The sequence below is a fragment of the Nocardioides malaquae genome (assembly GCF_015070385.1).
Taxonomy (GTDB): Bacteria; Actinomycetota; Actinomycetes; order Propionibacteriales; family Nocardioidaceae; genus Nocardioides; species Nocardioides malaquae.
In genome coordinates, this window is sequence record NZ_JADCSA010000001.1 from 56551 (window position 1) to 112276 (window position 55726).

Sequence of the window (55726 nt, forward strand, 5' to 3'; positions counted from 1 at the left end):
GGCCACGCCACGCCCGTCGAGGATCACCTCGGTGTGCAGGAGCCCCGACGTGACGCCCAGGGCGGCGAGCGCGCGCAGCGTGGCGTCGAGCACCTGGTCGCGGGCCGCGGCATCCAACGGAGCGGGGTGCACGTGACCGGTCTCGATCGCGTCCTCGGTCTGCTTGGCCGTGACCCCGTGCCACGCACCGACGGAGGTGACGATCGACTCGACGCTGTGCTCCACACCGATGACGCGCTCCTCGACGACGAACCCGTCGTAGGCGACGGGGTCAGTCGCGACGAGTGCGTCGGCCTCCACGGCGTCGGTGAGCATGAGTACGCCGATGCTGGCGCGACCACGGCCGGGCTTCAGGACGACGGGTCCGGCGGGTGCACCACCGGCCCATATGACCTGTCCGTCGACGACGTGGCCGTGACGGACGGTGCCAAGACCGGCAGCGTCCAGCCGGTCGCGCATGACGGACTTGTCGACCGTGGCAGCCGTGGTCTCGGGAGAGGCGAACCGCAGGCCGAGCCGTTCGGCGACGAGGGCGCCGAGCTCGACGGACTCGTCGTGCAGGCACAGCATCGCGTCGGGACGCAGGTCGCCGATGCCGTGCAGCACAGCGTCAGCCTGCCCGACCCCGACGGGGACGTCGCTGACGTCGACGACCCGGGCGTACCGGTCCGCGGCGAGTGCGGTGTGCCCCGCGTGGGTGCGCACGTGCACGACGGCCGCGCCTCGCTCGAGCGCGATGGCGTGGGCAGAGGCGATACCGCCGATCGCGAGAACAGTGGTCGCGGGGCTGGTCACGTGGCTGATCGCTGGGGTGGTCATTGTTCCTCCCACCAGTTGAGGGCGTCGAGGGGGTCCACCACGGGGGTGGCGTGGAGATCAGTGCGGTCGAGCAACTCCGTGACGGTGCCGGACCACGGAGCGTCGGGCGCGGCGAGGTGGTCGAGCACCGTCGTGAGCGCGGGGAACGCCGGGCCGCGACCGATGATCCAGGGGTGGACGGTGACGACAGCCACGCCGCCGAGCGCGACCGTCGAGGTGACCTCGCGGACCCAGCGTTCGCCAAGTTGGGTGGCGTCGGCGGGGCGCGCGTAGGAGCGCGACGTGCACAGCAGGTGCGGTGCGTCGTCGAGAGCCCAGCTCACCGGCACCTCCACGAGTGGTTCGGGCCCACCCCGACACGCAAGACGGTACGGCGACTCGAAGCCGCCCAGTGAGCTGTCGTACCGCATCCCCGAGGTGACCAGGACGTCGAGCAGGTCCTCGCTCATGTGCCACTCGGGCGCGCGGTAGCCGACGACGTCGGACGCTCCGGCGGCCGCCAGCGCGGCACGGGAACGATCGAGGTCGGCGCGCAGGGTGTCGACCTCGAGCATCCGCGGCGACGTGTGCCGCCAGCCGTGGAGGCCCACCTCGTGGCCTGCGTCCACGATGCGCGCCACCGTCTGCGGCGAGCGCTCCGCGACGATGCCCGGCACGAAGAACGTTGCCAGTAGCCCTCGGTCGGCGAGCGCCGCCAGCACACGCGGCACGCCGACCCGCAGCCCGAACAGCCGCTGCTCGAGCTCGTCGACGTGCCGCCCCGCGTGCTCGCGCGGCACGTCGTCGATCATCGGCGTCACGGTGTCGACGTCGACCGTGACGAGCACGCCGGCCATGGTCATGCCGCCGCCTGCATGAGAAGAGCACGGCGCCATGACAGCGGCACGACGACGTGCCCGTCGCTCGCTCGCTGACGAGCGCTCATGCGCTCACCACCATGAGCCCGAAGGGCGCAGAGCGGATCACGCCGTGTCCCTGACGACCGGCGGACAGCTCGGAACGGACCTGGTCGAAATCGTTCAGGTCGACGAGCGAGACGTCCTCCATGAGTGTCCTCGAAGGGGCGTCGCCGATCGTGCGGGTGAGGAGCAGACGCGAGCGGTCGTCGGAGTAGGTGACGGCGCCGACGCACCGGAACGAGGCCGCGAACAGGCTGGCGAGCGATCGCGAGTTGAACGGCGACACCTGCACGAGAGCGCGCTGTGCCCCGAGCGCGGCGGCCGCCTCAAGCCGGACGTCGATGGCCGAGCGGTGCAACGAGCGCCCGCGGTGCCGGGGCGCGACCATGGCCGCGGCGAGGACGACGTCGTGCGGACCGGGGTCGCAGGCCGCGAACTCGGCGGCCTCGCCACTCGTGAGGAGGTCGGTGGTGAGGGCGCAGTAGGCCGCCAGCTCGCCGTCGACCTCCATCCCGAAGGACCGGCCGACCTCACCGAGGTGGCCCTCGACGAAGCGTGACTCCTGCTGCTCGCGCACGTACTCGTCGGGATGCCCGAGCGTCGCGAGGACGTCGGCGCGCAACGCCTCCACCGCTGGCGTGTCGTCGAGGGTCAGCTCACGCCACGTCACAGCGCCACCGCCTGGCCGACCGTCGGCTCCGCCGGCGCGTCGCCGGTCGAGGCCGGCTCGTCGCCCGTGCGCCACTCGGTGGCGGCCTCGAGCTCGGCGAGGATCTCGCCGATCGTGGTCCGGGCGTCGGACACGCTCGCCGCGCCGAACACGGCGCGCGCGTACTCGGCATTGGTGTGCGACATGGCCGAGTAGTGCAGGCCCGGCGCCGCGACCTCGCTCAACGTGACGGCGGGGTGGCTCACCGTCTCCGGGGCGCGGACGAGCAGACCGGGGCGGGGAGAGACGTGGACCTGCCCGGCCAGGCCCAGCTGCCGCGGCCGCTCCCCCACCAACGGTGCGCCCGACTGCGCGCGGATGGTCTCCTCGATGATGTCGGCGCCGTAGGCGAGCTCGATCTCCTCAGGGATAGACCCGCCACCGAGCCGCGCGCCGACTTCGCTGAAGACGGGACCATCGGGCGTCATGAACGCCTCGAGGTGGAAGCCACCGTCGAACGTGGGCAACGCGTCCTCCATCACGCGACGCGCGAGCGCCAGCATCGCGGCGGCGTCCTCGTCGTGCTCGGGCAAGATCACCGACGCGAGGTAGCCGCCGGCGAGGTATTCGAGGTGACTGCCGACGTAGCGAGCGACGGAGAGCAGCCGGGGCACCCCGTCCTGGTAGACGCCGTCGACACGGTACTGGTCTCCGTGCTGGAAGGCCTCGACGAGCAGCTCGACGGTGTGCCCGCGGTCGCTGAAGGGACCACGTCGCAGGAAGGCCCGCAGCTCGTCATGGTCCGCGATCGTCTCCACGCCGGACGACCCGCGGCCGTTGGGCGGCTTGACGACGCACGGGAAGCCGAGTGCCTCGGCGGCGTCGACGAGCTCGAACGCCGACGAGACGACGCGGTGGTCGGCCACCGCGATGCCGGCCTCGCGCACCGCCGCCTTCATGCTCGGCTTGTCGCGGAACAGCAGCGCTTCCGACGGCGTCTGGCCCGGCAGACCGTGCCGCTCGCGCACTTGCGCGGCGCGCAGGACGTCGGCCTCGGCGAGGACGGCGACGCGCTGCAGATTGTGGCGCTCGACGAGCTCGCTCGCGACGAGCGCGATCTCGTCGTCGTGGGTGAAGTCGTCGAACGTCACGAACGCCGTCAGGTGGCCGGGCTCGACCTCGACGTCGGCATTGGTGATGACGGCCGACCCTGCGGGCAGGAGCGACGACAGGCGTGATCCCTCGATGCGACGCAGCACCTTGGCCGGGCCCATGAGCAGGATGGGTGCGTCGTTCGACGGCGCCTGCAGGGACGCGACGGCCGAGAGAGCGACGTCGGAGGAGCCCGGTCCGGCGGCGAGGACGTAGCCGCCCCGACCCGAGGAGTCGAGCAGCTCGTGCGCGTCGGCCGAGCGCTCCTCGGGGATCTTCGCGCGCACGACGCCGCATGTCGGTGGCAGTTCCGCGGCCGACGACCACGTCATGAAGGCGATGGCGGCCTCGTCCTCACGAGGCCCCGGCGCGGGCAGCGGCAGGTCGAGCAGCGCGCACAGCGTCTCGGTGGCCATGTGGCGACCCGTCGTGAGCTGGGTGAGCTCCCAGATCTGGTCGCCACCGAAACGGGTGTGGGTCTCGATGGGCCACACGTCGGTGCCGTCGATCATGACCTCGGTGTGGCTCGGGCCGACCCGGGTGCCGATCGCGTCGAGCACGGCTCGGACGCAGCGCTCGACGGCCTCACGAGCATCAGCATCCACGGCTGCGGGCTGACGGTGACCGACCTCGACGAAGCGTGGCGGGCCGGTCGTGATCTTGTCCGTGACGGCGACGATCTCGTGGATGCCGTCGACGGTGATGGCCTCGACGCTCACCTCGCGTCCGGGGAGGACGGCCTCGGCGAGGACGAGGAGGTCAGGGTTGTCGCGCAGCGCCCAGTCGTGGAGCGTGTCGATCTGGGCGAGGTGGTCGCGGATCTCGTCGTCGGTGGACACAAGACGGACCCCGGCGCTGCCCGCGCCGGTGATCGGCTTCACGACGATGGCCGGCTCACCGAGCTCGTCGCGGAAGGCAATGACCTCCTCGGCGGTCCGGCAGGTGCGCCACGGACGCTGCGGGACGCCCGCGCGCTCGAGAGCCTCGCGCATGCGGACCTTGTCCTTCGCCGTCGCGACAGCGTCGACCGGGTTGGCGCGCAGGCCGAGGCTGTCGGCGGCACGGGCAGCCTCGAGGATGACGCCCTCGAGGAAGCACGCGAGGGCCGTGATCGGCTCGTCGCGATGAAGGTTGCCCAGGAGGTCGACGAGCACGTCGCTCGTGATCTCGGGGACCTCGAGGTAGCGGTCGACCGACGTCCGCTGGAGGTCTGTCGCCCGGTCGGGGGTCTGGACGAGCGTCACCGTCGTGTCCGGCAGGGGGACGATGGGCAGACTCGAGTCGTTGCCGCTGATGATCACCAGGTGTCGGGTCATGGCATGGTCACTTTCTCGTGGACGGGAGAAGCGGACGGGGTGGCCAGGTGGGTCGCCGCGAGCGTGTCCGTGGCCGTACGGGCCTGGCGGTGCACGACGTCGAGCGCGGAGACCATGAGGGTGCTGCCCGCCGTGAGGTGGCCGGTGACGAGGAGGCGAGGATCGACGGAGCCGTCTGCGCCGATCGCGCGGCCCGTGGCGGGGTCGACGAGACCGCGGCCACCGACGTCGGTCCCGACGGTGCCCTCGGCGACGAGCGATCGGACGAGCGCAGGCCCGGCCGTCGTGTCGCACGACTGGCCGGTGGCGTTGACGACGCAGGTGGCGCCGACCTGCGCCACGGCGTCGGCGAGATGCGGCGAGCGGGCGTCGACGTCGGCGTGGACGACGAGCCGTCCCTCGGAGATCATGCGGGTCAGCTGGGCCCAGCGCGCCACGGGTATACGGACGCGGTAGCGCTGCCACTCGTGATCGAGCGCCGAGCGGACCCGGGCGCGGTCGGGCGCAGGCAGCGCGCCGAAGCCGGCGTTGAGCGCGTGGTTCGTCGCACTCAGGACGCGGTGGCACGCGCGGTCGACGACGTCGGCTTCCGGCGCCTGCCAGTGCCGTCGGAGCAGCTCGTCGTCGGCGAGCATGCCGCGGTCCATGTCGAACCGAGCGAGCTCGGTGTCGAGGAGCGCCAGCAACGACTCGGCCGTCAGTCCGCCCTTGCGACGCAGGTCGTCGACCCCTTGCTCGGTGAGCGCGACGGGCACGGGACCCGAGGCCGTGTCGTCGACCTGGACGCGTGGCAGCCGACCGCTGCGGGACAGCAGGTGGACCTGGGTCTCGGTGCCGTCGAGCGAGCATGCGATGTCGACGGCAGTGAGCCCGGCGCCCAGGATCGCGACCTTGCGGTGCTCGGCCATCGTGCGCAGCGACCGCGCGAGCGGGTACGGCTGCGCGACGTAGGTGAGGCCGTGCGACGCAAGCGTGACGTCCGGGGTGCTCGACCAGCCGCCCGTGGCGAGGACCACGGCGTCGGCGCCGACGACCCCGCCCGTGTCGGCCTCGACGTCGACGCCCCTCGCGCTCGGCACGACGCGTGTGGTGGCACCGGGCAGGAGATGCACGCGGACGCCGTTCGCACGGAGGATCCGAAGAGCCCGCGAGAGCGTCGCAGCCAGGTAGTCGCCGTATCGGCTGCGCGGCATGGGCGGATCGTCGGGCGAGCCGAACGTGACTCCCACGGCGTGCGACCAGCCCACGAAGTCGTGGAAGTCGGGCGACAACATGCCGAGCCGACGGTGCGAGGTGTTGATCGAGGCGGAGTCGACGTCGGCGTCGAAGGCCCGACCACGACCGAGCGCCGTCGGGGTGTCGACGAGCACGACCTCGACCCCGGACCACGCACCGTCGGGCCGTCGCTCCGCGCTGAGCTCAGCGAGGCGAGCGACGGTGAACGTGCCGGCAGCGCCGACCCCGCAAACAACAAACTTCATCGATGTCTGACCCCCGAGAGACATCTGAAAACGTGGTGGCGGTTCATCCGCCGCGCCGAGCATGCCAGACGTCGTGAAGGGGTGGACAAGCCCGCGGCGGGTGATCCTCGTCTCAATGATGGACGGTAGATGAATCGTGCGTGGCCCCCGGGCGACGCACCTACAGGCCGAGGAGAGCGCTGCCACCACGACCGACGCCGACCACGACCAGCCCCGTCCTCCACGTGTCCGACCCCACGTCGCCACGACGCGCGGTCGGCTGCGGGACGCCCGGCACCGTGCCAAGGTGGGGCTCGTGCGCACCGTGTCGATCGAAGAACTCACCGCCCTCGTCGCCGCCCGCGGGCTGGCGAACCCGCGGATCGTGACGAGCGGCAACTTCGCCACTCCCCGGACCACCCTGGCGCCCCTGCTGGCGAGCCTGGAGCAGGCACGGCTCAACTGCCTCAACGCCCAACCCGGGCTCGACCTGCACGACGGCATCGTGCCGGAGACTTCCTTCGTGGGCGCAGGGGTGAGGCGCAGCCCGCGACTGGCCTACGTGCCGGCGCGGCTGTCGACCGTGCCCGGACTCTTCGCCACCGCGCTCCCGCCGGACGTGGTGGTCGTGCACACCACGCTGCCGCGCGACGGTCGGGTGTCCCTCGGGGTGGAGGTCAACATCATGCCCGCCGCCGTGGAGGCAGCCCGGGCGCGTGGCGCCCTGGTGGTGGCCCAGATGAACCCCCGTATGCCGTGGACCTTCGGTGACGCTGAGCTGGACCTGGAACTCATCGACGTCGGTGTCGAGGTGGACGAGCCGCTGGCCTCCCACGTCGCCGTGCCCCCGGGTGACGACGCCGTGGCCATCGGGTCGCGCGTGGCGGAGGAGGTCCGTGACGGCTCCACCCTCCAGGCCGGCATCGGCGAGGTGCCCGACGCGACCGTGGCCCGATTGACCGACCGTCGGGGGCTGCGCATCTGGACCGAGATGTTCTCCGACGGGGTGCTGGCGCTCGAGCGGGCGGGAGTCCTCGACCCGGGCGTCGAGATCGTCACCTCGTTCGTCTTCGGCAGTGAGGAGCTGTACGCCTGGCTCGACCGCAACCCCCGGGTGCGGTTACGCCGCACCGAGGTCACCAACGCCCCGTCCGTGATCGCCCAGCAGCCCGGCATGACGTCGATCAACACCGCCCTGCAGGTGGACCTCTTCGACCAGGCCAACGCCTCGCGCATCAACGCCCGCATCTACAGCGGCTTCGGCGGTCAGACCGACTTCACCGTCGGCGCCACCCACTCCCCCGGTGGCCAGGCCTTCATGGCCCTGCGCTCGTGGCACCCACGGGCCGACGTCTCCACGATCGTGCCTCTCATCGACGAGCCCGTCACCTCGTTCCAGCACAGCGCGGTGGTCACCGAGCAGGGGCTGGCGCGGATGACGGGGCGTAGCGAGAAGGAACAGGCCGCCAACCTGATCTCCCACGCCGCCCACCCCGACGTGCGCGACGAGCTCTGGGAGGAGGCCGGCGCTCTGGGACTGGCCTGAGGTTCGGCTCCGAGAGCGACACGAAGTTGTCGGTGCTCGCTGGTTGGGTCGAGTCATGGACGCCACCACCACCGTTGCCCCCGAGCTGGGTGACCTGACCGCCGCCGAGCTGCTCGGTGCGGCTCGTGAGCGACGCTCGGTGGTGCAGCGAGGCGAGGCCGACCTCCTGGCGATCGCGTACGAGTGGGCCGTGGCGCATCTTGCTGACGAGGACGGTTGGAACGCGGCCACGTTCCACCACCCACTGGGTGATGAGCCGATCTCGGGTGACGGCACCCCGTTGGTGGCGGAGTTCTGCATCCCCGAGCTCGGGGCTGCGTTGGGGATCTCCACCGACGCGGCGAAGAAGCTGATCGGTCAGGCGATCGAGATGGTCCACCGTCTGCCGCGGGTGTGGCGCCGGGTGCAGTCCGGCTTGGTGCCGGTATGGCGGGCCAAGCAGGTGGCTGAGGCCACGATCCACTGTGACCCGGCCCTGACGCCGGAGGCGATGGCGTGGATCGACGCGCAGATGGCGCCGTTCCTGGAGAAGATCGGTCGCGCGCAGATGGAGCGGATCGTGGCGCAGGCGATCGAGCTGTACGGTCTGGCGGCGGCGCAGGAGCCACCCCGGGATGAGGACAACGACGGCCGGTTCGTCCACATCCACACCCCGATCGGACCGTTCGCGGGGTCGATGCGCATCGAGGCCGAGGTCTCGAACGCTGACGGCCACGACCTGGCCCAGGCGCTGTCGGTGGGGGCAGCGGCACTCAAGGCCGGTGGCTCCACTGCCTCGCTGGACGTGCGGCGGTCGATGGCGCTGGGCGAGCTGGCGCGGCAACAGACCTCCCTCGACCTGGCCGGTGCGGACGCCGATCCCACGGGGGATGACGTTGGCGCTGGCGTCGATGGCGGCGCAGGCGGAGCTGACACTGCGGCTGGCACCACTGACTCCGCCGACGGAACGGTGCAGCGCAAGGCCCGGCGGGTCGACCTGCACCTGCACTTCACCGCCGAGGTCCAGCCCGACGGCACCACCGGCATCAACCCGATCGGATTCCTGGAGAACGGCCAGAAACTGGCCCTGCTGTCCCAGGTCCGGTCATGGGTGCGGGGCACGCACACCGAGGTGCGGATCCTGCCGGTGATCGACCTCAACACCCAGCTCTCCACGAGCAGGTACGAACCCACCGACCGGCTCCGACGCCAGGTCATTCTCCGGGACCGCACCTGCGTCTTCCCGTGGTGCACCAGACCAGCCAGGTCCTGCGACCTCGACCACGTCGAACCCTTCGACCACGACGCAGGCGGAGAAGGCCGCCCACAACCAGGGCCTACCGCAACCCATAACCTGGCCGCCCTCTGTCGCAGTCACCACCGACTCAAGACTCACACCGGCTGGCGCCTCACCTCACCCGCCAGCGGGGTCTTCGAGTGGACCAGCCCCCACGGCCAACGCTTCCGCCGCGACCGCCACGGCACCACTGACCTCGCCCGGGCAGGTCTCACGCGGCCCGTTCCCATGCCTCCCTGATCCACGCGCTCACCTCGTCGTCGACGTCCTCCCGACGCCAGAGCTCCAGGTGGTGCATCCAGTGTCCGGGCGAAGGCTCGACCACCTCCTTGAACCGTGGCGAGTCCACCCGTCGCGACAGCGCGAGCGACAGGACCGCGGGCACCGGGTTGGCAACGTACTGGCCCGGACGCCACACGTAGGCGAAGCCGCGCCGCCGACGCACGGCGACCTGGCTCCTCGACACCGCCACCGTCACCCCGGGCAGGGCGCTCGCCATGTCGAGCACCGCGAGGCAGCAAGCCAGCCCGTCCGGGTGCCCGTCGAAGAACTTCTCGACGTCGACGTCCCCGGACATCCGACCCCGCTCAGGCCAGGGCGCCGTCGCGGACGGTGACCTTGCCGGCGTACACGGTGTGCACGACCCGGGAAGAGAGCTCACGGCCGTGCCACGGGTTGTTGCGCGACAGCGACACCGACTCCGAACGGTCGACCGTGGTGGTGGCGGTCGGGTCCACCAACGTCACGTGGGCGGCGTCGCCCGGAGCGAGCTGACCGCCCTGGTCGTCGAGCCCGGCGATCCGCGCGGGGTTGCGCGACATCACGCGGGCCACGTCGTTCCAGTCGAAGTCGTCGTCCATCACGGTGCGCACGACGCCGAGAGCGGTCTCCAGCCCCAGCATCCCGAAGGCCGCGTCCGCGAATGCGTGCTCCTTGTCGTGGCGGGCGTGCGGTGCGTGGTCCGTGGCGACGGCGTCGATGGTGCCGTCAGCCAGTGCCGCACGCAGCGCCTCCACGTCCTCGGTGGGACGCAGCGGCGGGTTGACCTTGTAGACGGGGTCGTAGCCCACGAGCAGGTCGGTGGTCAGCGCCAGGTGGTGAGGCGTGACCTCGCACGTGACGTCGATGCCCTGGGCCTTGGCCCACCGGATGACCTCGATCGACCCCGCGGAGGACACGTGGGCGACGTGGACGCGCGAACCCGTGTGCTTGGCCAGCATCACGTCGCGGGCGACGACGACCTCCTCCGCGATCCCGGGCCACCCCGGGAGTCCCAGCCGACCGGAGACCTCGCCCTCGTGGCAGCAGGCCGACGGGCCCGCCAGCGCCGGGTCCTGGGAGTGCTGCGAGACCACACCACCGAATGCCTTGACGTACTCCACCGCCCGGCGCATCACGCGGGCGTCGTGCACGCACTTGCCGTCATCGGAGAACACCCGGACCTTGGCGGCGGAGCGCGCCATCAGCCCCAGCTCCGCGAGCTCCTCACCGGCGAGGCCCTTGGTGACGGCGCCCACGGGCTGCACGTCGACCAGGCCGGCCTGACGGCCCAGCTCCCACACCCGCAGCGCCGCCTCGGCGGTGTCAGTGACGGGGTTGGTGTTCGCCATCGCGAGCACCGCGGTGTAGCCACCGATCGCCGCGGCCTGCGACCCCGTGAGCACGGTTTCGGCGTCCTCGCGTCCGGGTTGGCGCAGGTGGGTGTGCAGGTCGACGAGGCCGGGCAAGGCGACGAGGCCGTCGGCGTCGAGGGTCTCGGTGCCCGACGGCGCCTCGGACGCAGCGGCAGCGCCGACAGCGGCGACACGACCGTCGACGACCAGCAGGTCGGCGGTCTCGGTGCCGAACAGCGCGGCCCCCTTGATCAGCAGGCTCACGCGCTGGACTCCTCTCCGGCGAGCAGGTGGTAGAGCACGGACATCCGCACGGCGAGGCCGGCAGAGACCTGGTCGAGCACCGCGGACTGCGCGGCGTCGGCCGCGTCGGCAGCGATCTCCAGACCCCGGTTCATGGGACCCGGGTGGCAGATCGGGACGTCGGGGTGCAGGGTCGCCAGTCGCTCACGGGTGAGCCCGTAGCCGACCGTGTACTCGCGGGCGGTCGGGAAGAAGCCCCCCGACATCCGCTCACGCTGCACCCGCAGCATCATCACCGCGTCAGCCTCGGGCAGAACCTCGTCGACGTCGTAGGACGTCGCGAACCCGGCGCTCTCCGACCAGGGACCCACGCCGCTGGGCATCAAGGTCGGAGGGGCGACCACCGTGACTGCGGCGCCCAGCTTCGTCAGGCACTGGACGTTCGACCGGAAGACCCGGCTGTGGGTCAGGTCGCCGACGATGGCCACGTGCTTGCCGGCCAGCGACCCGAGGCGGCGCTGCAGGGTGTACGCGTCGAGCAGGGCCTGGGTGGGGTGCTCGTGCATGCCGTCCCCGGCGTTGACGACGCTGGCGTCGACCCAGCCCGCCACCTGCTGGGCTGCCCCGCTGGCCTGGTGACGAATCACCAGGCCGTCGACGCCCATGGCGCAGACGGTCAGCACGGTGTCCCGCAGGCTCTCACCCTTCGAGGTCGACGACCCCTTGGCGGAGATGTTGATGACGTCGGCGGAGAGCCACTTGCCGGCGATCTCGAAGCTGGACCGGGTGCGGGTGGAGTCCTCGAAGAACATGTTGACGACGGTGCGTCCCCGCAGCGCCGGCAGCTTCTTGACCGAGCGGCGCTGCACGTCGTGCATGTCCGCCGCCGTCGCGAAGATCTCCTGGACCTGGTCGGCGCTGAGGTCGTCGATCGAGAGCAGGTGCTTCACGAGATGGTCACCTCGTCGGTGCCGTCGACCTCGGCGACGCGGACGCTCACGCGCTCGCTGCGCGCGCTCGGCAGGTTCTTGCCGACGTGGTCGGCCCGGATGGGCAGCTCACGGTGACCACGGTCGACCAGCACCGCGAGACGCACCGCCGCCGGACGCCCGAGGTCGGCAAGGGCGTCCAGGGCGGCCCGGATCGTGCGGCCGGAGAAGAGCACGTCGTCGACGAGCACGACCACCTTGCCGTCGATCCCGGAGCCCGGGACATCGGTGCGGTGCGTGGGGCGGGTCGGCTGGGAGCGCAGGTCGTCGCGATACATGGTGACGTCGAGCTCGCCGGCCGCGACCTCGATGCCCTCGACGTCGCTGATGCGCTCCGCGATGCGCCGCGCCAGCGGCACGCCGCGCGTGTGCAGCCCGAGCAGGACCAGGTCGTGTGCCCCACGGTTGCGCTCGAGGAGCTCGTGGGAGATGCGGGTGAGCGCCCGGGCTATGTCACGGGCGTCGAGCACGGTGCGCGCCCCGTCGGGGGCGGCTGGTGGTGGGGTGGGGGCGTCAGTCATGCCTGACCGGACCTCCTTCTCCGCCTCACGGGACGGCTCGTTAAAGGATGTCGTGCGAGCCGCACCCTACCAGCGGCTCACCTGCGGCGGTGACCGAGCAGGCGAGGGTGGTCACCGGTCCAGGTGCCGGGCGCGGGCGAAGTTGAAGAGGCCGTAGCAGGCCAGCCCCGCAGCGATGACGGCCAGTAGGAACGGGCCGAAGGGCTGCTCGAGCACCGTACGCAAGGCGTCGTCGAGCCCCTTGTCCTTCTTCCCGCTGTGCGTCCAGCCCGCGTGCACCACCAGGATGCCGACGATGCCGATCGAGACACCCTTGGCGACGTAGCCCACGCGCCCGAACCAGCGGTAGACCTCGCCGACCTCCCCCGACCTGCCCTCGGCGTCGAGGTGCTGCATGAAGGCGTCGCTCCACCCGCGGTAGGCCGTCCACCCCGCATACGCCAGGACCAGCAGACCCGCCACGACCACCAGCACCTGTCCGCCGGGCCAGTTGAGGACGGTGGCGGTCATCGAGCGCCCACCTCCCCCACCGCCGCCCGTCACGGTCCGCAGGGCGGTGAACGCCAGGGTGGCGTACAGGACGGCCTTCAACCCGGAGGCGGCACGCTTGCGCCAACGGTCGGAGCCCTCATCCTCCTCCGTGTGCCCGGCCACAGCCTCGACCAGGCGCCACAGCACCAGGAACACGAGTCCCACTGCGACCGCCCAGAGGGCCACCTCGCCGAAGGGCTGGGAGGCGAGCTCGGCGAAGGCCCCCTTGCTGGAGGCCTCCCGCCTCGATCCGCCGAAGGCGAGCTGGAGCGCGACCCACGCAATGAGCAGATGGACCACCCCGTACGCGACGAGACCCGCGCGCGCGAGGTGGTCCATCCATGCACTGCGGTGGGCCTGTCCACCGCGAGACCTGAGGCTGCTGACGACGTCGTTCACCCCACGTGAGTTCCCACTCAGCGGGCCGCCCAACCCCCCGTCGGGGACCCCGGGCGCCGTCGATCCCGAGGAGTCAGCAGCAGCACGTCACTGGGTCGGCGCCTTCTCCAGGATCGCCACGACTCCCTGTCCGCCCGCGGCGCAGATCGAGATCAGGCCGCGGCCCGACCCCTTCTGGTCGAGCAGCTTGGCCAGCACGGGCACGATGCGGCCACCCGTGGCGGCGAAGGGGTGCGCGGCGGCCAACGACGAACCGTTGACGTTGAGCTTGTCGCGGTCGATCGCACCCAGGGGCTCGTCCAGCCCCAGCCGCTCGGAGCAGAAGACGGGCGACTCCCAGGCCTTCAGCGTGGAGAGCACCTGGGAGGCGAAGGCCTCGTGGATCTCGTAGTAGTCGAAGTCCTGGAGGGTGAGGCCCTCGCGCTGGAGCATGCGCGCCACCGCGTAGGCGGGGGCCATGAGCAGTCCCTCGTTGCCGTTGACGTAGTCGACGGCCGCGGTCTCGGATGCGGTGATGTAGGCCAGCACGGGCAGGCCACGCTCCTTGGCCCACTCCTCCGAGGCGAGCAGCACGGCCGAGGCGCCGTCGGAGAGCGGCGTGGAGTTGCCGGCCGTCATCGTGGCGGCGGCCCCCTTGCCGAAGACCGGCTTCAGCTTCGCGAGCTTCTCCACCGAGGAGTCGGGGCGCATGTTGGTGTCACGCTCCACGCCACGGAAGGGGGTCACGAGGTCGTCGTGGAAACCCTCCTCCCACGACCGGGCGAGGTTCTGGTGCGAGCGGGCAGCGAGCTCGTCCTGCTCCTCACGCCCGATGTTCCACTCCAGGGCCGTGAGGGCCTGGTGCTCGCCCATGGAGAGGCGCGTGCGCGGCTCCCCGTTCTGCGGGATGTCGAGCCCGATGTCACCGGGTCGGATCTGGCCCAGCGCGGTGAGCTTGCCCTTGGTGTCGCGCGCCTGGTTGACCTTCATCAGCTTCTTGCGCAGCTTGTCGCTGACCGCCACGGGGGCATCGGAGGTGGTGTCGGAGCCGCCCGCGATGCCCACCTCGATCTGGCCGAGCGCGATCTTGTTGGCCACCTGGATGACGGCCTGCAGGCCGGTGCCACACGCCTGCTGGAGGTCCGTCGCGGGGCTCGTGGGGTCGAGCTTGGAGCCCAGCACGCACTCGCGCGTGAGGTTGAAGTCACGGGAGTGCTTGAGCACGGCTCCGGCGACGACCTCACCGACACGCACTCCCTCGAGGCCGAACCGGGTGACGAGGCCGTCGATCGCGGCGGTGAGCATCTCCTGGTTGGAGGCGTCGGAGTAGACGGTGTTGGACCGGGCGAACGGGATCCGGTTGCCTCCGATGACGGCAACGCGGCGGGTCTGGGCCTGCATCACGGGTCTCCTTGGTCGTGGCTGGACGATCGAGAACGGACGGGGACGTCCCCCGGGCGCACATGGTGGACGTCGTTGGTGGAACGTTGAGTTACACCTAGAGTTACACGACGAAGGGTTGCACACCACGCACAGCGGGGTTGCACTGTCCACGACTCAGCCGAGTCACGAGCCACACCGGAGGTCCCAGACCCATGAGCGACCGCTACCAGGGATTCGTCTCCTCGCCCATCGGCAAGTTCCTCGTCAAGAACCTGGGACTGCCGAACCCGACCCGCCTCGAGCGGTGGAGCGACGGGGCCCCCTTCGTCTCCGGCACCGTGCTGGTCGGAGGCACCGGCCGCCTCGCCCCGCAGCTGGTCGCCCAGCTGAAGGACCTCGAGGTCACCGCCACCGACAGCGACGCCGACGGCGCCACCTACAAGGGCCTCGTCTTCGACGCCACCGGCCTTGAGACGCCCGATGCACTGGTGGCCCTGCGCGAGTTCTTCACCCCCGTGATGCGCCGACTCGAGAGCAACCCCCGGGTCGTCGTGCTCGGCACGCCTCCCGAGCTGCTCGACGGTGACGCCCGCATCGCCCAGCGCGCCCTCGAGGGATTCACCCGGTCGTTGGGCAAGGAGATCGGCCGCGGCGGCACCGTCCAGCTCGTGTACGTCGCCCCCGGCGCCGAGCGCGCCGCCGACTCCACCCTCTCCTTCTTCCTCTCCCCCAAGTCGGCCTACGTCTCCGGGCAGGTCGTGCGCATCGGCACCGGAGGACGTACCGACGCCCACCAGGTGCCCGACCTGCGGCGCCCGCTGGCCGGCAAGGTGGCCCTGGTCACCGGCGCGAGCCGCGGGATCGGTGCAGAGATCGCCCGCGTGCTGCACCGCGACGGCGCCACCGTGGTCGGGGTCGACGTGCCCCAGGCGGCCAGCGACCTGGTGGAGCTCATGCAGGAGCTCGAGGGCGACCACATCGCCCTCGACATCACCCACCCCGACGCCGCGCAGCGCATCGCCCACCACCTCGCCACCGAGCACGGCGGGGTCGACGTGGTCGTGCACAACGCCGGCATCACCCGGGACAAGAAGCTGGCCAACATGGCCGACGACCGGTGGAACAGCGTCATGGCGGTCAACCTCACCGCACCCGCGACCATCACGCGCGAGCTGCTGGTCCAGGGCGTGGTCAACCCGAACGGCCGCATCATCGGGGTCTCCTCGATCGCCGGCATCGCGGGCAACGTCGGACAGACGAACTACGCCGCCTCCAAGGCCGGCGTCATCGGCTGGGTGCAGGACCTCGCCGACGAGCTCACCGACGGCATCACCGTCAACGCCGTGGCCCCCGGCTTCATCATCACCCAGATGACCGCGGCCGTGCCGTTCGCGACCCGCGAGGTGGGCCAGCGCCTCAACGCGATGTCACAGGGCGGCCTGCCGGTCGACGTGGCCGAAGCCATCGCCTGGTATGCCTCCCCCGGCTCCACCGCGGTCAACGGCAACGTCGTCCGCGTGTGCGGCCAGATGATGCTGGGCGCCTGAGGTGGGCTCGCTCGCTCACCTCGGCCGGGCCGCGCTGCCGTCGGTCCCGGGAGTCAACCTGCTGCCGGGCGTACGCAAGGTGCGACCCTCGGAGTTCACGGGCGTCACGGTGCGCAACGAGCCGGTCCGCATCGACCCCGCCCACGTCGCGCGCTACGCCGCTGTCTGCGGCTTCCCGCGCAAGGACACGGTGCCCGTCACCTACCCCCACCTGCTGACCTTCGGGGCCCAGATGGAGGTCATGGCGAGCCCGGAGTTCCCCTGGGCCGCCATGGGCAGCGTGCACCTGGAGAACACGCTGACCTCCCACCGTCCGGTGGCCGTCGGAGAGAGCCTCGGCGTCGAGGTGGTGGTGGAGCAGACCCGCCCCCACCCCAAGGGGACGGTCGTCGACTTCGTCTCGACCCTCACCTCGGGCGAGGAGGTCGTGTGGGAGTCGGTCTCCTCCTACCTGGTGCGGGGCCGGGGCCAGGAGGACGCTCCCCCAGGGCTCTCCTTCGACGCACCCGAGGGACGCGTGACGTGGCGCCTCGACGACGGCCTCGGCCGCCGCTACGGGCGGGTGTCGGGCGACATGAACCCGATCCACCTCTACCCGGTGACAGCCAAGGCACTGGGCTTCAAGCGCCACATCGCGCACGGCATGTGGACCAAGGCGCGCAGCCTGGCCGCGATCGAGAACCGCCTTTCCGACGCAGTGCGCGTCGAGGTGGCGTTCAAGAAGCCGGTCTTCCTGCCGGGAAGCGTCTCGTTCGGCGTCACGGGTGACCGCTCGGAGTGGGCCTTCGCCCTGCGTCGACCCAAGGACGGCGCCCCCCACCTGATCGGTCGGGCCACCGCCCTCTGATCTGAGTCGGCTGGCTCGTCTCGCTCACCAGGCCTGCTGTCCGCCCGAGGAGAGTCAGCGCGCGCGGCCGTGCCGGACCGTCTCGGTCCGCACGCCCGCGGCGCCGGCCAGCCGCTTGGCGAAGGTCGCCGTCGCCGGGTCCCAGGTGCCGAGGTCTGTGACGCCGTCGCCGTCCCAGTCAGCCACCACGGGGTGGTGCCCGGGACTGCCGTGCCGCACCGTCACGGTGGTGGGCGTCGCCCCGCGCGTACGCAGCGTGAAGGTCGCGGTCGCGACATCGAAGACTCCGACGTCGGTGATCCCGTCACCGTCCCAGTCGCCGGCCAGCGGCACGTCCGAGGCCACGCCCAGCTTGAGGGTGGTGACCGTGCCGGTGGCGCTGCGCAGGCGGAAGGCGGAGCTGCCGGGTCGGCGCACGCCGATCTCCCAGCGTCCGTCGCCGTCCCAGTCCCCCGCGACGGGACGGTCGCCCCGCTTGCCGAACCGAAGGCTCGAGAAGCCGGCCTCGCCGGCGAGGGTGAACGTGCGGGTGAGCGGCGAGAACGTCCCGACCGACTGCAGGCCCTCCCCGGTCCAGTCACCGACGAGGGGTTCGTCGGTGGGGGCACCTGCCGCGAGCACGCGACTCGAGCCCTGGGGGGTGCGTACGTGGACCTGGGCGTTGCCGGTGCGCCGGAAGACGGCGACCTGGGCGCCCTCACCCTCGAAGAAGTGCCCCGCCAACGGCACGTCGGCGCAGTTGCTGGAACGGCTCGTGCCGTAGGCGTAGCGGACCCGGTTGATCCAGGGCGCCACGACTCCCCGCCCCACCTTCTGCTCGTAGTGCAGGTGTGGGCCGGAGCTGTTCCCCGTGGTGCCGAGCTGGCCGAGCAGGGAGCCCTGGTCGACCCAGGTCCCGACCACGACGTGCACGTGCTGGAGGTGGGCGTAGACACTGCTCTCACCGTTGCCGTGGTCGACGACCACGTAGCGGCCGTATCCCGACGTGCCGTTGTTGACGGCGGTGACCACCCGTCCGGGCGCCGAGGCGAGCACCGGCTTGCCGAGGTCGTCGGGGGCATTGAAGTCGATCGAGTGCGCACTCGGAGAGTGGTGCGACCGGGTGCTGCCGACCCACTCCTGGTCGCAGACGAAGGGGAGCTGGTGGGTCGTCACCGGCACCGGGGTGCGGCGGGCGGCCCGACGGGCCCGCTTGCGCGCGGCCTTCTTCTTCGCGGCAGCCCGGGCCTTCTGGGCCTTCTGGGGCTTCTGGGGCTTCGCCGCCTTGACGGAACCACTCTTCGTCACGAGCTCGGACGAGTGGCGTGCCGATTCGACGGCCCCCACGACGGCGTTGCCGGCCTCGGGGGCGGAGATCACCAGTGCTGGGGTCAGGAGGGCCACGAGCAGGGCGCCCGTGAGTCGGGGTCGCGGTGACCTCTGCACAACAGCACCATCCTGGGACGTGGGAACGACGCCGGCACCGAAGCGGAGGCGAGAAACACACCCACACCACGAGCACCAAGCGTCACAACAGCCCCCACAGTAGATGCGACCGGCGTGTCCATCAGCAAATGCCGGGAACTACATCGGTGTAGTGCTAAAGGCGATCACCCGATGCGGCGGATGAGGCCCTCCTGGGCAACCGTGGCCGCCAGTGTCCCGTCGCTCGCGAAGACCCGAGCCAGCGAGAGGCCGCGCCCACCCGAGGCCGACGGCGACGTCTGGTCGTAGAGCCACCAGTCGTCGGCCCGCAGCGGCCGGTGGAACCAGATGGTGTGGTCCAGCGAGGCGGGCTGCAGCTTCGGCGAGTTGATGTGGATGCCGTGCGGCACCAACGAGGCCCCGATCAGGGTGAGGTCGGAGGCGTAGGTGAACGCCGCCTTCTGCAGCACCGGGTCGTCGGGCAGCGCGCCGTCGACCTTCACCCACAGCCGGGCCTCGGCCGGGCGGGCGGGGTCCACCTCGAGCCCGTGGCCCGACATGCCCATGTGGCGGATGTCCAGCCCCGCCCACTCGTGCTGCCAGTGACGCAGCTCCTTCTCGCTGCGCGCGGCGGCAAGGTCGGCGAGCGAGAGGCCCTCCTCCGGGCGCCCCACCACGGGCGCCTGGTCGCTGTGCTCGTAGCCGTCCTCGGGCTTCTGGAAGTTGCAGGTCTGGGAGTAGATCTCACGCCCGTGCTGCAACGCCACCACCCGTCGGGTCTCGAACGACCGGCCGTCACGGATCCGTTCGACGCGGTAGATGATGGGGACCAGGTGGTCACCGGGGCGCAGGAAGTAGGAGTGCAGGGAGTGCAGCTCGAACTCGGGGTCGGCGCTGCGGGAGGCGGCCACCAGCGCCTGCGCGGCGACCTGTCCCCCGAACACCCGCTGCCGCTCCGTCTCGGGCTGCGCACCTCGGAAGAGGTCGACGTCGAGCTGCTCGATCTCGAGCAGCTCCAGCAACTTCTCGACACTGCCCGCCATGACTACTCCTGCTTTCCGTCGGTGTCGTCCGAGTCGTCGAGACCCGCCAGGAACTGCTCGAACTGCGCGCCGAGGTCCTCCCCCGTGGGCAGGGGCTCGTCGGGCGCGAGCAGCGAGGCCCCCGTCTCCTCGGAGCGCCGGAACGTGTCGTACTGCTGCTCCAGCGCCTGCACCACGTCGGCCACCTCGGTGTGGTCGGCGAGGTAGGCCACGATCTCCTCCTCGCACTCCTCCGCAGCGCGGTGCAACGCGGTCAGGTCGACCGTGAGCCGTCCACCGCGCTCCAGCTGCTCCAGCAGCACGACCGAGGCCGGCGGGAAGTCCATCTGGGCCAGGTAGTGCGGCACGTGGGTGACGTAGCCCAGGGCGTCGTGACCCCACTCGCCCAGACGGACCTCCAGCAGGGCCTGGGCGCTCGCGGGGACGCGTACCTCGCTCGCCCACGGGCTGCGGCCGGTCAGCAGGGAGGGGTCGTTGGCGTGGTAGGTCACCGCGACGGGCCGGGTGTGCGGCACCGCCATCGGGATCGCCCCCAGGCTCACCACGCGAGTCACGCCGAAACGCTCGACGACCTCGCGCACCGCGTGCGCGAAGCCCTCCCACCTGATGTCGGGCTCGGGCCCCCGCAGCAACAGGAAGGGAGTGCCCCCGGTGTCACGCAGCAGCCGCACGTTGAGGCGAGGAGCCTCGTACGCCTCGTAGTGGTCGTGCACGAAGGTCACCGGAGGGCGCCGGGCGCGGTAGTCGTACAGCGAGTCGACGTCGAAGGTCGCCACCACGACACCGTCGGCGAGGTCCTGCAGGTGCTGCGCGGCCAACGCGCTCGCGTGGCCGGCATCGAGGAATCCGGAGAGTGTCACCACCATCGTGAGGTCGTCGACCCCGTCGAGCTCAGGCACCTCGTCGACGATGTGCACCAAGCGGGGACCCAGTTCAGCCATGGGCCAAGCGTAGGGGTCGCCCCTCGGCGGCGCGGCAGCGACGCCTTCAGGAGCCTCGGCAGCCCGGCCACGAAAGGTGACGACGGGCACACTCCTGGGGGCTGACGCGTTGGTTACCGGGGGGTAACGTAGGCCGGGCCCGGCCCCACCTGGCCGGGACACCCACCGACCACAGGAGACTCAGTGCCCCGACAGTTGCGAGAGGTCGTCTTCGTCGACGGCGTGCGCACGCCGTTCGGCAAGGCCAAGGGCCAGTTCGCCGAGACGCGTGCCGATGACCTCGTCATCAAGTGCATCCGCGAGCTCATTCGCCGCAACCCCGAGTTGCCGCCCGAGCGCGTGGACGAGGTCGCGATCGCGGCCACCACCCAGATCGGCGACCAGGGCCTGACCCTGGGGCGGACCGCCGCCCTGCTGGCCGGACTGCCCAACACCACCCCGGGCTACTCCGTCGACCGGATGTGCGCCGGCGCGATGACCGCCGTCACCACCTCGGCCGCCGGCATCGCCTTCGGTTCCTACGACGTCGTCATCGCCGGTGGCGTCGAGCACATGGGCCGCCACCCGATGGGCGAGGGCGTGGACCCCAATCCGCGCATCGTGGCCGAGAAGATCGTCTCTCCCGAGGCCCTGGTCATGGGCAACACCGCGGAGAACCTCCACGACCGTTACCCCACGATCACCAAGGAGCGCTGCGACGCCTACGCCGTGCGCTCGCAGGAGAAGACGGCCGCGGCCTACGCCGCCGGCAAGATCCAGCCCGACCTGGTGCCCGTCGCCACCCGCTCCGCCGAGCTCGGCTGGGGCCTGGCCACGACCGACGAGGGCCCCCGCCCCGGCACCACCATGGACTCCCTGTCCGGCCTGAAGACCCCGTTCCGCCCCCACGGCAACGTGACCGCGGGCAACGCCTCCGGCATCAACGACGGCGCCACCGCCGCCCTGCTCGCCGACGAGGAGACCGCCAAGGAGCTGGGCCTCCCCATCAAGATGCGGATGGTGTCCTACTCCTTCGTGGGCGTCGAGCCCGAGGTGATGGGCGCCGGCCCGATCCCGTCGACGGAGAAGGCCCTCAAGCAGGCCGGCCTGACGATCGACGACATCGGCGCCTTCGAGATCAACGAGGCGTTCGCCGTCCAGGTGCTCTCGCTGCTCGAGCACTACGGCATCGCCGACGACGACCCGCGCGTCAACCCCTACGGCGGCGCCATCGCCATGGGCCACCCCCTGGCCTCCTCCGGCGTCCGCCTCATGACCCAGCTCGCTCGCCAGTTCGAGGAGAAGCCCGAGGTCCGTTACGGCATCACCACCATGTGCATCGGTATCGGCATGGGTGGCACCGTCGTCTGGGAGAACCCGCACTGGAACGGAGAGAACGCCTGATGTCCGACCTCAGCACCCTTCTCGAGAAGGCGGCCGGCTACGCGTCGGACGCCGAGGTGGTCACCGAGGCCAAGCTCCGCAAGGTCACCCTGCCCGGCGACGCCGGCGTCCTGGGCCTGATCACGCTGGACAACGGCCACGACCACACCCGCCCCAACACCTTCGGGTTCAAGGGCCTCATCTCGCTCAACGCCGCCATCGACGCTGCGCTCGCCGATGACGAGGTCACCGCCCTCGGCGTGACCGGCAAGCCGTTCATCCTCGCCGCCGGCGCCGACCTCACCTCGGTCGCCGCCTCCGGCCCCGAGGGCGTGCGTACGGTCGCCGAGCTGGGCCACGCCGTCTTCGGCAAGCTCCACGGCACCAAGCCCTCGTTCGGCTTCATCAACGGCCTCGCCCTCGGCGGTGGCCTCGAGGTCGCGCTGCACTGCGACTACCGCACCGTCATGGACTCCGCGCCGGCCCTCGGCCTGCCCGAGGCCATGCTCGGCCTCGTGCCCGGCTGGGGTGGCGCGTGGCTCGTGCCCAACCTCGTGGGCGCCGACAAGGCAGTCACCATCGCCCTGGAGAACCCGCTCAACAACGGCAAGACCGTGGGCGGCAAGGCGGCCTTCGAGCTGGGTCTGGCCGACGCCATGTTCAACGGCGCCGACTACCTCGAGCAGTCCCTGCTCTGGGCGGCCGACGTGCTGACCGGCAAGGTGACCGTCGAGCGTCCCGAGATCGACCGCGGCGAGGCCTGGGACGCGGCCATCCAGCGCGCCGAGGGCGTCGTGCTCTCCCGCACCGGTGGTGCCTCCCCGGCAGCCAAGAAGATCGTCGAGCTCATCGCAGGAGCGCGCACCGCCACCCGCGAGGAGGGCTTTGCCGCCGAGGACGAGGCCCTCGAGGCCATGAGCAAGACCCCGGAGCTGCTCGCCAGCCTCTACTCCTTCGACCTGGTGCAGAAGCGCGCCAAGCGTCCTGCCGGTGCGCCGGACAAGTCGCTGGCCCGCAAGGTGACCAAGGTCGGCATCGTCGGCGCCGGCCTGATGGCCTCGCAGATGGCGCTGCTCTTCGCCCGCCGCCTGGGGACTCCCGTGGTCCTCACCGACCTCGACGAGGAGCGCGCCCAGAAGGGCGTCGACTACGTGCACGGCGAGGTCGACAAGCTGCTCGCCAAGGGCCGCGTGACCTCCGACAAGGCCAACCGCCTGAAGTCGCTCGTGACCGGCTCGGCCGACAAGGCCACCGCCTTCGCCGGCGCGGACTTCGTCATCGAGGCCGTCTTCGAGGAGATGTCGGTCAAGAAGTCGGTCTTCGCCGACGTCGAGAAGGTCGTCTCCTCCGAGTGCATCCTGGCGACCAACACCTCGTCGCTGTCGATCACCGAGATGGCCTCGGAGCTGGAGCACCCCGAGCGGGTCGTGGGCTTCCACTTCTTCAACCCGGTCGCCGTCATGCCCCTGCTCGAGATCGTCAAGGGTGAGAAGACCGACGACGCGACCCTGGCCACGGCGTTCGCCACCGGCAAGGGCCTGAAGAAGACCACCATCCTGGTCTCTGACAGCCCGTCGTTCATCGTGAACCGCCTCCTGGGTCGCTTCCTGGGTGAGGTCGCCAAGGCGGTCGACGCCGGCACCCCGATCGAGACCGCGGACGCCGCGTTCGCCGGTGTCGCACCGATGCCGCCGTTCATGCTGCTCGGCCTGGTCGGCCCGGCGATCGCACTCCACAACAACGAGACCCTGGTCAAGGCCTTCCCCGACCGGTTCTACGTCTCGCCGCTGCTGGTGAAGGTCGTCGAGGAGAAGATCTCCTCGTTCTACCTGCCCGACCTGACCATCGACCCGAAGGTCAAGGCCCTGCAGGTCGCCCCGGCCGAGCCGGTCGTGCTGACTGCGGAGGAGCTTCGGGAGAAGGCCCTCTCCGGCCTGGCCGAGGAGGTCAAGCTGATGCTCGACGAGGGTGTCGCGGTCGCGGCCGAGGACATCGACCTCGCCATGATCACCGGTGCCGGCTTCTCGTTCTGGAACGGTGGCCTCACCATGCTTCTCGACTCCTCCGGAATCGCCGAGAAGGTCAACGGCAAGCGGTTCCACTGATCACTGACCTGATCACGCTGCACCCCCGAGGGCGTCCGACCACCAGGTCGGGCGCCCTCCGGCCATTTGTCAGCTCATCAGCCCCACCAACTCCCCCGGGACCTGAGAAGGTGGCCGGGCCCGCAGACCCAGTCCGAACCGAATGAGCACCCGGTCGCGTCGGTAGGGACATGAGAAGAGATCGCAGCGTGGACAACGACTCGTGCACAGGAGGTGGGGCGCATGGCTCACCGTGACCACGACGACGAGTTCGCGGAGTTCGTCGTCCTGCGCTCGCCCGCCCTGCACCGCACGGCCTACCTCATGGTCGGTGACCGGGGCCTCGCCCAGGACCTGCTCCAGGAGGCGCTGACCAAGACGTACGTCGCATGGCCGCGCCTGCGGGACCGCAGCAAGGCGGAGGCGTACGCCCGCAAGGCGGTCACCACGACGGCGATCGGTTGGTACCGGCGTCGCCAGTGGTCCTCCGAGCGGGCCGCCGAGCGGCTCCCCGACTCGCCTGAGCCCGGCCACGAGGACCGCGTCGCCGACCAGGAGTGGCTCTGGCAGGCGCTCCAGGCCCTGCCCCCGCGGCAGCGCGCCGCGCTGGTCTGCCGCTTCTACGACGACCTCTCCGAGGCCGACACCGCCGCCGTCATGGGCTGCGCTCCGGGCACCGTGAAGAGCCAGGTCTCGGCCGGGCTGAATCGCCTGCGCCGTGAGCTCCGATCGTCCGGCCACACCTCACCGACCACGACCACCCTGCTGGAGGCACTGTCATGAACCAGCCTGTCCGCGACCTGCTGCACGAACGAGCCGACCGGCTCGAAGCTCCCCTCGTCGACGTCTCCTCCATCATCGACGACGGCTCCCGCCTTCGCCGCCGGCGCCGCGCCCGCACTGCCGGGGGCGTGGGGGTCCTTGCCGCCTGCGCCGTCCTCGGGGCCGCGGCCCTGCCGGGGCTCCTGCCCTCGACCGAGACGGCCGCCACGGAGTTCTCCTTCGCGAACGCCTTCGCCGACCTCGACCCGGCCTACGCCGTGGGCTCCAGCATCCACCTGGCCGGGGAGGAGTTCACCGTCCCCACCCCCGTCCTGGCGATGGTCCAGACGACCGACGGCATTGTCTACAGCGACCGCCAGGGCCAGGTGTGGTCGGCCTCCGGCGACGAACCCGCTGTCCAGGTCGGCAGCACCGACCGGAAGGGGCCACGTCTCGTGTCGGAGGGCTCGAGAGCGGCCTGGGCCGAACCCGCTGCGGGCGGGGTCGAGTTCGTGGTCCTCGACCAGCAGTCGGGGTCGACGGCCCGGCCGCTCGCCACGGACAGCCGGGTCGGCGACCCGGAGGTGCTCGCCCTGGACGGCGACGACCTCTACCTGCGTGACGACCGCGGGTTGGTGCGCGTGGGCCTGGCCGACGACAGCGCCGAGGTGCTCTCCCCGTGGCTCGGGGACCTCGAGGTGACGGACGTCGAGGAGGGGCTGATCGCCCACACGGTGCCCCCGGGGTCTCGCGCAAGGTCGCTGAACGGCTTCGTGGGGCCGTCGGTGGGCGGCGGAACCCGGCTGGACTCTGCCTGGACGATGCTGGACCTCTCCGATGACGGTCGGTTCCTCCTGGGCGAGACGGAGCCGGACACCTTCGCCGTCTTCGACGTCGCCGCGGGCACCGCCGAGCCGATCACCTCGCCGGGCCACGAGTTCCTCATCGGTTATCGCTGGCTCGACCAGGACACCTACCTGGCGCTGGGCATGAACCGTCCGTGGAACACGACTCCCGTCGACCTGCTCCGCTGTGACATCGGCACGGGCTGCGAGATCACTGCGGAGGCCATCGGGACGGTCAAGGACGGCTTGACCCTCCCCTTCGGTGAGTCGATGGACGGCTGAGCCAGACGTCGCCTCAGGCGGTCGGGACCGTGCCGGTCCCGGCCGCCTGCTGCTGCCCCAGACGCGAGTGACGACGCCCGTAGGCGAAGTAGACGACGACGCCGACGGCCATCCAGGCGAGGAAGCGGAGCCACGTGTCCCCGACGAGGTTGAGCATCAGGTAGAACGACAGGAGCACCGAGAGCGGGGCGACGACGCCAGCCGCAGGCACACGGAAGCCGCGCTGCAGGTCCGGTCGCGTCCGCCGCAGCACGAGCACGCCGACGGCGACCAGGATGAAGGCGAAGAGCGTGCCGATGCTGACCAGGTGGCCGAGTGTCTCGAAGTCGACGAACCCGGCGAGCAGGGCCACACCGGCACCGCTGATGACCGTGATCCGCGAGGGCGTCCGGTAGTCGGGGTGCACCTTCGCCAGCCAGCGCGGCAGCAGGCCGTCGCGGGCCATTGCGAAACCGACCCGGGTCTGCCCCATCACCAAGGTCATCGTCACCACTGTGAGGCCGATGGTGGCACCGACAGCGATCACGTCACCGACCCAGTCCTGCCCGACCACCCGGAAGGCCGTGGCGAGCGGGGCCGAGTCCTCGGGGTCGATGTCGGTGTAGCTCTGCATCCCGGTGACGACCAGGCTCACCGCGACGTAGAGCGAGGTGACGATCGCGAGCGAGAAGAGGATGCCGCGCGGCACGTCGCGCTGCGGGTTGCGGGTCTCCTCCGCAACCGTGGCGACCACGTCGAAGCCGAGGAAGGCGAAGAAGACGACGGCGGCGCCCGCCATCACGCCGGCCCAGCCGAACACGGCCGGCTCCAGGCCGAAGAGCGTCGTCACCAGCGGCGAGGTGCCGAAGGAGGCGTCCCCCGCGGGCACGCTCTCGCTCTCCGGCACGAACGGCACCCAGTTGGCAACCCTGACGTAGCTCAGCCCGAGCACGATGACCAGCGCGACCACCGCCAGCTTGATCGCGGTGACCACCTGGTTGACGATGCTGGCCAGCTTGATGCCACGGGCCAGGACGGCTGTCACGAGCAGCGCGATGACCATCGCCGGGAGGTTGACGACACCGTCGGTGGCCGAACCCAGCGCGACCGGCACCTCGAACGGCGTGCCCGCCAGGAGGCTCTGCAGATAGCCCGAGAAGCTCGAGGCCAGCGCCGCGCCCCCGACGGTGAACTCCAGCACGAGGTCCCAGCCGATGAGCCAGGCCACGAACTCGCCGAACGTCGCGTAGGAGAACGTGTACGCACTGCCCGCCACCGGCACGGTCGACGCGAACTCGGCGTAGCAGAGTGCCGCCAGGGCGCACGCCAGACCCGCCACGAGGAACGACACCGAGATGGCCGGCCCTGAGTTCTGGGCCGCGACCGTGCCCGTGTAGACGAAGATCCCGGCGCCGACGATCACGCCCACGCCAAAGATCGTCAGGTCGAGGGCGGTGAGGTTCTTCCGCAACCGGTGCTCCGGCTCATCGGTCTCGGCGATGGACTGCTCGACGCTCTTGGTGCGGAAGAGACTCATGGAAGGAGAAAGTACGCGGGTTCCGGGGCCGACTGAGAATCCTCTCGGAGGGCGCCGTGACGACCTCAGGCGTTGGGGGTCAGTGCCTCGTCATGCCCGTGCTGGACGGCCGAGACGTCCTCGACGATCGAGCGCGCCAACGACTGGGCGTCCAGTCCGGCGCGGGTCAGGATGACCGGACGCTTCGCGTGCTCCAGGAACTCCTGCGGGATGCCGTGCAGGCGCACCGGCGTGGTCACGCCCTCGGCGTTGAGCGTCTGCAGGAGCACCGAACCACAGCCGCCGACGATTCCGTTGTCCTCGACGCTGACCACGAGACGGTGCTCGCGCGCCGCCTCGACGACGGCCGGGTCAACGGGCTTGACCCACCGCGGGTCGACGACGGTGACGCCGATGCCCTGCGCCACCAGACGGTCGGCGACCTCCAGCGCGGTGGAGACCATGGAACCCACGGCCACGAGCAGCACGTCCTTCTCGCCCTCGCGCACCATGACGTCGGCGCCTCCCATGCGACCGACCGCCTCCATGTCCTCGGGCGGCGGGCCCTTGGGGAAGCGCACCACGGTCGGGGCGTCGTCGACCAGCACGGCCTCATCGAGGAGCTCGGCCAAGCGCGCGGCATCGCGCGGGGCGGCCAGGCGCAGACCGGGGACGACCTGCAGGATCGACATGTCCCACATGCCGTTGTGGCTCGCGCCGTCGTCGCCGGTGACGCCGGAGCGGTCGAGCACGAAGGTCACGCCGCACTTGTGCAGCGCCACGTCCATCAGGACCTGGTCGAAGGCACGGTTGAGGAAGGTGGCGTAGACCGCGAAGACCGGGTGCAGCCCGCCCATGGCCAGGCCCGCGGCCGAGGTCACCGCGTGCTGCTCGGCGATGCCCACGTCGAACGTACGCCCCGGGAAGCGGCGCTGGAACTCGTCCAGGCCCACGGGGTGCATCATCGCCGCGGTCAGGGCGACCACGTCCTGGCGCCGCTCGCCCAGCCGCACCACGGCGTCGGAGAAGTGGTCGGTCCAGATGCGGCCCTTCGGCTTCTCGGCACCGTTCTGCACGTCGAAGGGGCCGGGCGCGTGGAACTGGTCGGCCTCGTGACGCTCGGCCGGGTCGTAGCCGAAGCCCTTGCGGGTGATGGCGTGCACGATCACCGGACCACCGAACTTCTTGGCCTGCGTGAGCACCTCCTCCATCGCCGCGCGGTCGTGCCCGTCGACGGGTCCGACGTACTTCAGGCCCAGGTCCTCGAAGAGGCCCTGAGGAGCAAGGGCGTCCTTCATGCCCTTCTTCATCGCGTGCAGCGTGTCGTAGGCAGCCCCGCCGACGCCCGGCACCTGGTTGAGCCGCTTCTTCACCAGGTCGAGGACCTGCTCGTAGCGCGGGTTGGTGCGCAGGCGGGTCAGCGCGGTGGCCAGGCCCCCGATGGTGGGCGTGTAGGAGCGCTCGTTGTCGTTGACGACGATGACGAGCTTGGAATCACGCGCGATGGCGATGTTGTTCAACGCCTCCCACGCCATGCCGCCGGTCAGCGCACCGTCACCGATGACCGCGACGACGTGGCGGTCCTCGCCGCGGATCGCGTACGCCTTGGCGAGGCCGTCGGCATAGCTGAGGCTGGTCGAGGCGTGGGAGTTCTCGACGATGTCGTGCTCGGACTCCGTCTGGCTGGGGTAGCCGGAGAGGCCGCCCTCCTGGCGCAGGGTGGAGAACTGGTCGGCCCGCCCGGTGACGAGCTTGTGCACGTAGGACTGGTGGCCGGTGTCGAGGACGACCCGGTCACGCGGGGAGTCGAAGACCCGATGGACCGCCAGCGTGAGCTCGACGACGCCGAGGTTGGGACCGAGGTGACCCCCGGTCCTGGCGCAGGTGCTGATCAGGACGTCGCGGATCTCGGCCGCCAGGTCGCTGAGCTGGTCGTCGCTGAGGCCTCGCAGGTCGCGTGGCGTGGCGATCGAGTCCAGAAGCCCCATGGTCCTCCGCTTTCCGGTGTGGGTCAGTGACGTCCGCAGGCCCTGCGCCAAGTGCGCGCAGGGCCACAACGCGGAGTCAGTCAGTCTAGGCGATCAGGCCTGAGGGACGTCAGCCAGCGGGCTCGGCGGCCGTGCACACGCAGGCCCGGTTGCCCTCGACGTCCTCGAGCACGACGTAGGAGGGGGCGTGCTCGTCGGAGACGATCCGCCCGCCGGACTCGAGCACCGCGGCGATGCGCGCCTCGGCCTGGTCGACCGGCACCGTCACGTCGAGGTGGAACCGCTGGCGTGGTTCCTCGGCGCCGCTGCGCTGGAACCAGAGGGAGGGCAGGTCGGAGTCGTCGTCACGCAGGTCGCCGTCGCCCGGCGAGGGATCGATCCCGAGGAGCGCGGCCCAGAACGGCCGCACCGCGGACGGGTCAGGGGTGTCGAGCGCGACCTCGACCACCGACAGCGCCTCCGGCGTGGCCCGGACCCCGGCCGCGGCAGCCAGCTCGGAGGTGCGACGTGCCAGACGTACGTCGCGCCCGGTCACCCCGCGTACGTCGTGGCTCCACAACCGGACGTTCAGGTGGCCCCACCGGAGGTCGAGGTCGGGATGGTGGTCCATCTCCTCGGCCACCTCGCCGATGGCGTTGACCAGCGCCAGGCCGGCAGCGAACCCGCCTGTGCGGTAACGGGTCTGCAGCGCCCCCTGCAACAACCTCCAGTCCGTCAGCCCGGCCTCAGCGACCTGGGCCTCACTCAACGCACTCATACGTCCTCCTGCGAGCAGTGCACCCCTCCGTGGCGGTACGCACGGACGGGCGGGGCTCAGCGGCCCTTGACGTCGACAGCGGCCGCCGCTGCGGTCGCCACCGCGGTCACGACGCCGACCGAGGGCCAGGCGCCGATCTTCTTGGCCAACGGGTGCGAGGCCCCGAAGGCTCCGACGTAGACGGCGGTCAGCGCCGTGGCGCCGACCGGTCCGACCTGCTGGGCCCACTGCTTCGCTGCGAGCCCACCGGCGACGGCCAGCACGGCTCCGCCGAGGGGGCGCTTCCCGGAGAAGCGGGCGGCGGAGTAGCCGCCCACCAGACCGACGGCGACCAGGGCTGCAGTGGGGATCCTCATGCGTTCCACACTACGCCGAGGCACGAGTCGCGAGATGGGCCGGCAGGATCTGCGCTGCCGCCCGCGTCAACGGCAGCTCGAGTGCCTCGCGCTCGTCGACGAAGACGATGCGCCGTCCTTCACGGCACTCCACGTCGGCGTCGGAGAGGTCGACGTCGGCGGCGAAGACCTCCATCCGGTCCCAGGTGCCGTGACTGGCACGGTGGTCGACGACGAAGGCGCGCCATCTGCGCAGGGCCCCGGTCGGCAGCACCAGGCCGGTCTCCTCGGCCAGCTCGCGGGGAGCCGCCTGGGCGAAGGTCTCCCCCGGCTCGACGTGGCCTCCGGGCAGCCCCCACCGCTCCGGGTCGATCGGGGCGTGCTCGTCGCGCTCCTGCAGCAGCAGCTGTCCGGCACGGTTGCGCAGCAGCACCCCGGCGAACCTGCGCTCCCCCAAGCGGGGTGGATGGTCCGCGATCCACGGCCGCAGCAGCCCCAGGACGTCGACGGCACAGTCGACGACGTCGACACCCGCGAGGTCGTCGGGGTCGCGGAAGAGCATCTGTACGCCCTCGTGGCACGCCACGTCGTGCTGGCCGAGGTCGGTGCGCGCGGCGAAGAACTCCCACTGCCACTCCCCCACCCCGGGCTCGACCAGGTGCTGGAGGCCCAGGCTCGTCAGGTCGGCGGCGTCGACGTGGACGCCGGTCTCCTCGGCCAGCTCACGGACGGCACACTCGACGCTGCTCTCCCCGGGCTCCCGGCGACCGCCCGGGAAGCACCACTGGTGGGGCCAGCGGTCGGTCGAGCCGTCGCGCTCCTGCATGAGCACGAAGCCCCGCGGATCGACGAGAGCGATGCAGGCGAAGTCGACCATGGCCCGAACCTAGCGCGCCCTCAGAGCCGGGCGACGTAACGGCGTCCGCGCAACGCCTCCTCCACCAGGCCCGCGGCCCGGCGCACCGTCGCGAGGCGGGCGTCCTCGAGCAGGAAGGTCTGCACCGCCGCCTCCACCACCGCGTCGGTGGCGACGTCACGCAGGTCCATCCGGATGCCGCTCAGCCCCCGCCGCACCGCAGCCTGGTCGGCCTCGACGTGGATGACCGCGAAGCGGGCCAGCACGACGGGGTGGCGCCGCAGTCCTTGGTAACGGCGGTACTCCGGGGGGCAGAGGTCTAGCAGCCACGAGACCGCGGTGGCCTCCCAGTCGGGCGCGTCAGGAGGCCTGACCTCAGGGGGCCAGCCGGGCGGAGCAACATGACGCGACACTCCCCCATTGTAGTCGAACACCTGTTCGAACAGGTGCGCAGGGAGAAAACACTCTTCGTCCTGCGGACTCGTCGGCCAGGTCCGTCGGCCCGTCAGTCCAGGTGGGACTCCAAGCGCTGGACCTTCGCCTCGATCTCGCCGGAGTCGTGCTGTCGTCTGAACCCTCCTCCTCCATCGCGTCCACTCCCTATGGCGCCCACCAGAGAGAAGTCTGGAGTTGCCTCCCCTCCTGCCGGAACGCCGCCATACGGTTATGGCATGAGCGAAGCGTCATGGGCCGTTGTGGGCGTGATCGTGGGCTCGATCCTGCCCTTTCTGACGGGCCTATTGAGTGAGCGACGAGCGGACAAGAGAGCCAGCGACGATCGGCAGGAGCGGCGCGAGGATCGACTTTTCGATGCCCGCCGAGCGGCATTCGAGAAGTATCAGTCGATCGCTAGGTCGCTCCTCGATCAGGCTTGGGAGGCGCATGCCGGACTCTCAGAGGCTCCGCCACTCGATTACAACTTCACCGATCCGCTAGTCGAAGCCCTCGGCGCCGTTCGCCTCTATGCGTCCGGTGACACGGTCAAGGCGGCGGAGGCTCTCCTGCACGCGGTCAGGGACTATGCGACAGGTGACGTCGCAGACGCCCCCGATCCCGCAATCCAGAATTCCGCATTTGCCCACGTCGACGCTGCAATAGAGATGTTCTCGGCAACGGCCCGAGCCGACCTAGGAGCAACGCGAACGTGACCGTGAGACGACTGAGCACCTCGGCAGTCTGGCGAGGCCGAAGAAACTAGTCGTGGCAGGCACGCGACGTCCGATGCCTGACGCTAGTCCAGTTCATCACTGAACAACGTTGAACCTTCTTCGGGGCTTCTCAGTCGCGAAGGAGCGCGAGGAGATCGCCGAGTGAGCCGATTGCGATAAAGGCTGAGTCGTCGTCGCGGCCGGGCGCCGGTCCCCAGAGGCACACGCCGCCGAGCGACTCCCCGGCGTCGATCCGCCGGGCCACGGTCGCCGCCTTACCGCGCTGGACGTAGGCGAAAGGCTTCCGGGCTCCTGGTCCGTGCAGCGCGACGGCGTTGCGGTCGTGCGGGTTGTCGGGCTCCCGCCGCAACTCCACCGGGCGACCCTTCCGAAGGTCAGCGGTCCTGAACGTGGGCGCGAAGAACGTCGCTCCCCTGGCGTAGGTCGTGACTAGCCCGACCGCCCGCAGGCCCGACCCCTTCGGGTTGACGAGGTCGCCACCCTCGATGAGGCGGAGCGAGAGCCGGTCCCCGGCGTCCACGAGTCGCAACGCCGGTAGGCCATCGGCGCCGCGCACCACGCGAGCGGCCTCGGACTCCTTCGGCAGGTAGTCCGCCCTCACCGGATAGCCACGCGGCGGGCGCGCCTTGGGCCACCCCTCCGCGTTGCGGCGTGCGAGCGCGTCGAGGAAGACCTGCCACTCGTCGGCGCTCAGAACGTGCCCTCCACATGGGACTCGTTCGCGTTGTGAGGCTCGTCGAATGCGAGGACCGCCGTCCACTTCCCGGCGCTAGCCACCTCGTCCCCAGCCGGGAACACGGCTGTCCACTTGTTCCCGACCCGCTGCGGCGTCACGTGATCGACGTAGTAGTTCATCCGGGCGACGTAGTCGAAGTAGAACCGCTCCTCGACCTTGCCCCCGCGGAAGCGGAAGCCGAACTGATGACTCGGGCCGTCCGGGCCTCCGATCACGTCGAACGAAAGGAGCCACGGGGTCGAAGTGGCTTCGAGGTCTCCTTCGACCGTCCAGGAAAGCACGACCTCGTCGGGACGGCGGATCAGGTTGGCGTCGGTAAGGCGAGTCATGGACTCATGATCTCCACCCAGGCCGCCGGTCGCTAGTGGCCGCGCCGAGGCGACGCTGCCTCTACGCTGGCGCCATGCCACTCGCGCCACTCACCACAACCCCCTGGTGGGGAGCGCCTGTTATCGCCGCGGCGGCCGCGCTGAGCGGGGTCTCCCTGACCCTCTTGGGTGCTCATTTGCGGGCGCGCCTTGACCTGAAGCGAAAGGATCAGGCGCGCTGGGATGACCTGATCCTCGACGTCGCGACAAGGCTCCTAACGCTGACGAGCGAACTCGCCGAGTCTGGTCGCGTCGGCTATCCCCGCTACATCGAGGACCGCCGCGAGCGCATCGAGGCTCACATCACGACATCTGACGCGATCAACGAGACCCTCGCCCGCTTCCGCCTAGTTGCGTCAGCAGACTTGCGGAACGCCGCCTTCCATCTCTACGGCGCCGCCATGAGGGAAGAACTGGGGGTCACTGAAACGCCCCCGGGGGAACCGGAGTCGTACACAGACGCCCAGGCTGCCTTCGTCGCCGCCGTTCGGCGTGAGGTGCGGGCGAACAGTTAGACGCCCTGGCGAAGTCGCAATCCGACCCAAGCCTGGCTGCAGGACATCGCACACCCGCTTGGGCGCCTACTTCTACTTGTCTCCGAGCACTGACTCGACACGCGCCACCTTGGCGTCGAGTTCGCCCTCGTATCCCGGACGAATGTCGGCCTTTAGGACAAGCGAGACGCGGGAGCCGAACGGCGCGACAGCCTCAGTAGCGCGCTTCACCACGTCCATCACCGTTTCCCAGTCCGGCCCTTCAATCGTCGTGAACATCGCGTCAGTCCGGTTCGGCAGTCCCGACTCGCGCACGACCTTGACCGCCGCCGCCACGGCATCCGACACCGAAGCGTCCTCTCGTCCCGTTCCGTTCGGCGCAACCGAGAACGCAACCAGCATCAGGCAATCTCCTTCAGGTAGGTGGGGGCAGTCGTCGCCATGTTCCTTTTCTTGACCCACTCCCCCTCGATGTTGGTGAACATCGCGTTCGTCTCGTGGGGCAGGCCGGAGTCCCGGATCACCCGGACGGCCTCGGCGACACCTGCCGCGACCCCGCCGGTCTCGTCGGCTCCGGAAGGACTGATGCTGATGGCGACGATCATGGAGTCAGGCTAGCCGCGGGCGCCGTCTGCGACTCGGAAGCGTCGGTGCCCAGGAGCGTACGCAGCTTCGCGAGGCCCGCGTGCGCCTGCGACTTCACGGTCCCCACGCTGCACCCCAGCGTCTCCGCGACCTCACGCTCGGGGCGGTCCTCCACGTAGCGCAGGACGACGACGGCCCGTTGCCGCGGCGGCAGGCCGGCCAACGCCGCCCGCAGCTCCTCGCGTCCTTCCACGTCCGCGTCGTGCACGGCCGTCTCCGGCAACCGGGCCACGGACGTCTCCGCGACTCGACGCCGCCGCCACCGCGAGATGTTCGTGCGCACCATGACGGTGCGGACGTATGCCTCGGGGTTGCCCTCGATCCGCGACCACGCGGGCACGCAACGCGCCAACGCCTCCTGGACGAGGTCCTCGGCCGCGTGCTCGTCGGCGACCAGCAGCCGCGCTGTGCGGACCAGCGCAGCGTGGCGCGAGGCGACGAACTCGGTGAACTCCTCAGGGGCGGCCACGGCGCCTCCAGACCAGGAAGGCACCGAGGACGACCACGACGAGCCCACCGGCCCACAGCGCCACCGCCAGCCGGGGGTCGAGCGGGTCGGGCGGTTGACGACCCTCCACGACCTCGGCCGTCTCCAGCAGGCCGCGGGCGAGCTGCCACGACGAGAGACCCGTCTCGCCGCTCTCGGTGACGACAGGGTGTCGATCACCCGTCGCCGGGTCGACAGCCACGACGCCTGTTCGATCGGGAGCAGTGCCCTCCCCCGCGACGGTCATCATGGCGAGGAGGTCTCCGTCGCGCCAGCCCAGGAGTCCGTACGCCTTCCTGACGCCGGGGATCGCCGTGCGGTCCGCCAGGGCCAAACCCTCGCCCTGGGGCGTCAGTCTGCTCACCCAGACGCGGTTGGGCGTCTGCTGCGACCTCTTCGACCCGATCAGGGCCACCTGCATGTCGGGACCGAGGGCGACGGTGCTGACCTGGCTCGAGCTGACCTCGGCTCCGGCATCCCCCTGCACAGGCGTCCGCTTCCCCTGTCCGGCGTCGAGCATGATCAACCCGGCCTCGCCGTCGGTTCCGAGGAGATCCCCGTCACGAGCGCTCCAGAACTCGACACTCGGGACCTGTCTCCGCCAGGGCCACTTCACCGGCGCACTCTCCCCCGGTCGCCACCACAGGGCTCCCTCGCTGACGGACCCTCCTTGGTCCTCCTCGGGGGCCGAAGCACCCACCGTGAACTGGCCGTAGTCGAAGACCAAGGTGTCCTCGTCCATCCAGAAGAGCGACCAGCCGCGCAGGCCGTGCTCCGTCTCGACGTGGTGGCGGTGCTCCTCACCCGTACGCAGGTCCCTGACCACCACTCCCACCGTGGGTCGCGTCTGCCCGAAGTCGACCTGCGGCTCACCGGCGGGCTCACCGGCGGGCTCACCGGCGAGCCAGTACGCCAGACGCTCACCGTCCGGAGAGAGGGCGACCGCGTCCCCTGCCCGGTCCGGCAGGTCCAAGAAGCCGTACTCGCCGGTGAGAGCAGAGATCCCCACCAGGCCCAGGTCGGTCCCCCGCCACGACCCACGCAAGGCGTCCATCACCGCCACCACGGGTTCATCCGGCAGCGTGCCGAGCCACGGCGACGGCTCGAACAACCGGTCGGGGATGCGCGGGGCGACCTCGTTGGCCGCGGGCCCCGCGTCCGGAGCGCCTGTGTCCATGAACGGCAGGACGGACGTCACGAGCCCCGAAGCGAGGACGACCACGGCGGCGCCGGTCACGGCCGCGAACACCCGCCGACGACGCTGCCAGCGCCGGCCACGCTTCCACAGGTCGTCCGGGCGCGGGGTGGGCGCGGAGACCTCACCGTCGGCGAGCCGGGCGAGCCGGTCCTCCAGGTCACTGCCGGTCATGGGTCCTCCTCGGTGGGTGATGCTCACACACGAGTACGCCCTCACAGGACGGAAGGTTGGGTGGCGGACCGAACTTCTTCCGGCCTGGAGCCGGGAGCACGAACCCCCGCCCCGCACGAGGCGGGACGGGGGTTCGTCAGCGGCTCGGAGGCGTAAGCCCCCGGGACCGGGTCGTGCGGGTCAGCCCTTGAGGAGCTGGCGCAGCACGTACTGCATGATGCCGCCGTTGCGGTAGTAGCTCGCCTCGCCGGGGGTGTCGATGCGCACCTTGCCGTCGAAGGTGACGACCTGGCCGTCGGCCTTGGTCGCGGTGACCTTGACGGTCTTCGGGATGCGACCCTCGTTGAGCTCGGTGATGCCGGAGAACGCGAAGGTCTCCTCGCCGGTCAGGCCCAAGGAGTCAGCACTCTCGCCTTCGGGGAACTGCAGCGGGATGACGCCCATGCCGATCAGGTTCGAGCGGTGGATGCGCTCGTACGACTCGGCGATGACGGCCTTGACGCCCAGCAGCGAGGTGCCCTTGGCCGCCCAGTCACGCGACGAGCCGGAACCGTACTCCTTGCCGGCCAGGACGACCAGCGGGATGCCGGCCTCCTGGTAGTTGACCGACGCGTCGTAGACGCTGGTGACGGGGGCGTCGTCGACGGTGAAGTCACGGGTGAACCCGCCCTCGGTGCCCGGCGCCAGCTGGTTGCGCAGGCGGATGTTGGCGAAGGTGCCGCGGATCATGACCTCGTGGTTGCCTCGGCGCGAGCCGTAGGAGTTGAAGTCACGGTGCTGCACGCCGTTGTCGGCGAGGTACTTGCCGGCCGGCGAGTCCTTCTTGATCGCACCGGCGGGCGAGATGTGGTCGGTGGTGACCGAGTCGCCCAGCTTCAGCAGGACACGAGCGCCCTCGATGTCGGTGACCGGCTCCGGCTCCTGGGCCATGCCCTCGAAGTAGGGAGCCTTGCGCACGTAGGTCGAGTCCTCGTCCCACGCGAAGGTGTTGCCCTCCGGGGTGGGCAGCGAACGCCAGCGCTCGTCACCGGCGAAGACGTCGGCGTAGGACTCGTCGAACATCTCGGACGTGATGGAGGCAGCGATCGTCTCCTCCACCTCGGACGGCGACGGCCAGATGTCCTTGAGGTAGACGTCGTTGCCCTCGGTGTCCTGACCCAGCGGGTCGTCGAAGAGGTCGACGTCCATGGAGCCGGCCAGGGCGTAGGCCACCACCAGCGGCGGGGACGCGAGGTAGTTCATCTTCACGTCGGGGTTGATGCGGCCCTCGAAGTTGCGGTTGCCGGAGAGGACCGACGTCACGGCCAGGTCCTTCTCGTTCACCGCGGCGGAGACCTCGGGGATGAGCGGGCCGGAGTTGCCGATGCAGGTGGTGCAGCCGTAGCCGACGAGGTTGAAGCCGAGCTTGTCGAGGTACGGCGTCAGGCCGGACTTCTCGTAGTAGTCGCTGACCACCTTGGAGCCGGGAGCCAGGGTCGTCTTGACCCAGGGCTTGGCGGTCAGGCCCTTCTCGACGGCCTTCTTGGCCAGCAGCGCCGCCCCGATCATCACGCTCGGGTTGGAGGTGTTGGTGCAGGAGGTGATCGCCGCGATGGTGACGGCACCGTGGTCGAGCGTGAACTGCGTGCCGTCCGCGAGGGTGACCTCGACCGGGTCGCTGGGGCGGCCGCCGTCGACCGGGGCCAGGTTGAGGTAGTCACGCCCGGCGGTCTGGCCGTGCACGTCCTCGTGAGCAGCCGGCACGTCGGAGGCCGGGAAGGTCTCCTCGAGGGCCTCGTCGTAGGCACCGGTGATGGTCTCCGCGTCGTCGTCCACGAAGGCGCTCAACGCGCCCCGGAAGGACTGCTTGGCGTCGGTGACCTGGATGCGGTCCTGCGGACGCTTCGGGCCGGCGATGGACGGGACGACCGTGGAGACGTCGAGCTCGAGGGTCTCGGAGAAGCGCGGCTCGGCCGACGGGTCGTGCCACAGGCCCTGCTCCTTGGCGTACGCCTCGACGAGCGCGAGCTGCTCCTCGGAACGGCCGGTGAGGCGCAGGTACTTGACGGTCTCCTCGTCGATCGGGAACACCGCGATGGTGGAGCCGAACTCGGGGCTCATGTTGCCGATCGTGGCGCGGTTGGCCAGCGGCAGCGCGGAGACGCCGGGGCCGTAGAACTCGACGAACTTGCCGACCACACCGTGCTCGCGCAGCATCTCGGTGATGGTGAGCACCAGGTCGGTGGCGGTGGCGCCCTCGGGCAGGTCGCCCGACAGCTTGAAGCCCACGACGCGCGGGATCAGCATGGAGACCGGCTGACCGAGCATGGCGGCCTCGGCCTCGATGCCGCCCACACCCCAGCCGACGACGCCGATGCCGTTGACCATGGTGGTGTGGGAGTCGGTGCCGACGCAGGTGTCGGGGTAGGCCTGGAGCTCGCCGTCGACCTCACGGGTGAAGACGGTGCGGGCGAGGTGCTCGATGTTGACCTGGTGGACGATGCCGGTGCCGGGCGGGACGACCTTGAAGTCGTCGAAGGCACCCTGGCCCCAGCGCAGGAACTGGTAGCGCTCGCGGTTGCGCTCGTACTCGATCTCGACGTTGCGCTCGAAGGCCTCGGGGGTGCCGAAGACGTCGGCGATCACGGAGTGGTCGATGACCATCTCGGCGGGCGCCAGCGGGTTGATCTTGGAGGGGTCGCCGCCCAGGTCGGCCATCGCCTCACGCATGGTGGCGAGGTCGACCACGCACGGCACACCGGTGAAGTCCTGCATGATCACGCGGGCCGGCGTGAACTGGATCTCCTTGTCGGGCTCGGCGTCGGCGTCCCAGCCGGCGAGCGCGCGGATGTCGTCCGCGGTGATGTTGGCGCCGTCCTCGGTGCGCAGCAGGTTCTCGAGGAGCACCTTGAGGGAGAACGGGAGGGTCTCGACGTTGACGTCGTCACCCGTCACCGCGTCGAGACGGAAGATCTCGTAGGACTTCCCGTCCACGTCCAGGGTGCTCTTGGCACCGAAGCTGTCCTGACTGGCCATCAGTCGCATCTCCTCGGAGGGGATTGGGGGTTGTCACGCTCGGACCATCTTGCCGCTGCCTGCAGGCGCGGAGATAGCAAGGCAACCCTTACTTGTCGGGTCGCACCGAGCATGGATATCTCTCGACGTCAAGATACACGATGGGGGGTGAGCCGCTGCCGAGCGGTCAGTCGGCGGGTCAGGATCGGCTGTGGGCGACGTCAGACGTCGTACGCCTCCAACGCCACGATCTGGTCACGGAATGCGGCCAGCGACTCCATCTCGTCGAGGTCGTCGCGCGAGGGCCAGTGGTCCGGATCAGGCGTTGCACGCGGATGGTTGTGCTCCATCTCCTGAAGGGCGGAGATCATCCATGCCCTGCCCTCGGGCGATCCGACCGACAACAGGATCTCGCGAGCGGTCGTGTACTTCTTGTGCAGGCGTTCGGCGGTCTCCGGGTCCGTCTCCGCGAGGGCATCGAGCTCAGCGAGGTTGTGCGCGTTGTCGGCCAGCTTCACGAGCCGACCAAGCGGGTCGAGCGCGGCGCGTCGAATGAGCTGCTCGTACGGTTCACCCTCCCGCTTCGACACCGCGGCGACGGCCCGCACCACAGAGAACGGCACCCCTGCCCGGAGCAGCGTGAACTCGTCCATCTCGGTGTCTTCGATGATGTCGTGCAGGTAGCCCGCCATCTCGGCGTGGTCGCCGAACTTCCTCAGACTCGCCGCAATCGGATCCAGATGCGCCACAAAGTAGTCACGGCCCTGCTTGTCGACCTGGCCGGCGTGAGCCTCGCGGGCCAGGGTGCGAACCCCATCGAGCGTGAGCGTTGATCGCGCCATGGGCGAGTCCTCTCGTCGCTGATGACGGCTGGGCGAACCATCGTCGGCTCAACCGTTCCACAACGGATCGTCGCAGAGCCGTCCGACAAATCCGGCCTTATCCGACAGGACCGGGCGCCGGAGGGCTGGTCGTGCTACGACCGCAGGCGAGAGCCACTTTTCGTCAGTAGCGCGACGCATTCGACATGGTGCGTCATCGGGAAGAGGTCGAAGGCGCGCAGCTCCTGCACGTCGTAGCCGTGCTCGGCGAAGAGCGCGATGTCGCGGGCCAGTGCGGCGGGGTCGCAGGCCACGTACGCAATCGCGCGCGGTGCGCGGTCGACGACCTGCTCCACGACAGCCCGCTTCGCGCCCTCGCGTGGCGGGTCGAGGACGACCAGGTCGAAGGGTTCATCGAAGTCGTGCGCCAGCACGGTGCCCACGTCTCCCGCACGAGTCCGCACCTTTGCCCCGGCGACGTTGCGGGCCGCACGGCGGGCCGCCTCGGCGTCGCCCTCCACCAGGACCACTCGGGCGTCCGGCCCGACCCGCTCGGCCAGGAACCGGGCGAAGAGGCCCACGCCTGCGTAGAGGTCCAGGACCGACTCGCCGGGGCGAGGGTCCAGCATGGCCAGCACCGTGTCGACGAGCACCTGCGGCGCCCCTGGGTGCACCTGCCAGAAGCCACCGGGTGCGACGTCGAACGCGACGCCGTGCACCGTGTGCTCGCTGCCTCCCGGTCGGTGGATCAGGCAGTCGTCCACCTCGATCACGTCGCGCGACCGGAAGCGACGCATCCCCCGTCGCCCCTCGCCCAGCTCGACGAAGCGTCCCCGGGTGCGCCACCGCAGCCCGTCGTCGTCGCCGGGCACCCTCTCGACGACGAGGTCCGAGACCAACGGGTCATCCGGTGGGAGGCGACCCAGCCGGACCAGCTGTTCGCGCACCACGTCGGCCTTGAGCGCCCGCTGACGGGGCAGGGCGACGTGCTGGAAGTCGCAGCCTCCGCAGAGACCGGGGCCGGCGAACGGGCAGGGCGCTGCGACGCGGTCCGCGGAAGCCTCCAAGATCTCGACCGCGTCACCGCGCCAGAAGCGGTCGCCGTCAGTGCCCTCGGTGATCTGGACGACCACGCGCTCGCCGGGCAGGGCGTGGCGCGTGAAGACCACACGCGTGGCCTCGGGGTCCGAGGCGTCCCCCGCCGGCACCCGCACCACGCAGTGACCCCCGTGGGCGACCGGACCGACCACCGCCTCGTGACGCTCCCCCACCCTCGAGCGCCCTCGAGCGCGTCGTTGTCGTGGGTTACGGCTCATCGGCGCACCTGCCTGCCCTCGTCCTCGTCGACCACCCGGCCGCGACGCAGGTCACCAGCCTTGACCCGGTCCTGCTCGCGGGCCACTCGCTCCCGCGCCACCTGGGACGACTCGAGCTGGTAGGGCACCGACGTCACCATGACCCCGGGCGCGAAGAGCAGCCGACCCTTGAGGCGCAGCGCACTCTGGTTGTGCAGCAGCTGCTCCCACCAGCGCCCGACGACGTACTCGGGGATGTAGACAGCCACCACACCGCGCGGGCTGGCGCGGCGGATCGCCTGCGCGTACTCCACGATGGGCCGCGTCACCTCACGGTAGGGAGAGTGCAGCACCTTCAGCGGCACGTCGAAGTCACGCTCGTCCCAGGCGCGGACGAGCTGCTGGGTGGCAACCCGGTCAGTGTCCACGTAGACCGCCTCGAGCACGTTGGGCCTCGTGGCCTTGGCGAACGCCAGGGCCCGCAACGTGGGCTTGTGCAGCTTGGAGACCAGGACGATCGCGTGGACGCGGGTCGGCATCACGCGGTCCTCCTCGTCGACCGCGAGCTCGAGCGCGACCTCCTCGTAGTGATGGTGCACCCGACGCATCACGAGGAAGAAGAAGCCCATCACCAGCACGGTGATCCAGGCCCCGTAGGTGAACTTGGTGATCAGCACCACGACCAGGACCGCGCCGGTCATCGACATGCCAATGGCGTTGATGGCCCGCGAACGGTGCATCCGGCGACGTTCCGCCGCGTCCTTGGTGAGGCTCAGGTTGCGGGTCCAGTGCCGCACCATGCCGAGCTGGCTCAGGGTGAAGGAGACGAAGACGCCCACGATGTAGAGCTGGATGAGCCTGGTGACCTGCGCGTCGAACGCAATCACGAGGGCCACCGACATCCCGCCGAGGAACACGATGCCGTTGCTGTAGGCCAACCGGTCGCCCCGCGACCCGAGGGCCTTGGGCAGGTAGCCGTCCTCGGCAAGGATCGAGCCGAGCACCGGGAAGCCGTTGAAGGCCGTGTTGGCGGCCAGCGTCAGCACCACTCCGGTGATCATGACCACGAGGTAGAACCCCGGCGGGAAGCCCTCGAACACCCCGCGTGCGATCTGGGCGAGGAGCGCGTGCTGCTCGGCCACAGGGTTGCCCGCGCCGTCCACCAACCGGTCGAACTGGAAGGGGTCGACCATCCGTACGTCCATCTGCTGGGCCAGCACGATGACGCTCATCATCATCGTCACCGCGATGGCGCCCAGCAGCGCCAGGGTCGTGGCCGCGTTGGCGCTCTTGGGCTTGCGGAAGGCGGGAACGCCGTTGGAGATCGCCTCCACACCCGTCAGCGCCGCGCACCCGGACGAGAAGGCCCGGGCCAGCAGGAGGAGCAGCGCCACGGTGGTCAGCTCGCCGTCGTAGCCCGGGGCCTCCAGGATCTCCAGACCCGCGCTCTCGGCGCGCGGCAGGGTGCCCTGGGCGAGTCGGAACAGCCCGTAGGCGCACATGCCGAGTACCGAGGCCATGAAGAGGTAGGTCGGCACCGCCAGGTAGAGGCCCGACTCCCGCACGCCCCGCAGGTTGAGCGCAGCCAGGAGCCCGATCAGCAGGACCGCGAGCACGGTCTCGTGCCCCTGCAGCGCTCCCAGGCCCGAGGAGGCGTAGTGGGCGGCAGCCGAGATGGAGACGGCGACCGTCAGCACGTAGTCGACCAGCAGGGCGCTGGCCACCGTCGTCCCGGCGGTGGGCCCGAGATTGACCTTCGCCACCTCGTAGTCACCCCCGCCCGAGGGGTAGGCGTGGACGGTCTGCCGGTAGGAGGCGATCACCGCCGTCATCATCACCGCCACGGCGAGACCCACCTGCCACGACATGGTGTAGGCCGAGACGCCGGCCAGCGAGAGCATGATGAAGATCTCGTCCGGTGCGTAGGCGACCGAGCTCAGCGCGTCACTGGCGAAGACCGGCAGCGCGATCCGTTTGGAGAGCAGCGTCTCGCCCAGCTGGGAGCTGCGCAGCTTGCGCCCCAGGAGGATCCGCTTCGACACGTCACCGACACCCACGAGGTGAAGGCTAGACCCCCCGAGCGCCTCGCGGTCGGCGGCGTGGCCGCGGGGGTCCGCCATCTCGGTATAGCGTGTGGCCCGTGCACGTCGTGATCATGGGTTGTGGCCGCGTGGGTTCGATGCTGGCGCGCAGCCTGGAGGACCGGAACCACACCGTCTCGGTGATCGACACCGACCCGGAGGCGTTCCGCCGTCTCGGGGCGGACTTCAACGGCGACAAGGTCACCGGCGTCGGCTTCGACCAAGGAGTCCTGGAGAAGGCCGGCATCCGTCGCGCCGACGCCTTCGCCGCCGTCTCCAGCGGCGACAACTCCAACATCATTGCCGCCCGCGTGGCCCGCGAGACCTTCGGCATCGCCCAGGTCGTCGCGCGCATCTACGACCCGGGGCGCGCCGAGGTCTACCAGCGCCTGGGCATCACGACGGTGGCCACGGTGAAGTGGACCTCCGACCAGTTCCTGCGTCGCCTGCTCCCGGCGGGCGCAGAACCCGACTTCCGCGACCCGGCGGGCACCATCCGCCTCGACCAGGTGCCCGTGACGGAGGAGTGGATCGGTCAGCGCACCGTGCACTTCCAGATGCAGACCAGCAGCCGCATCGCGTGGATCGACCGGTTGGGCGAGGGAATGCTGCCGCACCGGGACTCCGTCATCCAGGAGGGCGACGTGCTGCACCTGGTGATGCGCGAGGAGACTGCGGCCGAGACCTACAGGATGATCCAGCAGGGACCGGAGGAGGACTGAGCCGTGCGAGTCGCCATCGCAGGAGCAGGAGCGGTCGGACGGGCCATCGCCCGGGAGCTGATCGAGAACGGTCACGACGTGCTCCTCATCGACCGCAGCGCGAGCGCGGTCAAGCCCGAACGCGTCCCCGAGGCCTCGTGGCTGCTGGCCGACTCCTGCGAGCTCTCGACCCTGGAGGAGGCGAAGCTGGAGACCTGCGACGTCGTCATCGCCGCCACGGGTGACGACAAGGCCAACCTCGTGACGTCGCTGCTGGCCAAGACCGAGTTCGGTGTGCCCCGCACGGTGGGCCGGGTCAACCACCCCGACAACGAGTGGCTCTTCACCGAGGCGTGGGGCGTCGACGTCAACGTCTCCACCCCGCGCATCATGTCGGCCCTCGTCGAGGAGGCGGTCACCGTCGGCGACCTCGTCCGACTGTTCACCTTCCGCCAGGGCGACGCCAACCTGGTGGAGATGACCCTGCCGCCCGACTCCCCCTACGTGGGGCGACCGTCGGGTTTGGTCCCGCTGCCGGAGAACTGCCAGCTCGTCACCATCCTGCGCGACGGACAGGTCTACCCGCCCAGCGGGGAGCAGCCCCTGGAGGCCGGCGACGAGCTGCTCTTCGTCGTGAGCGAGGAGTCGGAGGACGAGCTGCAGGACCTGTTGGCTCCGCGGGTACGCAAGGACTGATCCCCGCTTTTCGGGCTCAGCCTTCCGGGCGGGGCTCCGGAGGCGTCGAGGTCTCGAGCGGGGTGTGGTTGCGGCCCAGCAACCAGACCATCCAGGCCAGCGCGGCGAGCTGCAGGGGCCAGCCCAGACCGATCTTCAGCAAGCCGAGCGTGGCCACCGCAGCATCGGCGTCCATCCCGCCGGAGGTGCCGGCGAGGTAGACGGGCGCCTGGACGACCACCCGCACCACGCAGGGCACGGCCAGGACCCAGGTCAGCGCGGTGGAGAGTCGCACCACGCCGGCGTCACTCCGCCACGCGGTGGGGTCGCCGGTGACGCTGCCGACCATGAAACCGACCAAGGGCCAGCGCACGAGGCAGGTCAGGGCCAGCACGACGGCGTAGGCGCTGTTGTAGAGGATGCCGGGCAGGAAGTACGCCAGTGCCTGCTCCTCCACGCTGCCGCCCGCCGCGGCCGAACGGTTGACGAAGAACCAACCGATCGCGATGCCCACCAGGGCGTTGACGCAGAACTGCACCGACGAGCGCTGCACGACCCGCACCGCGAGCATGAGCACGGCAGCCGCGATCGAGACGACGAGGGCGGCGCGCAGGTCCTTCGCGAGCAACCAGACCGCGGTGAACAGGATGGTGGGCACGGCGGCCTCGACCATGCCGCGTCGTCCGCCGAGCGCCTCCGCGAGCTGGCGGCGTACGAGCGCCTCCACCGTGTCGGCGCTGGCCACGCTGCCCGGGGTGGGGTCGGAGGTGGACTGCTCGTTCACGGCATCAGCTCGTATCGCGGGTTGTAGAGGATGCGACGACCGTCGTGAAGCCCGATACGCCCCGAGGCCGAGAGGGCACGGCCCGCCTCGATGCCGGCGAGGCGACGCCGACCCAGCCAGACGAGCGTCACCGTCGCGGTGCCGTCGTCGAGCTCCGCCTCCAGGGTGGGCACCCCGCCTCGCGGCATGAGCGTGACCGAGCGCAGCGTGCCCTGCAGGGTGACCGGCGTCCGCAACGGCGCCTCGGCGATGGCGAGCTCCCCGGCGCTGCCGTGGGTCCGACGGAGGTCCCGCTGCTCCTGGTCAGCCGTGTCCGCCCAGCGCGAGAGCGCCTGCCGCACGGATCCGCGCACCGACATCGTCAACGGCTCCGGCGAGCCTCGGGCGGGAGAACGAAGGGCAGGGGGCGGCCCACGGGCATGGCCTGGTCTCCGCGACGCACGGCCACCTGGGCGATGGCGTCCTCCCACTCGGCGGCGGACTCCGGGTCCTGCGCCGGTCGCCCGAGCAGGGTCGCGCGCAACATCCACCGTCGTCCGTCGACCCCGATGATCCGTGACACCTGGACCCCGGCGCTGCCGTCGGGCATGGGGGCGGGCACCCGGCAGAGCACCTCGGTGCCGAAGCGGCCCTCGCGCTCGCTGGTGGTGCCGCCCCGGCGGGCGACGTCGGCGGCGATCTGCGGACGGACCTGCTCCCACAGACCCCCGCTGCTCGCGGCCGAGAAGGGCTGCAGCTCCAACGCTCCCTCCTCCGCGACCAGCAGCACCGAGGCGACCTCGTTGGTCGTCTCGTTGACCTGCAGCCGGAGCTCGCGTCCGGGCGACGGGGCGATCAGCAACGACCCCAGGTCGACGCGCTCCACCCCGTCATTCAGCTCTCCCGCGTCGTGAGGGCCGGGCCCGGTGGGCCCGGTCGGCGCCGTCGGCGCGGCGGGGCCCTCGTCGGCGACGTCTGGGGCCGGTGCGGACTTGCGGCGGAACTTCACGCTCTCTGCTTCCTCGGGAGGGTCATGCCTGGACGGCCGGGGTGGAGGCAAAGCCCCCGGTGGAACCGTAACCCCCGACCCCACGGGAGGTCTCCGCGAGCGTGTCGACCTCCACGAAGTGGACACGCTCGAACTTCTGCACGACGAGCTGGGCGATGCGGTCGCCCCGTCGCAGCTCGACGCTCTCGCGGGGGTCATGGTTGATGAGCATGACCTTGACCTCGCCACGGTAGCCCTGGTCGACAGTGCCGGGCGTGTTGACGATCGAGAGACCGTGACGGGCAGCCAGGCCTGAGCGCGGATGCACCAGCGCCACGTGCCCGGGCGGCAGCGCGAGCGCGATCCCGGTGGGGACCAGGGCCCGCTCCCCCGGCTCCAGCGTCACGTCGACGGTCGTGTGCAGGTCGGCGCCGGCGTCACCCGGGTGGGCGTAGGCGGGCAGGGGCAGCTCCGGGTCGATCCGGACCACCTGCACCTCGAGCTCTGCATCGTTCACGGCCCCGACCCTACTCGGCGGGCCGGCGCCCCCTCCCACGTCCGGCCCACCTCGAGCCACCGACTTCGAGCGCTCCGCCTAGGCTTGGGTCGTGGACTACTCCGAGCGACTGCACGTCCCCCTGCGCTGGTGGGTGCAGGGCACCATGCTCGTCGCCAGCTTCTGGTTGGCGTTGGCCGTCTCCATGGACGACTACCTCGCGGTGGTGTGGACACTCACCGCGGCGATGCTGCTGCTGATGGCCGGCGCCTTCACCAGCTACGGTGCGCGGATCCGCGTGAGCGACGGGGTGCTGCACGCCGGGCGGGCCCACATCGCGCTCGCGCACGTCGGCTCGGTCGAGGCGTTGGGGCGCGAGGACACGCGCCGCGTCGCCGGGGTGGACGCCGACGCCCGGGCGTACCTGCTCCTGCGGCCCTACCTCAAGCGCGCGGTGAAGGTCGAGATCACCGACCCCGACGACCCAACCCCCTACTGGTTGCTGCACACCCGCCACCCCCGCGAGCTGGCCGCCGCCCTCGCGGAGTTCACCCCCGTCTCCTCCTGAACCAGGTCCGCGGTCGCTAGGGTGAGTGCCCACCCTGAGGAGGAATGCATGGCATCGGGCTCGAAGATCTGGAACGTGTTCTCGTTGGCCGCCGCCCTGGGCGCGGCCGCCGTCGCCAAGAAGGCCATCGACGGGTCCTGGCGCGCCGCCACGGGCAAGAACCCGCCTGAGAACCCCGCGGACCCGGACGTCGACCTGTGGGAGGCGGTGGCATGGGCCACGGTGAGCGGCACCGCGATCGCGCTGGCCCGCATGCTCGCCACCCGCAAGGCCGCCGGCTACTACGCCCGCTCCACCGGGCACCTCCCGCCGGGCCTGCAGAAGGACTGACGTCGGGCGGGCGCCGACAAGCATGCGCGAAGGCCGTGTCCCTGCGGGGACACGGCCTTCGTGCGCTGATCGACGGTGACGCTGGACGGGCCTGGGCCCGTCACGTCACACGCAGTCGCGGCAGATGATCTTGTCGGCGTCGGCGAGCTGCGAGCGGTGGTGCACCAGGAAGCAGCTCATGCAGGTGAACTCGTCCTCCTGCTTGGGCTTCACCTCGACGGCCAGCTCCTCGTGGGAGAGGTCGGCGCCGGGGAGCTCGAACGACTCGGCCGCCTCGGTCTCGTCCTCGTCGACCTTGCCGGAGTTCTTGTCGTGCCGTCGCGCCTTGAGCTCCTCGATGCTCTCTTCGCTCTGGTCCTCTTCGGTCTTGCGCGGTGCGTCGTAGTCGGTCGCCATCTCTTCTTCCAGTTCCCGAATGTGCCATCGGTGTCCTCGTGCCCTCTCGGCGCGAGGAATTGTGCCCCATCCCACCCCCGGATCCCACACCGGAGGCAGCGTCCTGCCCAACAGGACCGACGCCCGGCGTATTCCACCGCCGCTGGCGGTCCCTCAGGCGAGAAAACCGCAGTCCTGCAGATCTGCGACGAAACCGTCCCACTCTTCGCCCCCGGTGGCAACCACCACCGACTGCTCCGACCAGCCTTCGAGACGTCGACCGAGGTGTCCCGGGAGCAGCGCGAAGCGCCCTCCCGCCTCGGTCAGGACCAGCTGTCCCGCCGCCCAGTCCCAGATGGCCGGGCCCTCCTCGACGTAGGCGTCGGCCCTCCCCTCGGCCAGGTGGCAGAGGTCGAGGGCGCAGGAACCCATGCGCCGGATGTCCCGCACCCGCGGCAGCAGCCGAGCCACGCACTCCCCCTGGTGGGCCCGCACCTCGGCCTGGTAGCCGAACCCGGTCAGCACCAACCGCGCTCCCTGCGCAGCGGGTGGCCGGACCCGGAGCGGCACTCCGTCCTTCGTGGCGCCCTCACCCGTGGCCGCGGCGTACACGTGCCCCGCCGGCACGTCGACCACCGCACCCGCGACGACCGCGCCGTCGACCTCGGCGGCCACCGACACCGCGTACTCCGGGATGCCGTGCAGCAGGTTGACGGTGCCGTCGACGGGGTCGACGATCCATCGGACGCCCGAGGTGCCCCGCACGTCGCCCTCCTCCTCACCCAGCACCCCGTCGTCGGGGCGAGCGGTGAGCAACAGGCGACGGACCAACGCCTCGCTGCGTCGGTCGACCTCGGTCACCACGTCGACCGCGCTGCTCTTCGTGGCGGCCACGACGACGTCGTCGGACGACCGGCGGACCAGGTCGGCAGCGGCGGTCGCCACCTCCACGGCCAGGTCGCGCAGCGCAGCGGGCGTGGTCACGAATCGACGCCGCAGGCTGCGGGACGCGACTCGCGCAGGTTGGCGCAGCAGCCCACCGCGCACAGGTCGGGTCCGGCGGGCAGGTCACCGAGCGCGGCGCGGCGCGGCTGACGGCCGCGTTCCTGCGCCGCCCGCTCCACGAGGAGGTCACGCACCAGGGCCACGAACCGTGGGTCGGTGCCGGGCGTGGAGGCACGGGTGGCCGCCATGCCGAGCTTCGCCGCCGTGGCCATCGCCTCGGTGTCGAGGTCGTAGACGACCTCCATGTGGTCGGAGACGAAGCCGATCGGGACCATCACGACGGCCCGCACCCCCTCGGCGGCGAGCTCCTCCAGACGGTCGTTGACGTCCGGCTCCAGCCACGGCACGTGCGGGGCGCCCGACCGCGAGCAGTAGACGAGCTCGTGGGCGAACTCCCGGCCCGCCGCAGCCTCGACCCGCGAGGCCACCTCCGCCATGACGCTGAGGTGCTGGGCGAGGTAGGCCCCACCGTCACGACCACTGGTGTCGTTCATGGCCGTGGGGATCGAGTGGGTCACGAAGACGAGCTGTGCCTCCTCGCGCAGCTCCTCGGGCAGCCGCGCCAGGGCGTCGAGGGTCGCGTCGACGAAGGGCTCCACGAAGCCGGGGTGGTTGTAGTACTGCCGCAGCCTCTCCAGCCGGGGAGCGTCGGGCACCTCGAGGGCGACGTCGGCCAGGTTCTCCCGGTACTGCCGGCAGGAGGAGTAGGACGAGTAGGCCGACGTGGTGAAGACCGCGGCGCGCTGGACGCCGTCGCGCTTCATCTCCTCCACCGCGTCGCGGAGGTAGGGGTCCCAGTTGCGGTTGCCCCAGTAGACCGGCAGGTCGATGCCGGCGGCCGCGAGGTCGGCGCGGATCTCCTTCAGCAGCGCGCGGTTCTGGTCGTTGATGGGCGAACGTCCGCCGAAACCGAAGTAGTGCTCCCCCACCTCGACGAGGCGCTCGCGCGGGATGCCGCGACCGCGGGTGACGTTCTCCAGGAAAGGCACGACGTCGTCCGGCTTCTCGGGGCCGCCGAAGGAGAGGAGGAGGAGGGCGTCGTAGGGGGCGACGGAGGGGGCCTGGGCAAGCGCTTCGGGGGTGCTCATGGCGCCATCGTAGGCAGTGGGGCCACGCCCGTGACCGGGGAGCGTGCGGGGGCGCGGTCGGTGGCTCCCGGTGCCCTACGATCCCTGCCATGACGGGGGCACACGACGAGGACGCGAGGCAGGGGGCCGCGCAGGGCGAAGCGGTGACGGTCACGCCCGCAGGCGGACGCCTGCGCCTGCTGCGCACCCTCACCCTGAGGCAGACGCTGATCACCCTCGCGACGCTCGTGGTCCTGGTCTCGGGCGCGTTCGGCGGTCTGGCCACAGCCCAGGACGACGACACCGCGCTGCCCGAGGTGGAGCCGGGCGAGGTGTTCGACGCCGCTCCCCTCGAGATCACCGTCGAACGGGCCCGGTGGGTCACCGACCTCGGAGACACCATCGAGGCACCGACGGGGCGCTACGTGGCTGTGATGGCGACGCTCACCAACACCTCTGACCACATGGTGGGGCGCCAGACCCTGCGGAGCGCCGTCGCCCTCACCGACCTGGTCGGCGCCGTCGGCGACGACGGCACGCCCGCCGAGCGCAGCGTCGACGTGCTGCCGACGATCTACGTGCTCGACGACGCGACCGAGCTGACCCAGGCCCCACCCGGACTCACCTATGCGGTGGCCTTCGTGTGGGACCAGGACGACGCGGTCGCCCCGCCCGACTCCGTCTCCTTCGAGCTGCGCGGCCACACCTGGCGGGCGCACAGCGTCGACCAGGTCGAGGACTTCGCCGACATGACGGCCGTCGGCTCCGGCCAGCTCGAGGTCGAGCCCGACCCGCAGCTCGAGGAGGGCTCGTGAGTCGTCTCCGCCCGCTACGGCGACCCACCGCGAAGGGCGTGAGCTCGGGCACCCTGGTCGTGCTCGCCCTCGCCCTCGGGCAGTGGCTCGACACCCAGCTGCCGCAGGCCCCTGACGCCAACCGTCCCTACGAGGTGGAGGGCCAGGTGGGCGAGCGCGTCGACCTGCGCAGCGGTCACCTCGAGGTCACCTCAGTCAATGGCGCCACGGTGGTCGACCTGCAAAGCTCGCTGCGACGCAGCCCCGGCGTCTTCACCGTGGTCGAGCTCACCTGGACCCCCCTCGGGGAGTCGTCGAGCCTGGAGTACGCGGCCCTGCGCGACAACCGCGGCCGGGAGCTGCCGTTCGGTTCCCTCTACGGGCGCAACGTCCTGGACTGTCGCGGCACCGTGACCGGGGTGCCCGTGCGCTGCCTCGCCGTGGTGGAGGCTGACCCCGACACCCTGGCGGGCGCCAGCCTTGCGCTGGCCACGGCTCCGGACGACCTCCGGTGGGACTCGATGGCCGTGGTCGACCTGGGCATCGACGACGCCGACGTCGATCGCTGGCGCGAGCAGGACGAGCCGCTGCCCGCCCCCGCGACCGGCATCGCGCCAGGGGGTGGGCGATGACGACCGACCACCGATCCGACGCACGAGGCAGCAGCACAGCCGGCCCCGACACGTGGTGGCGACGCAACCGCCTGGCCCTGGGACTCCTCCCCGTCGTCACCGTGCTCGCACTCGCGGCGTCGAGCTCGCGGGTGGAACCCTTCTGGTGGGACGCGGGTTTCCACGCCCGGGCAGAGGTCACCGATGCCACGGCCCACCTCGTCGACACCTACGACGACGGCGTGCTCCAGTACTCGATCGAGGCGCGCTACCGTCTCGCCGGCGTCCGGCCCGCCCGCCCCGCGGAGCTCGCGGACTCCCCCCTCCCTGAAGGGCTCGCCGCCTGGGCCGTGACCCTCGAGGTGGAGGCAGACCCGGAGTCGGTGCTCGTCGGCTGCACGGTCGGCCTCGTCGACACGGACGGCGCTCTCTATCGCGCCGACGACGCGGTCCTGCTCGCCGGCACGTCCTGGGGGCAGTCACGGTGCGTGCCCGAGGACGCCCCGGGCCCGCGGTACCGCCCCTTCAGCACGGCGCCGCCGGAGCGCCCGCCAGGCACCCCGCGGCGACCGTCCGACTACACCGTCACGACCGTGGTGGCAACGCCCGAGGACGTGGAGATCGACGCCGTACGCGTGTGGTACGGGCTGCCCAACTACGTCGAACTGCCCGTCGACCGGGTCTCCGACGCCTCCGGGGTCGACTCGTCAGCGGTCCGGAGCGCCAGCCGTTCCTGACGGACCTGGACCTGGTGCACGGCGGCCGCGAGCAGACCGGCCAGGAGGACGTACTCCACGAGGTCGGCCGAGAGCGCGAGCCACGGCACGAACGCGACCATCGTGTCGGCCTCCTGGGGTCCGAGCACGAGTCGCCACAGCTCCCTGACCCCCACGCCGGCCTGGCGGCAGACCACGAAGACGAGGCAGAACATGGCCATCGGCACGATCCCGCCCAGGAGCAGGATCCGGAAGCCGCGCCGAAGCCCCTCGAACCGTGAGGCGAAGTCCTCGGTCACCTCCCCCGCCCACCGACGTACGACGTGGGGGGTCCGCGCGCGCAGCGCCGCGGTCCGGCGCCCGGGACGACGCGGCGGCCGCTCGGGCAGGGCGATGCTGCGCCCGAACACGACCGCCGCGACCGTCAACCAGGCGATGGGCACGAGGACGACGTCGTCGGCGTTGTCGATGAAGGTGCCCACGGCCTGCACGAGGCGCGCGACCGGATCGCCGACCGGACCGAGCAGGTCGATCAGGTCGGCCCATCGGTCCTGCACCCAGCGCACGAAGACACGGTCCTGGACCCAGTCCCAGAGGCGGTCGAGCGCCCCCGCGAAGGCGGCACCCAGGATGAGGATCCAGAGCACCTCGACGTAGGCCGCGACGAAGGCGAGGGGACGGTGCCGGCTGGGCAGCCGGAACCGGTCGAACAGGAAGCGCAGGACGAGCGAGACGAGCACGAGCGCCACCAACACCCACCCGGTGGCGACCGCCGCGCGGTCCAGGTCGGCGACCTCCCCGTAGAAGACCCCCATGTCGCCACGCAGCTCGTCGTGCACCGCCGCGTTGGTGAAGACGAAGAGGTCCTCGTCGAGGTAGCCCTGGGCCGCGTAGACGGTGAGGAAGGGCACCATCACGCTGGCGAGCACGGGCAGCCAGCGGGCACCGCCCGTGGTCCCCGCGGCTGCCTGCGGTGTGGCGCTCAGGTCGGCGCTGCGCGCCACCACCACCAGCATGAGGACGAAGGCGACCACGCTGGACATCGGGGCGAACGGGAGGAGCATGCCGCCCAGGGTGGGGTGCACGGCCGACGCCTCGACCGCCAGCCAGAGGACGCCGTGGCGTCCGGCCGCACCGAGGAGGTACAGCACCGCCAGCACCGGCGCGTGCGCAACGACGAGCCGGAGCCCGTGAGCCACGACCCTGACTGCGTCGGTCAGGACCTGACGTACCTCCCCCATGGCTGCGCCCATGGCCGGCGAGTTTAGGACAGAAGTGACGGGGCCGACCGCGCTGACCAGATCCGCACTACTCTTCGGGACCATGACGACGTGGAGCAACTGGTCAGGCCTCGAGACGGCCGTGGCGCGCCGCACCGAGGAGCCGCGCGACACCGCCGGCGTCGTCGCGGCCGTCGAGCGCGCGCGCACCGAGGGCAGCACCGTCAAGATGGTCGGCTCCGGGCACAGCTTCACCCCCATCGCTGCCCCCGAGCACACCATGCTGCGCCCCGACTCCCTGGCCGGCCTGCTCCGGGTGGACCGTGAGGCCATGACGGTGACGGCGCGCTCCGGCACCCGCCTCAAGCACCTCAACGCCCTGCTGGCCTCGGCGGGCCTCTCGCTGCACAACATGGGCGACATCGCGGAGCAGACGCTGGCAGGCGCGGTCTCGACCGGCACGCACGGCTCGGGCGGCACCGCTGCCGGACTCGCCGCCCAGCTCGACGGATTCACGATGGTGACCGGGACGGGTGAGGTGGTGCACGCGGACCGCACCCAGAACCCCGACCTCTTCGACCTCGGCAGGGTGGGTCTGGGCGCCTTGGGCGTGTTGACGGACGTGACCTTCCGGGTCGAGCCGCTCTTCTGCCTGCGGGCCGAGGAACGTCCGGCATCGTGGTCGGAGCTGCTCGACACCTTCGACGACCTGACCCGCGAGCACCACCACGTCGACGTGCACTGGTTCCCCCACACCGACGGTGCGCTGCTCAAGGCCAACACCCGGGTGACGGACCCGCCCGAGCTGGCCGATCCCCCCTCGGCACTGCGGTCGTGGTGGGACGACGACTTCATCTCCAACACCGTCTTCGGCGCCGTCAGCTGGCTCGGGTCGCGACGCCCCGAGCTCGTCCCGAAGATCAACGGCTTCGCCACCCAGGCGCTCTCCCCCCGCAGCTACACCGACGTCGCACACAGGGTCTTCGTCTCCCCGCGCCGGGTGGTCTTCCGGGAGATGGAGTACGCCCTCCCCCGCGAGGTCGGGCTCGCTGCACTGCGCGAGGTGCGCCGGCTCATCGACGCGAGCGACTGGCGCATCGGCTTCCCGGTGGAGGTCCGCACGGCGCCGGCCGACGACGTGGCGCTCTCCACCGCCCACGAGCGGGACTCGCTCTACCTCGCGTTCCACGTGCACCGCGACGCCGACCACCGTGCGTTCTTCGCCGGCGTCGAGGCAGTGATGCGCGCCCACGGCGGGCGACCCCACTGGGGCAAGCTGCACACGCTGGCAGCCGACGACCTGCGCGAGCTCTACCCCCGCTTCGACGACTTCCTCGCGCTGCGCGATCGCCTGGACCCCGACCGCGTCCTCGCCAACCCCTACCTCCGCCGTGTCCTGGGCGACTGAGTCCCACGGGCCACACCCGTCCCACGGCGGCCGGTGCGGACCCGAGGACGGACCTCCGCACGGCGCACCCTGCGCCACGACCGCGGCTGGCGTAGGCTCGTGCCACGCAGACAACGTCCCGGAACGATCCCGGGCCGCACCAGGAGCAGGAGCACGACGGACGATGGCGCACCTCACGCTCGTCGGACTGAGCGAGGACCGTACGCGGTTGTTGCTGGTCGCTGACG

At 70.8% G+C, this 55726-nt stretch carries 56 protein-coding genes and 1 pseudogene (2 of these 57 running past the window's edge); 19 read left to right on the forward strand and 38 right to left on the reverse strand.

All coding sequences use genetic code 11. The features are described 5' to 3' along the window. The 5 genes from IEQ44_RS00270 to IEQ44_RS00290 all read right to left on the reverse strand — a co-directional run. Positions 1-819, reverse strand: partial view of an ATP-grasp domain-containing protein gene (locus tag IEQ44_RS00270; RefSeq protein WP_193636426.1) — the 5' portion only. It extends 441 nt beyond the left edge of the window; only the first 819 of its 1260 coding nucleotides appear in the window; it begins with the start codon at positions 817-819; its stop codon lies off the left edge, out of view. Continuing rightward, positions 816-1661 (reverse strand): polysaccharide deacetylase family protein, encoded by an 846-nt coding sequence (locus tag IEQ44_RS00275; protein WP_193636427.1) that lies wholly within the window; start codon positions 1659-1661, stop codon positions 816-818. The genes IEQ44_RS00270 and IEQ44_RS00275 overlap by 4 nt, the downstream gene beginning before the upstream one ends. A 79-nt stretch (positions 1662-1740) precedes the next feature. Further along, the gene (locus IEQ44_RS00280; RefSeq protein WP_227486647.1) at positions 1741-2388 is read right to left on the reverse strand and encodes a GNAT family N-acetyltransferase; all 648 of its coding nucleotides are present in this window, start codon (positions 2386-2388) and stop codon (positions 1741-1743) included. Next, positions 2385-4835, reverse strand: coding sequence for an ATP-grasp domain-containing protein (locus IEQ44_RS00285; RefSeq protein WP_193636429.1), 2451 nt, complete (start codon positions 4833-4835; stop codon positions 2385-2387). Before IEQ44_RS00285 ends, IEQ44_RS00280 begins: the two co-directional genes overlap by 4 nt. Continuing rightward, a complete protein-coding gene (locus tag IEQ44_RS00290; protein WP_193636430.1) occupies positions 4832-6316 on the reverse strand; it encodes an FAD/NAD(P)-binding protein in 1485 nt (494 codons plus the stop codon). Before IEQ44_RS00290 ends, IEQ44_RS00285 begins: the two co-directional genes overlap by 4 nt. Before the next feature lie 304 nt (positions 6317-6620). On the opposite strand from IEQ44_RS00290, the gene IEQ44_RS00295 reads away from it, so the two are divergent. Next, positions 6621-7841 carry an acetyl-CoA hydrolase/transferase family protein gene (locus IEQ44_RS00295; protein ID WP_319804430.1) on the forward strand — a complete coding sequence of 407 codons (1221 nt, stop codon included), beginning with the start codon at positions 6621-6623 and terminating at the stop codon, positions 7839-7841. A 55-nt stretch (positions 7842-7896) separates the two neighbouring features. Next, positions 7897-9357, forward strand: coding sequence for an HNH endonuclease signature motif containing protein (locus tag IEQ44_RS00300; RefSeq protein WP_193636431.1), 1461 nt, complete (start codon positions 7897-7899; stop codon positions 9355-9357). Here the strand turns inward: IEQ44_RS00300 and IEQ44_RS00305 are convergent. The 6 genes from IEQ44_RS00305 to IEQ44_RS00330 all read right to left on the reverse strand — a co-directional run bounded on the left by IEQ44_RS00305 (position 9329) and on the right by IEQ44_RS00330 (position 14793). Further along, entirely contained in the window at positions 9329-9694 is a 366-nt protein-coding gene (locus IEQ44_RS00305; protein WP_193636432.1) for a DUF5655 domain-containing protein, read from the reverse strand. The genes IEQ44_RS00300 and IEQ44_RS00305 overlap by 29 nt on opposite strands. A gap of 10 nt (positions 9695-9704) precedes the next feature. Continuing rightward, a complete protein-coding gene (locus IEQ44_RS00310) occupies positions 9705-10994 on the reverse strand; it encodes a dihydroorotase (protein WP_193636433.1) in 1290 nt (429 codons plus the stop codon). Next, positions 10991-11923: an aspartate carbamoyltransferase catalytic subunit gene (locus IEQ44_RS00315; RefSeq protein ID WP_193636434.1), complete on the reverse strand. Its 933-nt coding sequence runs from the start codon at positions 11921-11923 to the stop codon at positions 10991-10993. Before IEQ44_RS00315 ends, IEQ44_RS00310 begins: the two co-directional genes overlap by 4 nt. After that, positions 11920-12483 carry a bifunctional pyr operon transcriptional regulator/uracil phosphoribosyltransferase PyrR gene (gene pyrR, locus IEQ44_RS00320; RefSeq protein ID WP_193636435.1) on the reverse strand — a complete coding sequence of 188 codons (564 nt, stop codon included), beginning with the start codon at positions 12481-12483 and terminating at the stop codon, positions 11920-11922. The genes IEQ44_RS00315 and pyrR overlap by 4 nt, the downstream gene beginning before the upstream one ends. A 111-nt stretch (positions 12484-12594) precedes the next feature. Beyond that, on the reverse strand, positions 12595-13413 hold the full coding sequence (locus tag IEQ44_RS00325; protein ID WP_193636436.1) for a DUF1206 domain-containing protein: 819 nt from the start codon (positions 13411-13413) through the stop codon (positions 12595-12597). 87 nt (positions 13414-13500) lie between these two features. Continuing rightward, positions 13501-14793 (reverse strand): acetyl-CoA C-acetyltransferase, encoded by a 1293-nt coding sequence (locus IEQ44_RS00330; protein WP_193636437.1) that lies wholly within the window; start codon positions 14791-14793, stop codon positions 13501-13503. 194 nt (positions 14794-14987) lie between these two features. Here IEQ44_RS00330 and IEQ44_RS00335 point away from each other — a divergent pair, with 194 nt between their 5' ends. Further along, positions 14988-16322, forward strand: coding sequence for a 3-oxoacyl-ACP reductase (locus IEQ44_RS00335; RefSeq protein WP_193636438.1), 1335 nt, complete (start codon positions 14988-14990; stop codon positions 16320-16322). Position 16323: 1 nt separating this feature from the next. Next, positions 16324-17169, forward strand: a complete 846-nt coding sequence (locus IEQ44_RS00340) for a MaoC/PaaZ C-terminal domain-containing protein (protein WP_193636439.1) — start codon at positions 16324-16326, stop codon at positions 17167-17169. A gap of 54 nt (positions 17170-17223) precedes the next feature. On the opposite strand, the gene IEQ44_RS00345 is transcribed toward IEQ44_RS00340, so the two are convergent. From IEQ44_RS00345 to IEQ44_RS00355, 3 genes are all read right to left on the reverse strand, one after another. Further along, a complete protein-coding gene (locus IEQ44_RS00345; RefSeq protein ID WP_193636440.1) occupies positions 17224-18594 on the reverse strand; it encodes a peptidoglycan DD-metalloendopeptidase family protein in 1371 nt (456 codons plus the stop codon). 164 nt (positions 18595-18758) lie between these two features. Beyond that, positions 18759-19616 (reverse strand): acyl-CoA thioesterase, encoded by an 858-nt coding sequence (locus IEQ44_RS00350; RefSeq protein ID WP_193636441.1) that lies wholly within the window; start codon positions 19614-19616, stop codon positions 18759-18761. A gap of 2 nt (positions 19617-19618) precedes the next feature. Then, on the reverse strand, positions 19619-20557 hold the full coding sequence (locus IEQ44_RS00355; RefSeq protein ID WP_193636442.1) for a PAC2 family protein: 939 nt from the start codon (positions 20555-20557) through the stop codon (positions 19619-19621). A gap of 183 nt (positions 20558-20740) precedes the next feature. Between IEQ44_RS00355 and IEQ44_RS00360 the strand changes: the two genes are divergently transcribed. The 4 genes from IEQ44_RS00360 to IEQ44_RS00375 all read left to right on the forward strand — a co-directional run bounded on the left by IEQ44_RS00360 (position 20741) and on the right by IEQ44_RS00375 (position 25892). Beyond that, on the forward strand, positions 20741-21940 hold the full coding sequence (locus tag IEQ44_RS00360; protein ID WP_193636443.1) for a thiolase family protein: 1200 nt from the start codon (positions 20741-20743) through the stop codon (positions 21938-21940). Beyond that, complete coding sequence (locus IEQ44_RS00365; RefSeq protein ID WP_193636444.1) at positions 21940-24024, forward strand: 3-hydroxyacyl-CoA dehydrogenase NAD-binding domain-containing protein; 2085 nt, start codon at positions 21940-21942, stop codon at positions 24022-24024. The genes IEQ44_RS00360 and IEQ44_RS00365 overlap by 1 nt, the downstream gene beginning before the upstream one ends. Positions 24025-24246: 222 nt before the next feature. Beyond that, the gene (locus tag IEQ44_RS00370; protein ID WP_193636445.1) at positions 24247-24786 is read left to right on the forward strand and encodes a SigE family RNA polymerase sigma factor; all 540 of its coding nucleotides are present in this window, start codon (positions 24247-24249) and stop codon (positions 24784-24786) included. Beyond that, a complete protein-coding gene (locus IEQ44_RS00375; RefSeq protein WP_193636446.1) occupies positions 24783-25892 on the forward strand; it encodes a hypothetical protein in 1110 nt (369 codons plus the stop codon). The genes IEQ44_RS00370 and IEQ44_RS00375 overlap by 4 nt, the downstream gene beginning before the upstream one ends. A gap of 13 nt (positions 25893-25905) precedes the next feature. Here the strand turns inward: IEQ44_RS00375 and IEQ44_RS00380 are convergent, their stop codons facing one another. The 6 genes from IEQ44_RS00380 to IEQ44_RS00405 all read right to left on the reverse strand — a co-directional run bounded on the left by IEQ44_RS00380 (position 25906) and on the right by IEQ44_RS00405 (position 31736). Continuing rightward, positions 25906-27408 carry an amino acid permease gene (locus IEQ44_RS00380; protein ID WP_193636447.1) on the reverse strand — a complete coding sequence of 501 codons (1503 nt, stop codon included), beginning with the start codon at positions 27406-27408 and terminating at the stop codon, positions 25906-25908. A 65-nt stretch (positions 27409-27473) separates the two neighbouring features. Further along, entirely contained in the window at positions 27474-29375 is a 1902-nt protein-coding gene (dxs, locus tag IEQ44_RS00385) for a 1-deoxy-D-xylulose-5-phosphate synthase (RefSeq protein WP_193636448.1), read from the reverse strand. A gap of 109 nt (positions 29376-29484) precedes the next feature. Next, positions 29485-30132 carry a 4a-hydroxytetrahydrobiopterin dehydratase gene (locus IEQ44_RS00390; RefSeq protein ID WP_193636449.1) on the reverse strand — a complete coding sequence of 216 codons (648 nt, stop codon included), beginning with the start codon at positions 30130-30132 and terminating at the stop codon, positions 29485-29487. A 56-nt stretch (positions 30133-30188) separates the two neighbouring features. Then, positions 30189-30488 (reverse strand): hypothetical protein, encoded by a 300-nt coding sequence (locus tag IEQ44_RS00395; protein ID WP_193636450.1) that lies wholly within the window; start codon positions 30486-30488, stop codon positions 30189-30191. Positions 30489-30498: 10 nt separating this feature from the next. After that, on the reverse strand, positions 30499-31344 hold the full coding sequence (locus tag IEQ44_RS00400) for an NUDIX domain-containing protein (protein WP_193636451.1): 846 nt from the start codon (positions 31342-31344) through the stop codon (positions 30499-30501). A gap of 20 nt (positions 31345-31364) precedes the next feature. Further along, on the reverse strand, positions 31365-31736 hold the full coding sequence (locus IEQ44_RS00405) for a hypothetical protein (RefSeq protein ID WP_193636452.1): 372 nt from the start codon (positions 31734-31736) through the stop codon (positions 31365-31367). Positions 31737-31994: 258 nt separating this feature from the next. Between IEQ44_RS00405 and IEQ44_RS00410 the strand changes: the two genes are divergently transcribed. Beyond that, positions 31995-32471 (forward strand): hypothetical protein, encoded by a 477-nt coding sequence (locus IEQ44_RS00410; protein ID WP_193636453.1) that lies wholly within the window; start codon positions 31995-31997, stop codon positions 32469-32471. 130 nt (positions 32472-32601) lie between these two features. Here IEQ44_RS00410 and IEQ44_RS00415 read toward each other — a convergent pair whose 3' ends face one another. Together IEQ44_RS00415 and IEQ44_RS00420 are read right to left on the reverse strand one after the other, a co-directional pair. Further along, entirely contained in the window at positions 32602-33252 is a 651-nt protein-coding gene (locus tag IEQ44_RS00415) for an HIRAN domain-containing protein (RefSeq protein ID WP_193636454.1), read from the reverse strand. Beyond that, a complete protein-coding gene (locus tag IEQ44_RS00420) occupies positions 33183-33557 on the reverse strand; it encodes a hypothetical protein (protein ID WP_193636455.1) in 375 nt (124 codons plus the stop codon). Before IEQ44_RS00420 ends, IEQ44_RS00415 begins: the two co-directional genes overlap by 70 nt. Before the next feature lie 74 nt (positions 33558-33631). Here IEQ44_RS00420 and IEQ44_RS00425 point away from each other — a divergent pair, with 74 nt between their 5' ends. Further along, a complete protein-coding gene (locus tag IEQ44_RS00425) occupies positions 33632-34111 on the forward strand; it encodes a hypothetical protein (protein WP_193636456.1) in 480 nt (159 codons plus the stop codon). Positions 34112-34183: 72 nt separating this feature from the next. Here IEQ44_RS00425 and IEQ44_RS00430 read toward each other — a convergent pair whose 3' ends face one another. The 8 genes and pseudogenes from IEQ44_RS00430 to IEQ44_RS00465 form a co-directional block, all read right to left on the reverse strand. Next, positions 34184-34492, reverse strand: a complete 309-nt coding sequence (locus IEQ44_RS00430; protein ID WP_193636457.1) for a thiamine-binding protein — start codon at positions 34490-34492, stop codon at positions 34184-34186. A 56-nt stretch (positions 34493-34548) separates the two neighbouring features. Further along, a pseudogene (locus tag IEQ44_RS00435) lies at positions 34549-34695 on the reverse strand (thiamine-binding protein); the annotation flags it as partial. Next, a complete protein-coding gene (locus IEQ44_RS00440) occupies positions 34692-35204 on the reverse strand; it encodes a SigE family RNA polymerase sigma factor (protein ID WP_193636459.1) in 513 nt (170 codons plus the stop codon). The pseudogene IEQ44_RS00435 and the gene IEQ44_RS00440, both read right to left, overlap by 4 nt. Next, positions 35191-36591: a hypothetical protein gene (locus IEQ44_RS00445; protein ID WP_193636460.1), complete on the reverse strand. Its 1401-nt coding sequence runs from the start codon at positions 36589-36591 to the stop codon at positions 35191-35193. The genes IEQ44_RS00440 and IEQ44_RS00445 overlap by 14 nt, the downstream gene beginning before the upstream one ends. A 180-nt stretch (positions 36592-36771) precedes the next feature. Continuing rightward, positions 36772-39606, reverse strand: a complete 2835-nt coding sequence (locus tag IEQ44_RS00450) for an aconitate hydratase (RefSeq protein WP_227486648.1) — start codon at positions 39604-39606, stop codon at positions 36772-36774. Between the two features lie 200 nt (positions 39607-39806). Further along, positions 39807-40427 (reverse strand): phosphohydrolase, encoded by a 621-nt coding sequence (locus IEQ44_RS00455; RefSeq protein ID WP_193636462.1) that lies wholly within the window; start codon positions 40425-40427, stop codon positions 39807-39809. A gap of 134 nt (positions 40428-40561) precedes the next feature. Beyond that, positions 40562-41722: a class I SAM-dependent RNA methyltransferase gene (locus tag IEQ44_RS00460; protein ID WP_193636463.1), complete on the reverse strand. Its 1161-nt coding sequence runs from the start codon at positions 41720-41722 to the stop codon at positions 40562-40564. Beyond that, on the reverse strand, positions 41719-43758 hold the full coding sequence (locus tag IEQ44_RS00465; RefSeq protein WP_438861832.1) for an APC family permease: 2040 nt from the start codon (positions 43756-43758) through the stop codon (positions 41719-41721). Before IEQ44_RS00465 ends, IEQ44_RS00460 begins: the two co-directional genes overlap by 4 nt. Before the next feature lie 98 nt (positions 43759-43856). Between IEQ44_RS00465 and IEQ44_RS00470 the strand changes: the two genes are divergently transcribed. Together IEQ44_RS00470 and IEQ44_RS00475 are read left to right on the forward strand one after the other, a co-directional pair. Beyond that, complete coding sequence (locus IEQ44_RS00470) at positions 43857-44504, forward strand: potassium channel family protein (protein ID WP_227486692.1); 648 nt, start codon at positions 43857-43859, stop codon at positions 44502-44504. Positions 44505-44507: 3 nt separating this feature from the next. Continuing rightward, positions 44508-45179 (forward strand): potassium channel family protein, encoded by a 672-nt coding sequence (locus IEQ44_RS00475; RefSeq protein WP_193636466.1) that lies wholly within the window; start codon positions 44508-44510, stop codon positions 45177-45179. Positions 45180-45195: 16 nt separating this feature from the next. Here the strand turns inward: IEQ44_RS00475 and IEQ44_RS00480 are convergent, their stop codons facing one another. Genes IEQ44_RS00480 through dut form a run of 4 tightly spaced genes read right to left on the reverse strand, consistent with a single transcriptional unit; the run spans position 45196 to position 47426 of the window. Then, on the reverse strand, positions 45196-45942 hold the full coding sequence (locus IEQ44_RS00480; protein WP_193636467.1) for a DUF3159 domain-containing protein: 747 nt from the start codon (positions 45940-45942) through the stop codon (positions 45196-45198). Continuing rightward, entirely contained in the window at positions 45939-46283 is a 345-nt protein-coding gene (locus IEQ44_RS00485) for an OB-fold nucleic acid binding domain-containing protein (protein WP_438861833.1), read from the reverse strand. The genes IEQ44_RS00480 and IEQ44_RS00485 overlap by 4 nt, the downstream gene beginning before the upstream one ends. Positions 46284-46303: 20 nt before the next feature. After that, complete coding sequence (locus tag IEQ44_RS00490; protein ID WP_193636469.1) at positions 46304-46930, reverse strand: DUF3710 domain-containing protein; 627 nt, start codon at positions 46928-46930, stop codon at positions 46304-46306. Between the two features lie 22 nt (positions 46931-46952). Beyond that, positions 46953-47426, reverse strand: coding sequence for a dUTP diphosphatase (gene dut, locus IEQ44_RS00495; protein ID WP_193636470.1), 474 nt, complete (start codon positions 47424-47426; stop codon positions 46953-46955). A gap of 91 nt (positions 47427-47517) precedes the next feature. Between dut and IEQ44_RS00500 the strand changes: the two genes are divergently transcribed. Further along, complete coding sequence (locus IEQ44_RS00500) at positions 47518-47973, forward strand: DUF3093 domain-containing protein (protein ID WP_193636471.1); 456 nt, start codon at positions 47518-47520, stop codon at positions 47971-47973. Positions 47974-48021: 48 nt separating this feature from the next. After that, on the forward strand, positions 48022-48303 hold the full coding sequence (locus tag IEQ44_RS00505) for a DUF4235 domain-containing protein (RefSeq protein ID WP_193636472.1): 282 nt from the start codon (positions 48022-48024) through the stop codon (positions 48301-48303). A gap of 105 nt (positions 48304-48408) precedes the next feature. On the opposite strand, the gene IEQ44_RS00510 is transcribed toward IEQ44_RS00505, so the two are convergent. The 3 genes from IEQ44_RS00510 to IEQ44_RS00520 form a co-directional block, all read right to left on the reverse strand. Next, positions 48409-48699, reverse strand: coding sequence for a DUF4193 domain-containing protein (locus IEQ44_RS00510; RefSeq protein ID WP_193636473.1), 291 nt, complete (start codon positions 48697-48699; stop codon positions 48409-48411). A gap of 153 nt (positions 48700-48852) precedes the next feature. Beyond that, a complete protein-coding gene (locus IEQ44_RS00515) occupies positions 48853-49662 on the reverse strand; it encodes an inositol monophosphatase family protein (protein WP_193636474.1) in 810 nt (269 codons plus the stop codon). Further along, positions 49659-50771, reverse strand: a complete 1113-nt coding sequence (locus IEQ44_RS00520) for a ferrochelatase (RefSeq protein WP_193636475.1) — start codon at positions 50769-50771, stop codon at positions 49659-49661. The genes IEQ44_RS00515 and IEQ44_RS00520 overlap by 4 nt, the downstream gene beginning before the upstream one ends. 89 nt (positions 50772-50860) lie before the next feature. Here IEQ44_RS00520 and IEQ44_RS00525 point away from each other — a divergent pair, with 89 nt between their 5' ends. The 3 genes from IEQ44_RS00525 to IEQ44_RS00535 are packed head-to-tail and all read left to right on the forward strand — an operon-like array spanning position 50861 to position 52892. After that, positions 50861-51565, forward strand: a complete 705-nt coding sequence (locus tag IEQ44_RS00525; protein ID WP_193636476.1) for a hypothetical protein — start codon at positions 50861-50863, stop codon at positions 51563-51565. After that, the gene (locus tag IEQ44_RS00530; RefSeq protein ID WP_193636477.1) at positions 51562-52176 is read left to right on the forward strand and encodes a hypothetical protein; all 615 of its coding nucleotides are present in this window, start codon (positions 51562-51564) and stop codon (positions 52174-52176) included. Before IEQ44_RS00525 ends, IEQ44_RS00530 begins: the two co-directional genes overlap by 4 nt. After that, entirely contained in the window at positions 52173-52892 is a 720-nt protein-coding gene (locus IEQ44_RS00535; RefSeq protein ID WP_193636478.1) for a hypothetical protein, read from the forward strand. The genes IEQ44_RS00530 and IEQ44_RS00535 overlap by 4 nt, the downstream gene beginning before the upstream one ends. On the opposite strand, the gene IEQ44_RS00540 is transcribed toward IEQ44_RS00535, so the two are convergent. Then, positions 52811-54124 (reverse strand): hypothetical protein, encoded by a 1314-nt coding sequence (locus IEQ44_RS00540; protein WP_193636479.1) that lies wholly within the window; start codon positions 54122-54124, stop codon positions 52811-52813. The two genes, IEQ44_RS00535 and IEQ44_RS00540, sit on opposite strands and share 82 nt — an antisense overlap. Before the next feature lie 70 nt (positions 54125-54194). Between IEQ44_RS00540 and IEQ44_RS00545 the strand changes: the two genes are divergently transcribed. Both IEQ44_RS00545 and sepH read left to right on the forward strand, forming a co-directional pair. Next, on the forward strand, positions 54195-55499 hold the full coding sequence (locus IEQ44_RS00545) for a D-arabinono-1,4-lactone oxidase (RefSeq protein ID WP_193636480.1): 1305 nt from the start codon (positions 54195-54197) through the stop codon (positions 55497-55499). 163 nt (positions 55500-55662) lie between these two features. After that, positions 55663-55726 carry the start of a septation protein SepH gene (gene sepH / locus IEQ44_RS00550; RefSeq protein WP_193636481.1) on the forward strand. It continues 878 nt past the right edge of the window, so the window shows 64 of its 942 coding nt (coding positions 1-64); its start codon is at positions 55663-55665; its stop codon lies off the right edge, out of view.

What these genes read in the sequence shown, in the direction of transcription:
- IEQ44_RS00275 (WP_193636427.1), bottom strand. Translation starts at nt 1,661, where the DNA reads ATGACCATGGCCGGCGTGCTCGTCACGGTCGACGTCGACACCGTGACG.
- IEQ44_RS00285 (WP_193636429.1), bottom strand. Translation starts at nt 4,835, where the DNA reads ATGACCCGACACCTGGTGATCATCAGCGGCAACGACTCGAGTCTGCCC.
- IEQ44_RS00290 (WP_193636430.1), bottom strand. Translation starts at nt 6,316, where the DNA reads ATGAAGTTTGTTGTTTGCGGGGTCGGCGCTGCCGGCACGTTCACCGTC.
- IEQ44_RS00300 (WP_193636431.1), top strand. Translation starts at nt 7,897, where the DNA reads ATGGACGCCACCACCACCGTTGCCCCCGAGCTGGGTGACCTGACCGCC.
- IEQ44_RS00305 (WP_193636432.1), bottom strand. Translation starts at nt 9,694, where the DNA reads ATGTCCGGGGACGTCGACGTCGAGAAGTTCTTCGACGGGCACCCGGAC.
- pyrR (WP_193636435.1), bottom strand. Translation starts at nt 12,483, where the DNA reads ATGACTGACGCCCCCACCCCACCACCAGCCGCCCCCGACGGGGCGCGC.
- IEQ44_RS00330 (WP_193636437.1), bottom strand. Translation starts at nt 14,793, where the DNA reads ATGCAGGCCCAGACCCGCCGCGTTGCCGTCATCGGAGGCAACCGGATC.
- IEQ44_RS00335 (WP_193636438.1), top strand. Translation starts at nt 14,988, where the DNA reads ATGAGCGACCGCTACCAGGGATTCGTCTCCTCGCCCATCGGCAAGTTC.
- IEQ44_RS00350 (WP_193636441.1), bottom strand. Translation starts at nt 19,616, where the DNA reads ATGGCGGGCAGTGTCGAGAAGTTGCTGGAGCTGCTCGAGATCGAGCAG.
- IEQ44_RS00355 (WP_193636442.1), bottom strand. Translation starts at nt 20,557, where the DNA reads ATGGCTGAACTGGGTCCCCGCTTGGTGCACATCGTCGACGAGGTGCCT.
- IEQ44_RS00365 (WP_193636444.1), top strand. Translation starts at nt 21,940, where the DNA reads ATGTCCGACCTCAGCACCCTTCTCGAGAAGGCGGCCGGCTACGCGTCG.
- IEQ44_RS00370 (WP_193636445.1), top strand. Translation starts at nt 24,247, where the DNA reads ATGGCTCACCGTGACCACGACGACGAGTTCGCGGAGTTCGTCGTCCTG.
- IEQ44_RS00375 (WP_193636446.1), top strand. Translation starts at nt 24,783, where the DNA reads ATGAACCAGCCTGTCCGCGACCTGCTGCACGAACGAGCCGACCGGCTC.
- IEQ44_RS00380 (WP_193636447.1), bottom strand. Translation starts at nt 27,408, where the DNA reads ATGAGTCTCTTCCGCACCAAGAGCGTCGAGCAGTCCATCGCCGAGACC.
- dxs (WP_193636448.1), bottom strand. Translation starts at nt 29,375, where the DNA reads ATGGGGCTTCTGGACTCGATCGCCACGCCACGCGACCTGCGAGGCCTC.
- IEQ44_RS00390 (WP_193636449.1), bottom strand. Translation starts at nt 30,132, where the DNA reads ATGAGTGCGTTGAGTGAGGCCCAGGTCGCTGAGGCCGGGCTGACGGAC.
- IEQ44_RS00395 (WP_193636450.1), bottom strand. Translation starts at nt 30,488, where the DNA reads ATGAGGATCCCCACTGCAGCCCTGGTCGCCGTCGGTCTGGTGGGCGGC.
- IEQ44_RS00400 (WP_193636451.1), bottom strand. Translation starts at nt 31,344, where the DNA reads ATGGTCGACTTCGCCTGCATCGCTCTCGTCGATCCGCGGGGCTTCGTG.
- IEQ44_RS00410 (WP_193636453.1), top strand. Translation starts at nt 31,995, where the DNA reads ATGAGCGAAGCGTCATGGGCCGTTGTGGGCGTGATCGTGGGCTCGATC.
- IEQ44_RS00420 (WP_193636455.1), bottom strand. Translation starts at nt 33,557, where the DNA reads ATGACTCGCCTTACCGACGCCAACCTGATCCGCCGTCCCGACGAGGTC.
- IEQ44_RS00425 (WP_193636456.1), top strand. Translation starts at nt 33,632, where the DNA reads ATGCCACTCGCGCCACTCACCACAACCCCCTGGTGGGGAGCGCCTGTT.
- IEQ44_RS00430 (WP_193636457.1), bottom strand. Translation starts at nt 34,492, where the DNA reads ATGCTGGTTGCGTTCTCGGTTGCGCCGAACGGAACGGGACGAGAGGAC.
- IEQ44_RS00445 (WP_193636460.1), bottom strand. Translation starts at nt 36,591, where the DNA reads ATGACCGGCAGTGACCTGGAGGACCGGCTCGCCCGGCTCGCCGACGGT.
- IEQ44_RS00450 (WP_227486648.1), bottom strand. Translation starts at nt 39,606, where the DNA reads ATGGCCAGTCAGGACAGCTTCGGTGCCAAGAGCACCCTGGACGTGGAC.
- IEQ44_RS00455 (WP_193636462.1), bottom strand. Translation starts at nt 40,427, where the DNA reads ATGGCGCGATCAACGCTCACGCTCGATGGGGTTCGCACCCTGGCCCGC.
- IEQ44_RS00460 (WP_193636463.1), bottom strand. Translation starts at nt 41,722, where the DNA reads ATGAGCCGTAACCCACGACAACGACGCGCTCGAGGGCGCTCGAGGGTG.
- IEQ44_RS00470 (WP_227486692.1), top strand. Translation starts at nt 43,857, where the DNA reads ATGGGTTGTGGCCGCGTGGGTTCGATGCTGGCGCGCAGCCTGGAGGAC.
- IEQ44_RS00505 (WP_193636472.1), top strand. Translation starts at nt 48,022, where the DNA reads ATGGCATCGGGCTCGAAGATCTGGAACGTGTTCTCGTTGGCCGCCGCC.
- IEQ44_RS00510 (WP_193636473.1), bottom strand. Translation starts at nt 48,699, where the DNA reads ATGGCGACCGACTACGACGCACCGCGCAAGACCGAAGAGGACCAGAGC.
- IEQ44_RS00520 (WP_193636475.1), bottom strand. Translation starts at nt 50,771, where the DNA reads ATGAGCACCCCCGAAGCGCTTGCCCAGGCCCCCTCCGTCGCCCCCTAC.
- IEQ44_RS00525 (WP_193636476.1), top strand. Translation starts at nt 50,861, where the DNA reads ATGACGGGGGCACACGACGAGGACGCGAGGCAGGGGGCCGCGCAGGGC.
- IEQ44_RS00535 (WP_193636478.1), top strand. Translation starts at nt 52,173, where the DNA reads ATGACGACCGACCACCGATCCGACGCACGAGGCAGCAGCACAGCCGGC.
- IEQ44_RS00540 (WP_193636479.1), bottom strand. Translation starts at nt 54,124, where the DNA reads ATGGGCGCAGCCATGGGGGAGGTACGTCAGGTCCTGACCGACGCAGTC.
- IEQ44_RS00545 (WP_193636480.1), top strand. Translation starts at nt 54,195, where the DNA reads ATGACGACGTGGAGCAACTGGTCAGGCCTCGAGACGGCCGTGGCGCGC.